Raw genomic sequence first — 57,671 nt, forward strand, 5'->3', positions numbered from 1 at the left:
AACCACAAAATGGTCAAGCAGAATTACGGCAATATATGGTAGAAGAGGGCTACTGCATTATCAAAGAAATTATTATGTACGATATGGGAAAACTATATCAAGCATGGCTAGCTATAAAAAAAGATTTATTAGATCCTGCTAGTTTGGATAAAGATATATATGCCAATCTACCTAAAGACTCTATATTGTGGATGGTTGGAGCATTAGTGGCAGAAGAAAGGCCGCTTTTATGGAGACAATACATTGAAAATTTTATTCATCAGTATCAATCAGTATTAGAAAGTATGACCATTGCATTGCGCCGAACCAATAAATTTATAAAAACGCAACAGTGTATTAAGGAGCTGGAGGAATTATTATGAGTTTACTTGTAGAAGACGTCATTCAAGTAATGGAAACATGGGCGCCACTTTCCTTAGCAGAGTCATGGGATAATCCAGGATTGATGGTAGGCGATAGAAGAGAAACAGTTACAGGTATTCTGACAACTTTAGATGTAACAGAAGAGGCAGTTTCATATGCGATTAACCATGATATTAATATGATAATTAGTCATCATCCTCTTATTTTTAAAGGTCTAAAACATATTGATAAGACTACTTCCATCGGTAAATTGTTATATTCGCTTATTCAATCTAATATAGCTGTATATAGTGCGCATACTAATTTAGACATTGCGAAGGATGGACTTAATGATATGCTAGCTAGTAAACTAGGTTTGAAAGGTTCTTTAGGTTTCGTAAAAACAGGGTCTTCACCATTATATAAACTAGTTGTATATGCCCCTACATCTCATAGTGAATGTGTACGACGGGCGTTAGGCATAGCGGGAGCAGGTAGTATGGGGAATTATGCGGGTTGTTCATACAGTAGTGTTGGAGAAGGCCGATTTACACCTATTGAAGACGCGCATCCATTTATTGGAAAATTAGGGCAAATGGAAGTAGTAGAGGAAGAAAGGATTGAAACACTAGTACCGGGAAAGATACTTTCTAATGTGATACAGGCTATGTTAAAAGTACACCCCTATGAAGAAGTTGCTTATGATGTATTTCCTTTGAAAGAACCAGAAGCAGTGCATTATTTGGGGCGCCTAGGAGACTTGGAAATAGCGATGAATTATAAAGAGCTTATACAGTATGTGCAGCATGTCTTACCAAAAGCAAGAGTACGTGCAGGAGGGGTAAAAAAAGATGCAATTCAACGCATCGCTATTTGTTCTGGTAGTGGAGCAGAATTTATTACACAAGCAGCTATTAGAGGCGCTGATGCGTATATCACAGGTGATGTAAAGTATCATGATATGCAACTAGCAAAGGAATTGGGGATATTGGTTGTTGATGCAGGCCATTTTGGTACAGAAGAGTGTGTAGCTATAGGCATTGCTAGCTACATTTCTCCTCATATACACGAAATTGATTCCACTATTTCGATTATGCCCTATGAAGAACAACAAGATTTCTTTTTTGTTAAGAGTTAACCACAGAAACTAATATATATATTATTTTGTGGACAGTTGCTTTTCTATCGGTATTTGTGCTAGACTAAATAGAGCAAGTATGAAAGACGATTGCGAGCTATTATAGTTCGAGGAAAGTCCGAGCTCCATAGGGCAGGATGCCAGATAACGTCTGGCGAGGGTAACCTTAGGGAAAGTGCCATAGAAAAGAAGACCGCCATAAATATATGGTAAGGGTGGAACGGTGCGGTAAGAGCGCACCAGCAACTTGGTAACAAGTTTGGCTTGGTAAACCCCATCTGGAGCAAGGCCTAATAGAAAAGGGTTGAGGTGGCCCGCCGACCTTTCGGGTTGTGCCGCTTGAACGTATGGGTGACCATACGTCTAGAAAGATAATCGTCACTGTGTAAACAGAACAGAACTCGGCTTATTGATTGCTTGCCATAACCGCTTTTAGGGGCGGTTTTCTTATATGATAATCATTAATATAATGATAAGGAGTGTGCATGATGGCTTTCATTGAAATCACTAGTGTAGAAGAATTTAATCAAAAAGTATTGTTGCAAAATGGCTTATCTGTAGTATGTTTTTGGGCTGAATGGTGTGCTCCTTGTAAAGTAATGAGCCCTGAATTAGAACAACTAGCAATCGATTTGGATAAAGAAGCTACATTTTTTAGTGTTAATGCAGACCTTGTTAAGGAATTATGCTTAACGTATGACGTGGAAGGAATTCCTACGATACTACTATTTAAAGAAGGAAAAGAACTGGATCGTATAGCAGGATATAAGAAAGCTTCTGTATTAGAAGAATTAATTCACGAATTAAAAGGATAACATTGGTACATCATAAGTGAGATAGAATGATGTGTTTATGTATAGAAATTTATTGCTCAGTTGTAAGAATAGGTAACTATTACTTATATCTAGGATAGTCTAATCTCATTACAAGATGTATTACATTGTATGACATACAAAATACATGCCGTATAAAAGTTCAAATTAATTTGGCTTTTATACGGTTATTTTTAATAAATTGATATGTTTGATTTTATAAACTAAGGGTAAATTTTTTTTATAACTGACATATATTTATTCACGATAAAATAGATGTAAAACCTTATATTATCAAATTATTTTTCTAGAAATTTATAGATGCACATGGTATACTATGATTATGGAATATTTTTGTGATATGTATCCATGTTATTGATTATATATTTTATAAATGCAAAGTGTAAGATTATTAATAAGGGGGATAACTCCAGTGAAAGAACGTATGAATAGCTTATGGACACTCTTTCAAGAGCGTAAATTAAGTCGACGCACATTTGTTAAGTCATGTGTAGCGTTGACGGCTGTATTAGGTTTGCCACCAACCATGTTAGATACTGTTGTTAAGGCAGCAGAAACTAAAGAATTACCGACAGTGGTTTGGTTACATGGCCATGAATGTACAGGTTGTGATGAATCATTTATTCGTTCTACATCTCCATTTGCTTCTGATGTTATTTTAAATATGATTGCCTTAGAATATGATGATACATTGGCTGCCGCTTCTGGTGAACCATTAGAACATCATTTAAAAGAGATTGTTGCTAATAAATCTGGTAAATATATACTAGCAGTTGAAGGCGGTGTGCCTCTTGATGAAAATGGCGTGTACTGTTCTGTAGGAGGACGACCATTTGTAGAAGTTCTTAAAGAATGTGCAGCAGGGGCCTCTGCTATTATCGAATATGGCTCTTGTGCTGCATGGGGCGGGATTCAAGCAGCTAAACCAAATCCAACTAATACTGTATCAGTATCATCTGTTGTTTCTGGTGTACCTATTATTAAAGTGCCAGGTTGCCCTCCAATTCCAGAAGTCATGACAGGCGTTATTATGCATTATGCATTATTTGGTGAGATTCCACCGTTAGATATTCAAGGAAGACCAAAACAATTCTATGGTAATCGTATTCACGATACATGTTATCGTCGCGCCTTTTTTGATTCGGGATTATTTGTGGAAAAATTTGATGATGATGCATCAAAAGCGGGTTGGTGTTTATATAAAGTAGGTTGCCGAGGCCCAGAAACTTATAATTCTTGTGGTAATTTACGGTGGTGGAACGGACTTTCTTATCCTATTCAATCGGGACATGGTTGTATTGGTTGTTCTGAAAAAGATTTTTGGGATAATGATAATTTTTATAAACGATTACCAGATATTCCGATGGCCAATACAATCACTAATGCGGATACGGTAGGTACTATTGCTGGATTTGCAGCAACTGGGGCTGTTGTAGCACATGGCGCATTAACATTAGCAAAAAATAAATATGAAGATTTAAAAGAAGAAAAACGTTTAAAAGAAGCTGGCTTATGGAATGAAACGATGAATAAGAATAACCATCATGATGGAGGAAATGATTAATGAAGCGTGTTGTAGTAGACCCAATTTCTCGTATTGAAGGGCATTTGAGAGTAGAAATTAATGTAGACGAAACCACAGGTAAAGTGACTGATGCATTATCTAGTGGTACAGCTTGGCGTGGTATCGAATTAGTGGCTAAAAATCGAGACCCTCGTGATTTATGGGCGTTTGTGCAGAGAATTTGCGGAGTTTGTACATCTACCCATGCATTGGCTGCACTTCGAGCAGTAGAAGATGCGTTAGGTATTCAAATCCCTAAAAACGCCAATTACATTAGAAATATTATGCACAGTGCCCTAGAGGTGCATGACCATATTGTCCATTTTTATCACTTACATGCATTAGATTGGGTGAGTCCTATAGAAGCATTGGCAGCTGATCCTAGTAAAACAGCACAATTACAAGAGAATATATTAGCTACCTATAATGTATCAGGATTGGAACCTAAAGAGTATCAAGATGATACATCAGCATATCCGAAAGACTATCCTAAGGGATCTACACAGTATTTCTCGGCTATTCAAAATAAAATTAAAAAAATTGTTGATAGTGGTCAATTAGGAATTTTTTCTGCGCAGTGGTGGGATCATCCTGATTATAAATTGTTGCCACCAGAAGTGCATTTGATGGCCATATCTCATTATTTAAATATTTTAGATCAACAGCGTAATATCGTGACACCGCATGTTATATTTGGTGGTAAAAATCCGCATCCTCACTATATTGTAGGCGGTATGCCTTGTGCTATTTCCATGAATGATATGAATGCACCAGTTAATACACAACGATTGGCAGAAGTAGATAAATCTATTTCTTTAACGAGAAATTTAGTAGATAATTTTTATTTACCAGACGTGTTAGCAATCGGTAAAATATATGTACAAGCTGGTATGGTTGATGGAGGCGGTTTATCTAAAAAACGCGTTTTATCCTATGGCGGATATCCAGATGAACCATATACAGGCATTTCTAATGGTGATTACTTTAAAAAAGCTGTTTCTCGCTCTAATGGTGTAGTAGAAAACTTTGGTGCTGGTGTAGACCATGCTACGTTTATACCGTTAGAAGGTCAAGATTTAATGAATCCTGAATTTTTAAGTGAAGAAATTGAACATTCATGGTTTAATTATCCTGATGGAACGCAGTCTTTGCATCCTAGTGAAGGGATTACAGAAGCAAACTTCACAGGACCAAAAACAGGGACTAAAGAAAAATGGGAGTTTTTGGATGAAACTAAGAAATACTCTTGGATAAAATCACCAACTTTTAAAGGAAAGACCTGTGAAGTGGGGCCATTAGCAAAATATATTGTAGTATATACAAAAATAAAACAAGGTATTATTACACAACCAACATGGGCAGAATCTATGATTGTTCGTCAGATTGAAGCGGTGTCTAACATTCTTGGCGTGCCAGCACACGTATGGATGTGCTCTACTGTAGGTCGTACAGCTTGTCGCGCCCTAGATGCTCAAGTGGCGGCAACCATGAGTCGATATTTTTATAATAAATTGATTAAAAATATAAAATCAGGGGATGTAGCTGTAGCAGATATGACAAAATGGGATCCTAAAACTTGGCCAGAAGAAGCTAAAGGCGTTGGCGTATTAGATGCACCGCGCGGTGGATTAGGACATTGGGTTCATATTAAAAACGGGCGTACAGAAAACTATCAATGTATTGTTCCGTCAACATGGAATGCATGCCCAAGAACTATCGCTAATGAGCATGGTGCATATGAAGATACTATGATTGATACCCGTGTAAAAGTACTAGAAAAGCCATTAGAAATTTTAAAAGCTGTTCACTCATTTGACCCTTGTTTGGCATGTGCTACACATTTATATAACAAAGAGGGTAAAAAAATTGCGTCTGTTAATACAGATGCTTTGTGTAAATAAGGAGTGACATAACAATGCTAATTCATTCTGATAAAAAGGCCTATGTAGTTTTTAGTTTGTGGCTACGCATTTTTCATTGGCTAATGGTATTGAGCGTGACTGCATTATTCTGGACAGGTCTATATATTGGAGATCCTGGCTTTGCAGGTTTGATTGGTAAGGAACCAACTTTTGCAATCAATAACTGGTTTTCTATGGAAATGATACGACGTATCCATTTTATCGCTGGGTTTATTTTAACTTTTTCTTTTATTTTTAGAATTGCTGGTGCGATTAGAAACCGTGGCGATCGATTGATGCCTAAATTTAATCAAAAACTATATTGGCGCGGTTTACGAGAAACAACGATTCACTACTTAATGTTACCACAGAAGCATTATGATACATATTTGAGGAATTCTTTAGCTCGTACAAGTTATATGATGGTATATGTATTATTTTTCTTCGAGATAGTTACTGGATTTGCTATGTATGCTATGGTAGAACCTCATAGTTGGATTGCTGTTATATTTAACCCTATTAATGCTATGATTGGAGAATATCGAGTACACATTATTCACCATTATATTGCATGGATTTTCTTGTTGTTTACAGTTATTCATGTATATATGGCATTTCGTGAAGATGTTATGGAAGAGTCTGGTGAAGTATCAAGCATGGTAACTGGTATGAAATATTATGCGCATGACCCTATTGATATGCATGATATAGAGGATGAAGATGATGTTGCCAGAAAATAATACAATTACATTGTTAGGAGTCGGGAATATTTTATTAACAGACGAAGGCCTTGGCGTTCACGTTATTAATACATTGAAAGATAACTACTTTTTTACTCCAGCTATTAATATTATTGATGGTGGAACGATGGGAATGGAATTGTTATCCTATATGGATGGCATGAAGCGACTCATTTTAGTAGATGCTATTAATGGAGGAGAAGAACCAGGTACAGTGTATGAGTTTACACATCAAGAAGTAGAAAATTATTTTACAAAAAATATTTCTGCCCATGAAGTGGGAATACAAGATATTTTACGTATTCGTGCACTGCAAGAAGAACCATTAGAAGCAGCTACTGTAATAGGGGTAGAACCATTTTCCTTAGAAATCGGTCTCGAACCGTCTTCTGTAGTAGCAAAGGTATTACCCGAAGTGATTTCGCGAGTTATACATGTTTTAATGGAATGGGGCGTGGAGGTAAAAAAACGAGATGACTAATTCCTTATCAAATCTTCAAGCTGTTTTAAATGAGTTGAAAAATGCCATGAAAGATTTTCGTGAACAAGGCAATACGTATACTTTGTATGTAGAAAAAACGGGATTGAGTGAATCAGAACAAATAGAATTACTAGAAACACTGGGAAAAGGAAATATAACGATTCGTTTTGATGAAACGGATCAGCCTGTCGAATGGTTTGAAAGTGAGTTTTCTGGTATTTGGATTGGCATCTACAAAAATGGTAGAGATGATGCTATCGTTCACACTATCGAAGTCGGTCGCTATCCGGCTGTTGCTGGTGCATTTAATGAAGATATTATAGAAGCGGAAGAAGAACTACAAAAATATATTGATGCAGCTGATTTATAATATAGAGAAATTTGTATGGCATATTATAATTACCTTATTAAGAATTAGTTTATATATCTGTTTTCATATGATTAAGAGTATTTTTGTATAGGATCGACGATATAAGATAATAATTACATATAGTGAAAATAAAACACCTTCATCTACAAATGTAGTTGAAGGTGTTTTTGTTGTTCTTAGAGTTTACTATGAATATAGTATATAATTTTGGTCATTCATGATAGCTATGTAGATGAAAAATGGGATAGATGGAGTTTGTTTGTAATTTTATTATGAGTTTAGCTTAGTAGTTAATCTAGTATGTTAACGGCGATACTATTTATATATTAGAAGGAGGTATGTATTATAATATATAGCCGTAGATAGAGAGGAAGATGGTGTCGTATTAAGAGAATATAGTCTAATCCGATTCATCAGAAAATTAATTATCGTTAGCTTTTCGGCAATATAAAAATTGATTGCCAGTAGTGACACATACATGCCAGGATTCTTTATCTTTGATGATATCAATCGATTCGATTGGTTTCGTTGTTATTAAATAGACATCTTTAGTGAGTGGTAATGTTTCTACATCTTTAAAAGGCATAAAGTACAGAACATCCCAACTGATTGTATTTGCTTTATTACTAGGCATATTACTTTGCGTAGATAATCTATAATTAGTAAAATGACTGTAAATATTAACTGAATTATAATAGGTGTTAGTGCTAACAACAATGGAAGATGGATTAGCATATTGATTAAGATATTGACTAATAACAAAGCCAGAGGCGTTGGTAGTTAACACGGGAACGATGGTAACGGAGAGTATGATATAGATAGTACCGATGACTGCTGCTACACGAGCTATAGTTTTTAGATTCCATTGCAAGGAACGAGCGATTAATAGAGTTAAAGGAAACAGAGCAGGAAATGTATATGTCGTGTATTTGGTAGCTACACATTGAAATACTAGAATAGTTGTTAAGGCCCATACCCATAGAAATGTTGACAACGGATCATGTTTGCTAAATAAAGATTTAATTTTTATATAGAGATGTGATATATTGGGTATTGTGCGTATCCATTGATATACTGATACTATGCCCCAAGGGAATGTAGCGATGATTGTAATTATGATGTAAAAATACCATACATTTTGTTTTGGATGCTCTGATTGTGTTACTCGTAACATGTTGTGGACGCCGAAGAAAGTATCAATAAATGCAATACCATGGGTTATATACATGTACATATACCAACTACCACCTACGACACAAACAATGATAAGACCTAATGGCAATTGCAAGTGTAATAATTCTTTTAGATTTCGCTGTAACAGTAAAAAAATGAGGATAATTAGTCCAGGAAGAAGAAAACCAATGGGACCTTTTGTTAATATGGCAAAAGCTGCACACACATAGGCTAATCGATAATAGTTAGATTTGTGAGTGTTTGACGTATAGCCTATATAAAATAATAATAAGGTGGATATTATACATAAGAATAGTGTCATATCTGTAATCGCTGTTTTAGAAAGTAGCCAAAACTCAAACGAACTTGCCAAGATAATCGTAGTCGTGAGGGCTATTTTTTTTGAAAGTATGTGATTGACAGCTGTATATGCTACGATAAGTGCTAGTAAACTTGTTATGACTGATGGAAGACGACTGGTAAAGTTGCTAAATCCAAAGAGTTTATAACTAGCAATTAACTCCCAGTAGTAAAAAATAGGTTTGTCATACCAGTAATGATATAAAATATAGGGAGATAGATATTCGTTAATATCAATCATATTTTTGGCGGTTAGTACATAGTTTGACTCTACTGGATCAGTAATGGTAATCATATGATTACCTGCGAGATAAACAATAAGGGATATCAATAGAAGATATAGAAAATTACGATGGGATGACCATATGTTTTGGATATAATTATTTATTTGCGTATACATATATAATTTCTGATCATAGAAAATAATATGAGCAGAACTCCTTTCTAATACTATATTCTACATTCATAGAGATAAGAGAATAACATATATTATAGTATATATTAGAAAGAACATAAAGAGTGTCGAATAAATAATTTTATGAAAATTAGACATGATATAGAAGCTAGAGATGCCTATATTTCTTATATTTGAGGAAATAGATAGGTACTACAATGAGCGTTTAACACCTATCTTATAGCATGACAAAATTGTATAAATTTGCTTAAGTGTGAATTTTTTAGTAAAATATAAAAGAAATAAAAGAGGAGGTAACTATGTTACTATCGATTGTAGTACCTGTTTATAATGAAGAGGATAATATAAAAGTATTTTATGATGCTGTAGTGACAGAAATGAATGCATTAGCATATGATTATGAGGTTATATTTGTTGATGATGGATCGTCAGATAGCTCTTCTTTGTTACTTCGTGATTTGGCAAGAAAAGACTGTCGTGTTAAAGTGCTGCTCTTAGCACGCAACTTTGGACATCAGTTAGCATTAACATGTGGCCTTGATTATGCTACTGGAGAGGCCGTCATTACTATGGATGGCGATATGCAACATCCTCCAGCATTAATACCTCAGTTAGTTCAACTATGGGAGCAAGGTTATGATGTAGTTAGAACGATTCGTGATTCTACTGAAGATGCTAGTTGGGCTAAGGCCATTACATCTAAATATTATTATAAACTTATGAATAAAATGGCAGAAGTGCCCATCGTTGAAGGTGGGTCTGATTTCCGATTAATGAATCGAAAATCATTAGAAACATTGAAACGGTTTCGTGAACATGGTCGATTTTTGCGAGGTATTGTAGGTGATTTAGGCTACAGACAAGCAGAACTTCATTTTGTGGCACCACCGCGTTTTGCAGGAAAATCTAAATTTAGTATACGAAAAATGATTCGTTTTGCCTTAGATGGTATTGCTGCATTTTCTAGAGCTCCACTTAGAATGGCTTTATATGTAGGTATATTATGTGGACTACTAAGCTTATTAATGATTTTACATATTTTATATGTATATTTCAGCGGAGAAGCAGTTAATGGTTGGACTACGTTGGGAATGGCAATTTTTTTCCTCGGTGGAATTCAGCTTATTGGCATAGGTATTATTGGTGAGTATGTGGGACGTGTATTTGAAGAAGTTAAACATAGGCCACTATATTGGGTTCGCAGTACTATTAATTGTGATACAGATAATAAAAAGCGTAATATATACAACTAGAAGTGAGGGCAGATATGAACTCTAAATCTAATATAATTAGGGTGTTAGCCTTAACCATTATGTTTGCATGGTGCGTAACGATACTAGCAAGTGCCTCTTATGGAATGGGTGACCAAGGAAAGGTTGTCACGTCGATTCAAAAGCAATTAATCAAAAAAGGTTATAAAGCTTTTGATAAACAAGGTACATATGGCAAAGAAACTAAATGGGCTGTCCGCTTATTTCAAAAGGATCATGGTTTAGAAGTGGATGGTATTGTAGGGCCTGCTACCTATAAAGCATTAATGGGAAAACCAATAGGAAAGAATGTTGGTTCATCAAAAGAGAAAAAAAAGGTAAAAAAAGTTACTAATCATAGTGTTCCAGCTAATGTAGGTCTTACGAAAGATGTAAAGGCATTATTAGCAGAAGCGGACCGATATAAAGGTGTTCCTTATGTGTTCGGTGGTAATACACCGCGAGGATTTGATTGCTCAGGGTATACTAAATATGTATTTGCAAAGGCGGGAATTACATTACCGCGCTTAGCAGATGAACAATATGAAGTAGGTCAAAATGTATCTCGTTCAAATTTGAGACCTGGTGATTTAGTGTTTTTTGAAACCTACGAACCAGGCGCCTCTCATTCAGGTATTTATGTGGGAAATGGTAAATTTATTAGTGCTACTACTAGTCGTGGCGTAGCCATAGCAGACTTAGATTCTGGATATTGGCATGAACGATATCTTGGAGCAAGACGAGTTATGAAATAATTTGTTATGTATCACTATATGAGTATAAAAATGAGTTACATACGAACAAGAAGTGTTCTTATTAGGGGTTGACGAATCACTTTTAGTTCGTATGTGACTTTTTTCAGTTAGTGAAAAGTTCTATTATAGGTGATATCTGTGGATACAATATGGCGATGTATACTACATAAATTCTACTCATAGAGAAGATAGTAATAAGAAATTGATGGAAAATAGTAGGTATATATCAATTATTTATTTATTATTATATAACCATGTATCAATGAAAAAAGGTATAGTATATTACTTTCTGATTAGGTATAGAAAAAATTTATTAAGTATAGTAAAATAAAGAGACGCTTTATAATTGATTCTATGTAGATAGATTCAGATAGAAATGAACAACAGGAGGCTGGGAATATGTATATGAAAGGTAATGACCTTCGTAAGGCTTATTTGGATTTTTTTGAAAGTAAAGGACATCTAAAACTAGATAGTTTTTCATTAGTGCCAGAAAATGATCCGTCCTTATTATTGATTGGGGCAGGTATGGCACCATTAAAACCTTTTTTTACAGGTAAATTGACACCTCCTTGCACACGTATTACTACTTGCCAAAAATCAATTCGTACAGGGGATCTTGACAATGTAGGTCGTACAGCACGACATCATACATTTTTTGAAATGCTAGGTAACTTCTCTTTTGGGGATTACTTTAAAACAGAAGCAATTCATTGGGCTTGGGAGTTTTTAACAGAAGTTATTAAATTAGATAAATCAAAGCTATATGTAACAGTATATCCGGATGACCAAGAGGCTATGGATAATTGGTTAGACTGTGGTGTAGAAGAAAGTCATATTTTTAAATTAGAAGATAATTTTTGGGAAATTGGAGAAGGTCCATGTGGACCAGATTCTGAAATTTTCTATGACCTAGGCCCAGAACGTGGCTGTGGTGAGCCGACTTGTCAACCAGGTTGTGATTGTGATCGTTATTTAGAAATTTGGAATTTGGTATTTACTCAATTTAATCGCACTGCAGATGGCAATTATGAACCATTAGCACAAAAAAATATTGATACTGGTGCAGGGCTTGAACGATTAGCATCTGTGTTACAAGAATGTGAAAGCAATTTTGAAACAGATTTAATATTCCCATTAATTGAACGAACTGCAGAAATGGCTCATGTTACGTATCATGAAGATGCTAATACTGATGTATCTTTAAAAGTAATTGCCGATCATATTCGTGCTTGCAGTGTTTTAATTTCGGATGGTGTGCTACCATCTAATGAAGGCCGTGGATACGTATTGCGCCGCATTTTACGACGTGCTGTTCGTCATGGACGGCTATTAGGTATTAATGGTCAGTTTTTAACATCGTTAGTCGATACTGTCATGGATATTTTAGGGGGACATGTACCTAATTTATTGGAAAAACAAGATTTTATAAAACGTGTTGTTGCTAACGAAGAAGAGCGTTTTAATCAAACATTAGCACAAGGCCTAGACTTATTACATTCCTTAATTGAAAAATTGAAAGAGGAAAAATCTGATGTTGTTTCAGGCGTAGAAGTGTTTAAATTATATGATACCTATGGGTTCCCTTGGGAATTAACAGAGGAAATTGCCAAGGAAGCAGGTTTACACATCGACCATGACGGATTTGAAAGCGCTATGAATGAACAACGGATACGTGCCAGAGAAGCTAGAGCTGATGTGGATGCTAAGGTTATGACTCCAGAAATTAAATTTTTGGCGCATGAAACGTTAACAGAAAATGAAACAGCAACAGATTCTAATATTTTGATGATTGGCAAGGGCACTGAACGCGTGAAAATAGCTACAGATGGTGAAGATGTGACTATTATTGTGAGAGAAACACCATTTCATGCAGAAGGTGGCGGTCAATTAGGCGACACTGGTTATATGATGGGTCCCATGGGAAAAGTTGAAATTCACAATACAAAACGATTGCCAGAAGGAACCGTCTATCACATAGGAACTGTTGTAGAAGGTAGTATATCAGATGGTGAGACAGTGTCGTTTGATGTAGATACAATACGTCGATTATCTATGGCACGCAATCATACGGCAACACACTTATTGCATGCTGCATTAAAACAAGTATTAGGAACTCATGTAAATCAAGCTGGTTCATTAGTAACGCCAGAGTATTTACGATTTGACTTTACTCATTTTTCTCCAGTTACAGCTGATGAATTGACACGAATTGAAGCACTTGTTAATGAACAAATATTAGCGATGAAAGCACTAGATATTCAAGAAATGTCTATGGAGGAAGCAAAAGCAAAAGGTGCCATGGCTTTATTCGGTGACAAATACGGTGATCGTGTTCGAGTGGTTACCGTACCTGACTTTAGCGTTGAACTTTGTGGCGGCTCTCATGTACCTAACACGGCTGTAGTAGGAACATTTCGGATTACCTCTGAATCTGGTACTGGCGCAGGCGTCCGTCGTATTGAAGCAGTTACTGGTAAAGCAGCTATTGATATGGCACAGGCGGATAGACAGATTATTCATCATTTAGCAGATCAATTAAAGACAAAACCAGCTACCATTGTAGAACGAATGACACAAGTTTTGGCAGAGGCAAAAGAAACTGAACATGCCCTAGCAATGGCGAAAAAAGAACTGGCTACATCGAGTCTTGATAGTATTTTAAATCATAAATTTACAGTTAATTCTGTAACAGCGGTAGTGGCATCTGTTTCAGCAAATGATATGAATGAATTGCGACAACAAGCTGATATGGTGCGAGATACCGTTCAATCAGGTGTTGTTTTATTAGGAGCTGCTATTGGAGACAAGGTAAATTTTGTTTGCATGGCAACTAAAGACGTGTTAGACAAGGGGATTCATGCTGGTAACATTGTCAAAGCCGTTGCACAGACTGCAGGTGGTAATGGCGGAGGACGTCCTGATATGGCACAAGCTGGTGGTAAAAATCTAGAGTCCTTAGACGATGCATTAACAGTAGGTAAAGAAACTATTTGCCATATGGTAAAATGATAGTAGGTCAATTCTTAGAGGTCTTACTAGAATTATAATCTATTGATTGACATAGGATAGTACGAGTAACTATGAATATTTGTAGACTTACATAATTTATAGAGAATTTATTATATACTTGAATATTATCGTATAGACAAAATGTAGTATAATGAATATATGATGAATTTATTATAAAGGAGGGGTTACCGTGAGTATATCTGATGAAACTATGATGTTTAAAAAAGTTGATGATGTGGAGATTACACCAGATCAAATTTTAAGTGATGTATATCGCTCTTTAAAAGAGAAGGGATATAATCCTGTCAATCAAATCGTAGGGTATCTAATTTCAGGTGATCCAACGTATATTACAAGTTATAATAACGCACGTTCTAAAATTCGACGATTAGAACGGGATGAGATTATTGAAGAACTTGTAACTGGTTATGTAAAAGCTAAGGGTTTATAATATGCGCATTATGTCACTTGATGTAGGAAGTCGTACAATAGGTGTTGCTTGCAGTGATGCATTGCTAATGACGGCACAGGGAGTTGAGACTATACGGCGTACTTCTTTAGCTAATGATTTCCAACGTTTGCAAGAATTAATAGAGGCATATGAAGTTCACCAATTAGTTGTAGGAATGCCAAAAAATATGAATGGTACTAAGGGTGATCGCGCAGAAAAGACAGAAGAATTTGTACATAAGATGCAAGAAGTGATTCATGTGCCAGTTATATTTTGGGATGAACGATTGTCGACAGTTATGGCTGAAAAATCATTGATTTTTGCAGATGTTAGCCGTAAAAAAAGAAAACTTGTAATTGATAAAATGGCAGCTGTTGTTATTTTGCAAGGCTATTTAGCAAGATTAGATACTATGAAGAAGCAATAGGAGGGCCCAATGTCCGCAGAAGAATTAGATATGGAATATCCAGTGGTACAATTTGATACAGAAGATGGTATTGTTGAATTTATCGAATTTAGAACAGTTACATATAATGATATAGAATATGCTGTATTAATCCCTACAGAAGATGTACATAATGATGAGCCAGCTATTATGATTTGTCGAAAAGACCAAGAAGATGGGGAAGATATTTATGTAGAACCTACAGAAGAAGAATTTAATGCAGTAGCAGATTTAGTTATGGCTGAATATGGTGAAGATTTATAATCGAATCTGTCGATTTTGATACATGTATGTAGTTATAGTAGTATCATATTTTTATCACTGATGATTGTGTGCGTATAGTTTTTTATAAGAGTAATATAGATATCGTTTGTATCGATGGTAGCATTATGAATTGATGCATATACGTATATGACATTCCTACTATAAATTAACGTTAAAAATAGGATTCCTTTCATAAGGAACCCTATTTTTGTTGTTATTATAAGGATATGGTATAATAACATGTATAATTTAGAAAGGAATTACTATATGACTGCTAAAAAGAAGATTTTTGTAACGATCTTTACTATTATTCTTAGTATTGTTATTCTTGGCTTGTTAGGTATATTTTTCCTACCTAATGCATGGGATAATACGAAAGACACACAAGTTTTAATCATTCAAAATGATGAAACAGGATCAGATATTACTAACGCCTTATATGAAAAAGGACTAATTCGGTCTCCTCTTGCATTTCGGTTAGCGCTCCGTCTCAGTGGTGACACGCATAAGCTGCAAACTGGGTATTACCAAATACCAGCACATATTAATGTATACGATTTAATTCATTTACTACAAAAAGGACGAGTTAAATCTGTGCACATAACAATTCCAGAAGGATATACTATTGGAGAAATTGCTATTGAATTAGAAAAAAAACAAATCGTTAGTGCTAAAGATTTTTTAGAAGCGGCTAAAGATTACATGCCTTATTCATATATGAATAGTACAAAACCAGTTACGTATCGTGTAGAAGGATTTTTATTTCCTAGCACTTATGATATTCCTGTTAATTCATCAGCTCGTGATATATTAAAAATTATGTCATCTGAAATGAATGATTATTTTACAAATGATGTGAAAGAACAATTGAAAAAAGATCATATGACGATTTTTGAATTTGTTACATTGGCTTCTCTTGTAGAAAAAGAAGCACGATTTGATGAAGATAGAGCTACTATTGCGGCAGTGTTTAAAAAACGTATTCAAGAAGGTGTGCCGTTGCAGTCGGACGCGACGATTGCGTATGTGCTAGGGTATCCTAAAGCACATATTACATTAGCGGATACAAAATTACAGAGCCCATATAATACGTATGTAGTTAAGGGGTATCCACCAGGACCTATTGCAAATCCTGGGAAAAAATCAATGGATGCAGTATTATATGCACCACCTACAGATTATTTATATTTTGTAGCAGATAAAGAAGGACATAATCATTTTAGTAAAACCTATGAAGAACATTTGAAAGTAGTGGATAGTATTTATGGAAATGACGGAGATTCTGAATGAACAACGAGTATATGCAGTAGTTAATGCAGTACCTATTTTACGTGAATCAGAAATACATTTATTTGAAGAAATCATTAGTTTATATCGCCCTACATCTGTGTTAGAAATCGGTACAGCGATTGGATATTCTACACTATTAATTGCTAGTAATATGAAATCATGTGGACATATTACCTCAATTGAACTAGATGTGACTCGGTATAAGATGGCACAGTATTATGTGAATCAGTCTCCCTATAAAGATAAGATTACTTTATTACAAGGTGATGCGACTGATGTTTTACATACTATAGAAGGCTCGTATGATTTAGTTTTCTTAGATGGACCTAAAGGCCAATATTTACGTCAATTAGAATGTATTATGCCACATTTAAGCGAGAATGCAGTCATTTTAGCGGATAATGTATTATTTAGAGGGTATGTAAGAGGAAATAAAAAAACACCACGTCGTTTTAAGACAATTACAAAACGATTAGAAGAATATTTATCATTTATAGAAAATAAAGAATTATTTAACACTACCATTTATCCATTAGGAGATGGTATGAGTGTAAGTGTTTGGAAAGGCAATCATTATGAAGAAACCTAAAATTGAAGTATTAGCTCCAGCAGGTAATATGGATAAGTTGAAAATGGCAATCCGTTATGGGGCCGATGCAGTATATTGTGCGGGTAAAACTTTTGGTTTACGTGCTGGGAGTTCTAACTTTACGCGGGAAGAATTACAAGAAGCGGTAGAGTTTGTTCATTCATTTGGGAAGAAAATTTATGTTACCTGTAATATTATTCCACACAATAAAGATTTAGAAGGTTTTGAAGAATATATTCAGTATTTAGATGGTATAGGTGTAGATGCTGTATTAATAGCTGATTTAGGATTGTTTTATTTGGCGAAACCTTTAATTAAACATATGGAAATACATATTAGTACACAAGCCAATATTACTAACTGGGCAACAGCTGCATTTTGGAAACAATTAGGAGCTGATCGTGTTGTTATGGCTCGTGAAGTTAGTATCGACGATATTAGAATATTAAAAGATACAGTTGATATTGATGTAGAAGCTTTTGTTCACGGTGCTATGTGCATATCCTATTCTGGTCGATGCTTATTAAGTAATTATTTTACAGGAACAAGAGATGCTAATCGTGGACAATGTGCACAAGCTTGTCGTTGGAAATACGCACTGGTAGAAATGACTCGACCAGGTGAATATTATCCGATTGAGGAAGATGAAATGGGGACTTATATTTTTAATTCCAAAGATTTATGCTTACTAGCACATATTCCTGATTTAGTTAAAGCAGGGGTAGATAGTTTAAAAATTGAAGGTCGCATGAAATCTGTTCATTATGCGGCAACAGTTACTAAAGTATATCGTGAAGCAGTTGATGCGTATTTGGAAGAAGGCGATGATTATCGAGTTCGCCCTGAATGGATTCAAGAATTAGAAAAAATTTCCCATCGTCCTTATACAGAAGGGTTTTCTGTTGCTAAGGCGGATGCAACAGCTCAAAATTATGGCAAATCAAGTAACACACAAACTCATGACTTTATTGGATTAGTAACAGGATATAATGAAACAGAAGGGTATGCGTATTTAGAACAGCGTAATAATTTTAAAGTAGGAGATGTAGTTGAGTTCATGCAACCTCACGGCACTATTGTGGCTCACACTATCACCAAGATGACTGATGAAGACGGTGCTCCAATTGATGTGGCAAAACATGCACAAATGAAAGTGCATTTATATATTGATACACCATTAGAAACATATTCCATGATGCGTAGGGAATGTAAAACGCAAGAAGAAGCGATAGTAGCTGTAGACGGTAGTGAATCTATGGGTTGTTCTGGATGTAGTCATTAGTATAATGGTGAGTATATGCATAAAAAAGAACGTTTTACATAACGATTTAAAGAATTCTTGATAGATTTAGTATAGAAAGTATTACTTTCATAGTACAGACTACGTAGTGGGTAATCTTTTATGAAGATTGTTACTATATAATACGGCTATTCAATAGAAGTATAGTATTTGTCATGACGTATACTATACTTCTATACGTTTAGTTGTGGCTATACAGGAGTACTTTTAAAATAGATAGATGTATAATAGGTAGGGTTTCTACATAGTTATTACATTGCTATAATTGTCTATGAGTTATATGAGAAACCATCTGTGCCATTATTATAGTTATAAGAAAATGGGGTTGTATAGATATATGAAATTAAGCGTAGAAGAGATTTCTAGTTCTATTGATGATGACGCAGTTTATTGTAGAATTAATATTCGTGATACTAATTATGTGAATCGGATTATAGAAGGGTATGAGTATTTAGGTGTTATGACTACGCTAGATGCAAGTACAGGACTTACAGTGATTCGCACTACAAAAGATACTAGGTCAGTGGTGATTCAAATTTTGAAATCACTGTCATTAGATAGATTAGAATTTGTTGATTTCTGTGATAAACGTGAATAAATTTAATTCAGTTATTATGTATAAAACTATATTGATAGTAGGTATTTAGATAGAAACGTATCGTATAGCTCTGTATTATAGTAGTTGATGTATTAGTTTATAACACGTATCCATGTATGATTTTATATGTATAGCTCTAATATAGATAATTAGTGAATCATAGATACTAGTCATTAAACATATATAGATGAGCTCTATGGTGACGATAGTAATTCTAGTTTTGTGCCCATAAATGTATCGTATAGTTGTATTATAGTAATTAATGTATTAGTTTATAACACGTATTCATGTATGGTTTTATATGTATAGTGCTAATATAGATAATTAGTAAATCATAGATGTTAGTTATTAAACATACATAGGTGAGAATACGGTGAGTATAGTAACTCTATACTTTGTATCACAAATGTTTGACTACTACAGATTACTATAGATAAATAGAAATTTTATGTATTGACATATTTACATGTATATATTATCATAAATTATATTATTAAAAGTAATGCGAAGGACATGATTGTGTAATTTTGTGTTCTAGAGAGAAGCCGTTTGCTGGAAGGCTTTACACATATTATAGAATTACTCCCTTCAAACTGATATACGGAACCGAAAGCAGTAAGTATATCCGCTAAGAAGCGTTATTTTCTAAGAAGTGAGTCAGGTAATAGACTAACTAGGGTGGAACCGCGGATATAGATCTTCGTCCCTTGTGAGAGGGAAGAGAAGGTCTTTTTTTATTGTAGAAAATTACTATAGTATGTATCGTAGTTCATTACCTTTGTGAGACTGATTCATAGCTATATGACAATGTATCTGTAAGAGCAGTATATAGTAAATTAGATACTATTTTATAATATGTTTTACTATTATAAAATATAAGGAGGAAGTAAGATGAAAGATGTAAAAATTATTTTACCAGATGGTAGCGAAAAAAGTTATGCAGAAGGTACTACGTATGGAGAGGCAGTAAAACAATTATCTAATAGCTTAGCCAAAAAAGTGTTAGCTGCAGATGTTGATGGAGTAACGATTGACCTTCGTGAAAAGATAGAAGATGGTAGTCATGTTAAATTTTTGACATTTGAAGAACAAGGTGGTAAAGATACACTTCGTCATACGGCATCACATGTTTTAGCAGATGCGATTAAACGACTATGGCCAGAGGCTAAATTAGCCATTGGTCCATCGATAGAAAAAGGATTTTACTATGATATAGATATGGATCATGTATTGACACCAGAAGATTTAACGACTATTGAAAAAGAAATGAAAAAAATCGTTAAAGAAAATCATCCTTTAGTAAAACAAATTATGTCTCGTAAGGAAGCATTAGAATTCTTTGCAGATAAAAATGAAGATTATAAAGTGGAATTAATTAGAGATTTACCAGAAGACGAAGAGATTTCAGTATATGCTATGGGCGATTTTATTGATCTTTGCGCGGGCCCACATGTAGCATCTACAGGAAAGGTAAAGGCTTTTAAATTACAAAGTATTGCAGGTGCATACTGGCGTGGAGATGAAAAAAATAAAATGCTACAACGCATTTATGGAACTGCGTTTGAAAAGCAGGATGATTTAGATCAATATTTGGCGATGTTAGAAGAAGCGGCTAAACGTGACCACAGAAAACTAGGTAAAGAGTTAGGGCTGTTTGTTATCAAAGAAGAGGGCCCAGGATTTCCATTCTTTTTACCAAAAGGCATGGCACTTCGTAATGAATTAGAAGCTTTTTGGCGTGAGCTACATCATGAATTTGAATATGTAGAAATACGTACTCCTATTATATTGAACCGTCAACTTTGGGAAACATCAGGTCATTGGTTCCACTATCGAGAAAACATGTATACCACACAAATTGATGGTGAAGAATATGCGATTAAGCCAATGAATTGTCCTGGGGGCATATTAGTATATAAAAATGAACCTCATTCATATCGCGATTTACCAATTCGTATGGCAGAGTTAGGATTAGTTCATCGTCATGAATTAAGCGGTGCATTACATGGTTTATTCCGCGTACGTTCATTTACACAAGATGATGCCCATGTATTTATGTTACCATCTCAGATGAAAGAAGAATTGATGAAAGTTATTGAACTATTTGATCGTACATATAGTCAATTCGGATTAAAATATCATGTAGAATTATCAACAAAACCGGAAAATGCTATGGGTGATGATGCTATATGGGATGCAGCTACAGAGGCGTTACGAGAAGCTATTGAAGCGAAGGGCATTTCTTATGTTATTAATGAAGGTGATGGTGCTTTCTATGGACCTAAATTAGATTACCATATTGAAGACTCAATTGGTCGTACATGGCAATGTGGTACGATTCAATTAGATATGAATTTACCAGAACGATTCAATATGGAATATATTGGTGAAGATGGGCAAAAACATCAACCAGTTATGATTCATCGTGCTTGCTTTGGGTCACTAGAACGGTTTATTGGTATTTTAACAGAACACTTTGCTGGAGCATTCCCAACTTGGATGGCGCCTGTACAAGTAAAAATAATGGCTATTAGTGAACATCAAGCAGAGTATGCTAAGAATATTGCAAAAGCTATGACTGCTGAATATATTCGCGTAGAAGCTGATGTGCGGAATGAAAAAATTGGCTATAAAATTCGACAAGCACAAATGGAGAAAGTTCCATATATGTTAGTTGTAGGTGATAAAGAAATGGCTGATGGTACTGTATCGATTCGTAAACGTGGAGAAGGCGAAATCGGAGCTATGGACTGGAAAGCATTTATGGCCGATTTACAGAAAGAAATTAAAGAACGTCGTTAAATTTATAAATATATTTAAATGACATTGCAATGAGAAATATGAATGCTATTAAACACATAGTTCATACATAGCGATATAGGTGTTACTATCTACTAATACTGAAATTATAGGTATCACAATAAATCCCCCAACACAAATTAGTGTTGGGGGATTTATTTATAACAGATTTACTTTTCTAATTGTGAATTGTAGATATGCTATATCTTTTATAGGTTATAAAATCAGTTTATACAATTTCTTGATTTGGATCAAATGTTTCGCCACCACAATCGGGTAATAAACCGTATTCTACAGTCCATAATTCTTTATATTTTAATGCTTGATTATGTATCTTTTTAATCATTGTTGCATCGGTGCGAGCAATACGAGATGGAAGCCCTACAACGAGTGAGTTTGGAGGTATAATAGTTCCTTCTTTGACAACAGTGCCAGCAGCAATAATAGAACCAGAGCCGACATGACAACCACTTAGTACAATGGCACCCATTCCGATTAGTACATCATTTTCAATTACACTAGCATGAACAATGGCACCATGTCCAACAGTCACATAGTCACCTAGAATACATGGCTTGTCACTATCAACGTGTAATACAGAATTATCTTGTACATTAGAATAACGACCAATTACTACTTTATTTACATCACCACGAATGGCAACATTCTGCCATACAGAGGCAAATTCTTTCAACTCTACGTCACCGGCTAATTCTGCTCCCGGCATAACACAACTCTTAGGATCTAATTTTGGATATTTTCCTTGAAATGGTAACATATAATCTCCTTTATAATAATTCATAGTTTTCTAGCTAGCTTTATAATTATATAGTTAGTAATAGCGATTATGCATGTTGTATTCAGTGCTATTTATTCGTTTAATTAAGAAGATATACGAGAAAGATAGGGTGGTACATAGTGTAGACTTTTTATAACTAATTTTATTAGACACTATGCTTAGCATCACTTGTATAGGTTCTATTCATTATAAAGCTAGATAGGTATATATTATGAAATTACTACGTGTATAATATAGTACTGTTTTTATATAGAAAATTCTATTAAATAAATCGTTGAGCAGCGGTAATTGCTTCCACTGCTTCAGCTATAATAGAGTCAACAATCGTTTTAGCAGGCTCTATTTTAGTTAGACGATTTAAACCTTGACCACATTGAACAGCTCCATTGACAATATCACCATCAATAGCGGCTAATTTATTAGTCCCTTTAGACATGTTAGTCAATTCTTCTCTGGTGACTGTTTTACTAAACTCAGCGGCTAGGTATTTTTCTGTAAATTCATTCTTTAAACTGCGTACACCACCATGGCCAGATGTGAGACCAGTTACGATGCTATCGGTATCAGTGGCACGGATAATAGCATTTTTGCAATTTAGATGCATGGTGCATTCTTCGGCTAGAATAAAACGAGATCCCATTTGCACGCCTTCAGCACCCATTGTTAAAGCAGCGGCTAGTCCTCTTCCATCTACGATACCACCAGCAACGATTACAGGAATCGATACTTCAGGAAGTATATTTTCCATTAATGGCATTGTCCCTTGTGTACCGATATGACCGCCAGCTTCTTGGCCCTCAATAATAATAGCATCAGCTCCTGCATCAGCGACACGTTTCGCCAACTTAACATTAGGAATAACAGGAATAACTTTAATGCCTGCTTCTTGTAAGGGCTTAATATAAGGCACTGGATTGCCCGCACCAAGTGTTACAAAAGCAGGCTTTTCCTCTAGAATTACTTGTAAAATTTCATCTTTATTAGGAGCCATTAACATAATATTTACACCAAATGGCTTATCCGTTAGAGCTTTACATTGTTGTATTTCTTCACGAACCCATTCAGTAGAACGCCCGCCACAAGCAATAACACCAGTAGCACCAGCATTTGCCACTGCAGCAGCTAATTTATGTTCAGAAGTCCAAGCCATAGCACCTTGAATAATAGGATATTTAATATGTAATAATTCTGTTAATTTTGTGTTCATAATACCTCCTACGATATAGTATATGATAATTATCTTTACATCTATACTCTCTTATTATATAGCAGGATAGCATAATTAGATAGATTTAATTTTGAAAATAATTATTAATTATAATTTATAAATAATGAAGAAGAAGTGATAATAATTTTTTAGAAACGTATCATTATATCTAGGGTATCATCCTATATATGCTTGATGAGTAAGGAGAAGAGCAAGTTGTATGAATAGCTTTTATTAGAGAGAACTTAATAGATAAATTGTAGAAATTTGATACGGAAAGTATATCTTTGTGGTATAATTTAAAATATGTAAAGAAAAGAGTGCGAAGGTGTAATATAAAGGAAAGAATACAATGAATAGAACTTACTTACAAATGATTTCAGGTGAATCGACTGCGCATACGCCAGTTTGGTTTATGCGCCAAGCTGGTCGTAGTCAAGTAAAGTATAGAGAAATTAAGAATGGTCGCACTCTATTTGATATTGTTCGAGAACCAGAATTATGTGCTTACGTTACTAAGTTACCTGTTGATGAATATGATGTAGATGCAGCCATTTTATATAATGATATTATGACGCCATTATTACCGATGGGGGTTGATGTAGAGATTCAATCCGGCATAGGACCAGTGATTGCTAATCCCATTCGAACACGGCATGATATCGACCAGTTGCGTGGATTTGACATGGCAGAAGAGTTGCCATTTATGGGGGAAACAATTCGGCTATTGACACAAGAACAATTAACAGTTCCTTTAATTGGCTTTTGTGGTGCTCCTTTTACATTAGCTAGCTATATGATAGAAGGAGGACCCTCTAAAAATTATATTAAAACACGACAAATGTTATTAGGTGAACCAGAATTATGGGATTATTTAATGACTAAATTAACAGATATGAGTATTGATTATTTATTATATCAAATAAAATCTGGAGCTAATGCGATTCAGATTTTTGATTCATGGATTGGCATTGTAGGCACAGAAGTATATCATTATCGTATATTCCCTCATATGTGTCGATTGATAGATGCCTTGCATCGTCAATACCCTCATGTGCCAATCACTATATTCGGTGTAGGAACGACTCATTTGTTACCAGTATGGAAAGAGTTGCCGATTGATGTAATTGGTATTGATTGGCGTTGTTCATGGCAATTAGCTAAGCATATGGGCATTCAACAGACGATTCAGGGAAATTTAGACCCTTTATATTTGTTTAGTGAGTGGTCCATTTTAAAAGCTGAAATTGATCGAATTTTAATGCATGGCAAGTTACATGGTAGACATATTTTTAATTTAGGACACGGAATTTTACCTGATACAAATCCAGATGTAATTAAGCGTGTGGTTGCTTATGTGCATGAGGCCTCGCAAGTATAATGGAAACTATAGTAAAAGAACGATGGGGCCTATTGTTTATGACATATGGGTCGCCAGAAACTCAGAGCGATATTAAAGATTTTTATACACGCATTCGAGGTGGACGAGAACCGTCAGAGGTAGAAGTAAATGTATTACAGAAACGGTATGCGGCTATTAAGAAATCTCCATTATTGACACACAATGAAGAACAAGTTTGCGCTGTAGCTGATATGATATATAGTCGTTTTAGTATAGAAATGCCATATTATCTAGGATGCTTATATGCTAAACCATATATGTATGAAACTTTTCATGCTATGAAAGACGCAGGCATTACTAAGGTAATAGGATTACCAGGCACGCCCTTTGATACACCAGCAACACGTTTGCCGTATGCCAAGATGATTTCAGATGTATCTGAGCAGTATCATATACCGGTTACGATGGTAAGTAATTGGTATGATGATGGAAAATTAGCATTGTGCTGGGCTCAACGAATTATGGATGTTTTACAGGTCAATGGATTAGAACGTATACATGAGATTGCGTTTATTTTTACCGCTCATAGTATGCCACAGATGGTAGTAGATGCAGGTGATGCATATACACAACAAATATCTGATTTGATTAGTCAAATACTAGTAACCATTGATATACCTAAGTCGGCAGTGTATCAAGCTTGGCAAAGCGCAGGTACTAGAGGTACATGGTTACAACCTACTATAAGTGAAGTATTGCAACGTGTATATACCGAGGGATATAAAATAGCTGTAATCATCCCTGTAGGATTTATTACAGAACATTTAGAAGTGTTATATGATAATGATATAGAGTGTAAAAATTTTTGTGAATTACATGATATGATATATTTACGCCCGATAATGCCTAATACTAATACATATGCAGTAGAAGCTATGACGAATGCTGTATATAAAGCAATGGGAGATAGGAAGGATAAGTAGGAGATAGTAATGAAACGAGTGGCAATCATTGGGGGCGGTTTAACTGGTTTAAGCACAGCCTATTATTTAGCACAAGCGCAACCATTATGGCATATTGATCTATATGAGAAAGAAGATCATTTTGGCGGTAAAATACAAACTAAACGTGTTGATGGGTATGTAGTAGAAACAGGACCAGATTCATATTTAGCTCGTAAAACTGAATTAACTGAGTTGATTCAAGAATTAGGATTGGGTCATACGATTGTTAGTAATGCAACGGGGCAAGCTTATATTTATGATAGGGATAGAATGTATCCAATTCCAGGTGGATCCATTGTAGGTATACCTACAGAATTTGTTCCTTTTGCCATATCACCATTAATTTCTTGGAGAGGTAAAGTAAGAGCCGGAATGGATATTTTTAAGGCCCCCTATCCTGTTGAGGGTGATATATCGATAGGACATTTTTTTCAGTATCATTTAGGACAAGAAATGGTAGATAAATTAATTGAGCCATTGCTTTCAGGCATTTATGGGGGGGATATTTATTCACTTAGTTTAGATGCTACATTTCCTAATTTTCATCAGTTAGAAAAAAAATATGGTAATATGATAAAGGGCATGCTTGCGTTGAAGAGAAGACAATCTGAAGTATCTGCATCTGATAAGAAACATGGTACTAAAGGTATGTTTCGGCAAGTAACGGGCGGACTTATCTCTATCATTGATGCCTTGATACATAAAATGCCTAAGAATGTAACATTGCATCAGTCACAGGAGATTATGTCTATTGCTCGAACAACTCAAAATACATACCATATGGTGGTTCGTACATATAATTCGACTGTAACCAATACTGAAGATAATCAATCGACAATGAACGTATCAGATGCTAAGGCAGATATTATGGATAAAAACATTGAAGTGGATTCTCTAATTATTACTACGCCACCACAGGCCTACAAGCATTGGTTTAATGATGATCGAGCTTTTGATGAATTGTCTAGTATGGCGCAGTCATCTTGTGCGATTGCAGTGATGGCATTTAATGCTAACGATTTTGATATTCCTTTAGATGGAACGGGATTTGTTATTACACGGAAAACTAAAACACCATTGACAGCTTGTACATATATAACAAAAAAATGGCCTCAAACAGCACCAGATGATAAAGTTGTATTGCGAGTGTTTTTGGGAAAACCAGGTGATGCTACGGTACAAAATTTATCAAAACATGAATTAGGACAATTAGCTCTTACAGAAATTCGTCGCATTATGGGGTTTACTGCAGAACCATTGTGGATTGAAGTGATGCAACTTATTGATAGTATGCCGCAGTATGTGGTAGGACATAGAGAATTGGTACATCGCATACAAACACATGTAGATCGTACATATCCGGATTTATATTTAATTGGAACACCTTTTGATGGCATAGGAATGCCTGATGGGGTAAAGCAGGCAAGAGAATTGGTAGATAAGATATCAACTTCTTTATAGGTTATTTAGTGGTGCTATATACGCTAGCATAGGATATGACTTTTGATAGTATAGTAGATATCATTATATAGTCAATATAATTAACAGTATATTAGATTAATAGTTTTATGGTAGAATTATAAAATAGTCATATGATTTTGTACTATAGTTTAGATTATTTTAATCTTACATAGAATTATTATAGGAGGCGTTATTATGAAAACAGCACAGACACATGTTCAGAATGTAGAAACAGAAATTACTGCATCTAATGCTGTAGAAACCTTTGAGGGATGGTATAGTTTACATACTGTGTATGGCGTAGATTTTCAGAAATGGCAGGCTATAACACCTGCAGCGCAAGCAGACATGTTGGCGGAATTAAAAGCATTTATTGCGGAACAAGAAGTAGGATATAAAGCTCATACAAGCAGTTACGCCATGTATCATGTAACAGGACAAAAAGGCGATATAATGTTTTGGTTTTTACAACCGACCATTAAAGATTTGAACCGCATAGAAACACAATTAAAAAAATTAAAAATTTTTAGTGTCTTTGAAAAAGGTAGCTCCTTTGTATCAGTTATTGAACAAAGTAATTATCGTAATTATGATATCAATGATCCCCTCATTCAAGCTAAATTATATCCAGATATTCCTCGCAAACAGTATATCTGTTTCTATCCAATGAAGAAAAAACGCGATGGACAAGATAACTGGTTTATGACAGATAAAGCAGAGCGTGCTCGTTTAATGCGTTCTCATGGAAGAATTGGTCGGACTTATGAACCAGAATTAAGTGAATTTACTACGAGTGCAGTTGGTCTTGATGACTGGGAATGGGGAATCACATTAATGTGTGATGATAGTTTACAATTTAAAAAAATTGTTTATGAAATGCGCTTTGATGAAGTGAGTGCTAGATTTGGCATTTTTGGTCCATTTACTGTAGGATCCTTGTTAGATGATGCTGCATTAGATGAAATGTTTAAGTAACGATAGATATATAGATTTACTATTAATATACTTAGTAAGACTTGTAGTATCTTATAGAGATAGGTATAGATTATAGGTCAAGATAGAATATATTTCTATTAGTTTATAGGTGTATATTACATTATATAATAAAAGTTCATGACTAATTATTGTAGTCATGAACTTTTATTATTATAGTTATTTAGTTAGCTCGTCGATTGTCACGTTAATGGTAGAGCTTATATGATCACGCTTAAATTGTATAGAAAGTGTATCTCCTGGCATGTGACTATCTAATATACCTTTTAAATCTATTAGATTTAGAATAGCTTTATTATCTACGTTAATAATAATATCTCCAGGTCGAAGACCAGCTTTTGCTGCAGGACCAGTTGTATCTAGTTTAGCAATTAATAAACCATCATCATTAAATGGGATATTATATTGCTTAGCTGTTTCTTTATCAATAGCCCATAATCCTAAATAGGGACGAATCACCTTCCCGTGAGCAATAATTTCATCCACAATTTTTTTTGCTTGATTAATAGGAATGGCGAATCCCATACCTTCTATACCTGTTTTAGCAATTTTGGAGCTATTAATGCCAATGAGTTGGCCATCAGCATTGATTAAAGCACCACCTGAGTTTCCAGGATTGATAGCCGCATCTGTTTGAATTAGAGGGAAACGTTGCCCTTGAGCATCAATCGTGCGTTGCACGGCGCTGATAACACCTGTAGTAACAGAACCTTGAAATTCAAGTCCCAAAGGGTTTCCTATGGCAATAGCTGGCTCTCCTACCTGCAATGCTTCTGAATTACCCAATTCAATAGGGGATACATCTTGAGATGTATCGATTTTAACGACTGCTAAATCAGTTTCTTCATCGGAACCTATGACGGTACCAGTGACTGAGGAGCCATTTGATAAGGTTACTGTCACTTCGTGATTAGTAGCGCCTTCGATTACATGATTATTTGTAATAATATAACCATCGTGATTATAAATGACACCAGAACCGACACCTTCTCCAACTACTACAGAGCGGTTAAAAATATCTCGCTGGGATATTTGGGTAGTAATACCTACTACAGAAGGACTTGCTTTTTTTACGGCTTGTACTACATAGGTATTTCTTCCATTACTTAGTGGTGCTGTATGAGATGACAAATTGTTTGTATGTGTGTCAGTTGCAATAGAGGTTGAATACTTACATCCTATGATATACCCAAGTAAACCACCAATGATGAGTATGAGTATAATTACACATACAATAATATATTTTTTATGACACAAATAATTGTTATTCAAGGTTAATAACCTCCTTTTCTTTGTAGTATATGGTCACTATATGAACTATCTATGAAAAATTTTAATCCCTTTCTCTAGCATATCATATTATTTTTTATGGTGAAACGTGTGTTACAATATAGTACGGAATGCAATACTATATATTTATATGCATTATACATTATACTTTGTTCTGTATAAATAAGGAGATACTATGAGTCTTGTTGATGAAATTTTAAAGTTTAATAAGCATTTTATTGCTACTAAAGAAATTGATTATGATATACATGATACAAAGTCTAGTAAATTGCCAAGTAAAGAGCTTGCTATTTTAACATGTATGGATACACGGCTTGTTAATTTTTTAGAAGATGCTATGAATATTGGTAGAGGAGAAGCAAAAGTAGTTAAAGTGGCAGGAAATTGCATTAGTGGACCATTTGATCCTGTTGTTCGCAGTTTACTAGTATGTATCTATGAATTAGGTGTGAAAGAAATTTTAGTTATTGGTCATCATGAATGTGGTATGGCTAAGACTACTTCTAAAAATTTAACAGAAAAAATGTTGGCTCGTGGTATTAAACAGGAAGTAATTCATATGATACAGCATGAGCTAGAACATTGGGCAGATGGTTTTCAACATCCTGAGGAAAATGTAGTAGAAACAGTAGAAGCGTTGCAAATGAATCCACTTATTCCTCATGATGTAGTAGTGCATGGGCTTATGTTTCATCCGAGAACTGGTGAAATTATTTCAATTGTTGATGGCTATAAGAGTATAAAGTAGACGTTATTGATCTTTTAAGATACGTGGCGATTGGAAAGTTAGCTAGTGAATTATTTGAGTGTTTTCTTGTGTGAAAGTATACAAATTACTATTAGAATGATGGTTGTAGTTTCTTATTATAATGTAGATAAACAATTACATCTTCTTATATAATTATTACACAGTTTGTAAGTAAAAAAATCTAGCGATCATACGCTCTTTTATTTAGTATTCAGAAAGGAATTCGTATAGGGTCATTAGGGTCTCTAGGCATTGTCTGATAGAGTTGAATTAATAGGAGTTATTATAGTATAAATTGTTAAAACCTTATACATAGAAGTATATATTGCATATTCATAGTTCTTTCATATAGGCTATATTTACCTTTTTTATAAAATTCGATATAATAAATACATAAATCTCGATATTACTATACTTGCTACTATACTTTATGCTTGTATGGCAGACATGAAGTAGTAGCATAGGTATAGTTAGTGTTGAAGAATAGTTTTATTTTATACTCTGAAAGTTAGGGTATGATATTTTCAGTATAGAATAGTGTTATTATGTATGATATAAAGAATGGAGTATCAATTGGAATATACAACAATTATATATGAGGTAACTGATAGAGTAGCTACGTTGATATTTAATAGACCTGAGGTAAACAATGGGTTTAATGTTCCTATGTGTAAAGAAATATTAGATGCTATTGAACGGATTAAAATGGATGACAGTGTTCATGTATTGGTGATTAAAGCGAATGGGAAAGTATTTTCTGTTGGTGGCGACTTAATTGAAATGAAACGTGCTGTGGAAGAAAATGATCAAGAGTCATTAGTAGAAATCGCTGAATTGGTTATGCAGATTTCTTTTGCTATGAAAAAGTTGCCAAAGCCAGTTGTTATGGTGACAAATGGTGCTGTGGCGGGAGCTGCTTTTAATATGGTGCTGGCTGCAGATATCTGTATAGCCTCTACGGAAAGTCGTTTTATTCAAGCCTTTGTTAATGTAGGCTTGGCACCTGACGCAGGTGGAATGTACTTATTAACTAGATCAATTGGCATGAATCGTGCAATTCAATTAGCAATGACTGGAGAAGCGGTTACAGCAGAGCGTGGAAAAGAGTATGGTTTTGTCTATAAGGTGTGTGAACCAGAGGTATTGGATAAACAGGTTGACCGTTTAGTTAAACGTTTAGCAAAGGGGCCAGAGCTTTCTTTTAAAGCCATGAAAGAAATGGTCTGGGCTAGCGTATTTAGTGGTTGGGATGAATATGTCAAATTAGAAGTAGCCTTGCAAAGTAATTTAGGACAAACCGATGATTTTGCAGAAGGTGTACGAGCTTTTGCTGAGCGACGGAGACCTAACTTTACAGGAAAATAAGATTATAACGACTTATAGAGTAGGTATGATTTTATAAGAATCTTTTTTATGATAGTATTAAAAAGAATTTTGACTAATTGAATACTAATTCGATTATTATGAACTGTTTTCTTGCTTATAGAGTGTATACTTCGCTATTTTATCGAATTATGGAGCAATGAATTTGTCTATGTGTTAACGTTTATATATGTGTATTATATTTTAGTATAATTAGTTGAGGTCATATTTTTTATTTGTCCATAGTATCTATACTGAGTATTTTATTTATAGGTATATGCACAATTTCATAGATTTGTAGGTACGGACTCATGTTTATATAGTTACATATCTTATAGAATTTGATATGCTTACATGGAAAGTAACCGTTTTATTTTATGCATATAAAAGTTTATAACATCAACAGATTGATAAATCTCCCCTTTACTGGATGAGCAGTGAAGGGGGGATTTTTATGAGAGATAGTTAATTATTGTCTATCATTTTAATGATTATAGTAAAAATAGGGCAAAAAAACCATTAAATATAGTCAAGAAAAATCGTTGTAGTGGAATTAGAATCATAGCTAATATAGGTGTATAGAGCAATCCTATTAATATAACAAAACTAAAAGGGGCAATTTTTTGGTAGATACTAGACATAGTATCAGGTAGTAAATTTGCTACTATGTGAGATCCATCAAGTGGAGGTAGAGGAATCATATTGAAAATAGCAAAATTAATATTATATAGTACTATGTAGGATACGACTAATTGTAATCCATAAGACATAGGCTGCCAATGATTATATAGTATATAGAGACCAGTAAAAATAAAGGCAATTAATAAGTTAGCTAGGGGCCCAGCTAAGGATACTATGATATCATCACGTCGAGGATGCTTAAAATTCATAGGATTAATTAGCACTGGTTTTGCCCAGCCAAACCGAGCAATGATAAGCATAAATAAACCTAAAAAATCCATATGTGCCATTGGATTTAGAGTGAGACGTCCCATATTATAAGGTGTTTTATCACCTAATGTGTCCGCCATACGTGCATGGGCATATTCATGAAATACCATGGCAATAATAATGGCTGGTAATGAAGCAATAATATGAATTGGATTTATATCAAACATAAGAAACTCCTTATTACATGTAATATCTTTTTTATTGTAGCATGATTGTAGTAATGTATTCAATTCTTATATATCTTAACAGGTTTACTTACTATATGAAATCATTTTACATTTTAATTGTAGGTGTTTTTGGTGCCGAATTATATTTTTATAGTGAATAATTATAATAGATATTTAAAGATTAGCTTTCAAACGGTCCCTTATAGTAATTAGTAACATTCTAATTATAGTATTGGAATAGAGTATAGATGTTTCACTACATTTATTTCATAAGTAGAACGATATAAAAGAATGCGTGATAGTAGACAAATCATAGGAATTATTACTTTTACAGGATAGACAGAAAATAAGCTAGCTAGATTTAATAATATGAGTGCGTAAGACTTATAAAGGGTTGATATTTTATTGTAATTCGCCTAATAATTAGAGGATTCATCTATAGTTCCATTGAAGATGTCATATAGAGATGAGATTATAATAATGATAAATATAGTTCTAAAGGTAATCCTTTATATGCATTTTTAGATTTTTGACTTAGTACAATCATTTCTTTTACTAAATCCATGGCTATTTTGGCACTATCTGCTACAGATTTATTACGTAATATATGTGCTGTAAAAATTGATGAAAAAATATCACCTGTTCCAGAAAAACGCATAGGAATAGGCGTATATGAAATATTAAAATAGGTATTAGTAGTATTGTCATAGCCAATGACGCAATCAATATCCTCTACTTTGGCACTCGTAATAACAATTGATTTAGCGCCCATTGTTCTAAGTGTATTGATGAGAGTAATACTTTCTTTTTTAGATAAGCTTTTGGTGTGACAAGAATTTTTTGCCAATAATAAAGCTTCTGTCATGTTGGGAATGATATAATCAGCTACAGAGATTAATTTTTGCATATATTGTATCGTCTGGTTAGTCATGCCGTTATATAGATGCCCTTCATCGCCCATAATGGGATCTACAAAAATCTTGGTGCCCTTTTTTGATTCGGCAGCACACAAGTCGAATACGATAGATGCTTGCAGTTCTGATGCAATAAAACCAGTACAAATAGCATGAAAAGAAAAGTCTAACTGTTTCCATATAGCTAAGGTATCTTTCATATAGCTAGTTGTGTCTAATATGGAGAATTTCCCATAGTTTAATGTATTAGATATAAGTGCGGTAGGTAAATTATAGACATGAAATCCCATGTGAGATAAAATTGGTAGCATGGCCGCGAGAGCTACTTTCCCATATCCTGGCAGATCATTAATCAATAAAATATGCTGATGATTAGGTTGCGTATGTAATGTAGTCATTAAGAATCCTTTAAATAATATTTGAAATAGATAGATATGTATTTATTCTAGTCATATCGTATTATTATATTAAGTTAGGTATTTATTATAATTGATAAGTAAATTTTTTTCTAGATATAGAGTGGATAATAGTGTTAAAACCTATGTTTGTCAATGTACTAATAGAGTATGTGTAATATATTGGATAGTATGGTACTAAGTAGAATTAAAAAATAATAGTTGATGACAGAGAATTATATGGGAAGATTAGAAAAAGAGAAATAGAATTGATAGAAAAATGGTAAAACATATAAATTCTAAATAAAATAGAATATATTTTATTTTCCTATTCACAAATTCTTTTTATTCATGCATAATAAATATAAGGGAAAGGAGGCACAGGACAATTAATCCTTATAGTGAGGTAGTTATTTATAAAATTGTCTTGATACATATGGACGTGAATGAAATAAAAAGTAAATATATTGTGCCAGCAGTAGCCAATTGTTTATATGCAGTAGGTAAGATTCCAAATTATTTGCCGAATGTTACATCTAAACAAGTTCGTAAAAGCGGAGTTGTAATGAGTGTTGTAGGTGCAGCTATAGCCGTAGGCAGTGTTATTTATGACCAAAACAAGGCTAATAAACATATGGATACATAATATAATAACTGATTTGAGGAAATATGTGATTGCATTGAAAAGCGTCTCTTAGAGTTACATCTAAGAGACGCTTTTTTAGAAGTATTTTTACTGGTTGTATATACGATATTAGTAAGAAATATACATATATAATAGAACCGCAATTTGGATAGACGTGCGAGAATTTATTGAAATCATTATGTGTTTACTAGAAGAGTAGTAGCATTAACGGTCTCCATTAAAGATGGAGTTTTTGACTAATACATAATCAACTTTTTTAATAGCATTTAATGTTTTACCACCAGCATAAGAAATAGATGATTGCAAATCTTGTTCCATTTCTGTCAATGTATCCATAATAGACCCTTTGCTAGGAATATATATTTTTTTCCCTTCTACATTTTTGCGAACGCCTTTTTGATGTTCAGATGCACTTCCAAAATATTCTTTGTGAGGAATGCCATTAATATCTATATTTTTCCCAGGAGATTCAATATGACCTGCAAACAATGAACCAATCATGACCATGGTAGCACCAAAACGAATTGATTTGGCAATATCACCATGATCGCGAATTCCGCCATCAGCAATGATAGGTTTTGTTGCCGCTTTTGCACACCAACGAACAGCGGCTAATTGCCATCCACCAGTACCAAAACCAGTTTTTAATTTAGTAATACATACTTTACCAGGCCCAATTCCTACTTTTGTAGCATCAGCTCCTGCGTTTTCTAATTCACGAACCGCTTCAGGGGTACCTACATTTCCTGCAATAATAAAGCTAGTAGGTAAATTAGCTTTAATATGTTTAATCATATCAATAACTTGATTAGAATGACCATGAGCAATATCAATTGTGATGTATTCAGGGATTAGATTAGCATTTTTTAACTCTTCTACAAATGTAAATTCATCTTTCTTTACACCAATACTGATAGAGGCGAACAAGCCTTGTTCATGCATATTTTTGACGAATTCAGCACGTGTATTAGGCTGAAAACGATGCATAATATAAAAGTAATTATTAGCGGCTAGTTTAGCCGCTAATTTTTCATCAATAATAGTTTGCATATTAGCGGGTACTACAGGTAAGCGAAAGGTATGATTACCAAGAGTAATCGTAGTATCACATTCACTTCGACTTGTTACAATACATTTATTAGGAATTAATTGGACATCTTCATAATCAAAAATATTTGTTGTATTGATCATAGTTACTATATCTCCTTTTGAGGTATTATGAATTTATGTAAAATCTCAAAATAAACCTGTATCATTATACTGTAAATAGAAAAATTTTTCAACTATATATGAACGTTTAGAAAATAATTCTATGAAATGTTCGAAAATATAAAATATAGATACAATTTCTACACATTAATTTTATTCTTTAATGATGTAATTAAATGATTAGTTATGTTATAATTAAAATAAGTTATTAAGAATATGAATGTAAATGAATAAACGCATTAAGCGACATAGAATTAAGTAAATTAGAGAAAGGAGTGCATAGTTGCAATATGCAACTATGAGAATTGTATGATGAAAAAAAGTATATTAGCAGCAGTTGGATTGTTAGCAGTGACAATTGCGTATCAGCCAGTATCACTGGCTAGTGATGTAGGAACAATTACAGTAGAAGGAGTTGCTCATGATACCTATAGAGCGACACAGTCTGTTGTATCAGTTACCAATAAAACTGAACGAAATACAGTGCTAGAAGCAAAGAATGATAATGATAAAGTATCAGAAGATTTTAAAAATATGTTGCATTCGCTAGGTATTTTAGATAAAGATATTCGTACAAGTAAATATGAAATTACTGATAGACAATATCGCATTGGGGATACAGACACATTTAGAACTACCTATGTGGTGACAAATACAGTTGATGTAACAATGAATGATATTGGTAAGACGTCTTATATTATTGATGCAGCAGCTAAGGCGGGTATCAGTGATGTACGACTTAGTAAATTAGACTTAAATACAGTTGCTAAAGATGCTCAACGTCAAAAATTATTAGTGTTGGCCGCTAAAGATGCACGTACTAAAGCAGATGCGATTGCAGCAGCATTAGGAACACGTGTGGTAGGAGTGGATTCATTAGTGGTTGATGATAATTATAACTATAATCCTCGCATGTATCGTGCAGTTAATTTAGCAGCCAAGTCAGATATGATGGACTCTGCATCAGATATAGAAAATGGAGAGAATACAGAGGACTTACATATTAATGTGGTTTTTAAAGTTAAATAATTTTTAGCACTGGTTAGACATTTTTAATGATAGTTTATGAAGGTACTTATACTCACTATACAGAATATTCTGTATAGTGAGTTTTTGATATAGTGATTAGAACTACTATGAGTAAATAATTTCCATAGGAACAATGAATAAGCCTGTTATAGGTTGTTATTGTTAGGTATAGTAAGTGATACATCTATGACTATAGTAAAAATTTAACAGTAGCCTATTGTACTTATGAGGTTTTATTTGTTTAGGATTGATTATCCTACGATAGAATGCATTATTTGTTTGACAGTGATTACTAGAGTATGTGTAGAATAATGAGTGATTTTAGAGACTTTTCTATATAGTGTTTACAGGAATATTCCTATTATAACTCTATGTATTGTAGAAGCAATCTATATTGTGCATTAATGAAAGATACTAGGTGAGAAAATTTATACACCGCGCATAGATGTAGTTATCTTTTGATCAGCGAGGCAAGAAATTGAATTATGAGTGCTATTAATAATAAGAATATACAGCAAGAGGTATATGAACAGTTGGGATATATTTCTTATCCGTTCCCCTATACTACGCCAAATTTTTTAGAAACGCGAGCTAGGTTAATGGGCGTAGTGCCAGCAGAATCAAGAACGGCTAGAGTATTAGAATTAGGATCTACTTTTGGTGGAAATATCATTTCTCAAGCTTTATTTCAACCAGAATCTACATTTGTAGGGGTTGAACTATCAATAAGTCAAGTTGATTTAGGACAAGCGATTATTGAATCCTGTGAAATTCCAAATGTTTCTTTGATTGCAATGGACATTGCTAATATCGATAAATCATTTGGTACATTCGACTATATTATTGTCCATGGTATGTATTCATGGGTTAATGATGTAGTTAAGGATCATATACTACGAATTTGTAGTGAAAACTTAGCGGAGAATGGGATTGCCTATATTTCTTATAATACATTTCCAGGGTGGCATGTAATGGAAGAAGTGCGCCAATTAATGCTATTTGCTAATCGACATCTAGAAGGTTGGAGTCATAATAAAAAAGTTCAACATGCCAAATATATAGCTAGTGTCATTGGTACAGAAATTTTAAATTACAATGATTTAAAACAAAAAAATCAAAAATTCTTACAGGCTCTTAAAAGAACGATACAAAAAGATGACTATTATGTGGGACATGATCATTTAGAGCCTCATAATGACCCAGTTTATTTTCATCAGTTTATAGAGCATGCTGCAAAATATGATTTGTCCTATTTATGCGATGCAGATTTAACGCTATCGGCAGTATCCACATATGATAAGGCATTGGCTAGTCGATTGAAGAAATTGGCACCAGATAGTCGTATAGAGCAAGAACAATACTTAGATTTTATAGTGGATACATCATTTAGAAAATCTATATTCTGCAAGTCTAAATTGGCAACAAAAACAACGCCTCATTTATGTTCTATAGAAAACTATAGTGATGCAATGGTAGCTGATATATTGTCAAACTTTCACTTTCAAGTGATGTTTGATAAAGAATTTATTAATACTATTCCAGATGCTGTTATGCGTAGTACCTTAAATAAGTTACATGATATGGAAAGAAGTTTTCAGTTTGAACAATCTATTGCTATAGTGAAAGAATCAATTAGATATGTTCTTCATACGAATGAGGCAGATCAAGATAGTTATAGAAATTATCTATCGCAATGGCAACATTTATTAGTGGAACATTGTATTAAAGGTGGTATACGATGTATGTATTCTGATATTTCTCCACATTCATATGAAGATAATCGCAGTTATATTCCAAGCAAACTTACTCAATTTATAAAAATTACTGTTCTGAAGGAAGGTAAAGGCAAATTATACCCCGCTAATATATATAATGAAGCAGTGGGAGACATTAGTGAGGAAGATATTCACTATATGGAATTTTTCAGCCTTTCAAGGGAAAAACATGAAATTATAGATGAAATTTTGCGATTTTCTTTTGGGACTACTACGTGTCAAGATTCGACGTACGCTATGTTAGCCGATAATTATTATGAAGCATTGATTAATCGATTTACTACATTAGGATATTGGTGTATATAAATATAAATTGTTTTTACAACTTGCAGGTATATTTATAAGATATTGGCAACTAGAGAATATATAAAATAATTAACTGTCATTAGTATCTATAGGAATTATAAAAAATAAATTTTTATAAAATAAGTAGTAGTATTTATACTTATATAAGCGTATAATATAAATTACTAAGAATATAAAGACAAATTGGAGGGTTGTCTTTATAACAGTATGAAAGGGATGGTTATCATGAAATTCTTAGCAACAAAAGGTTGGGGTATTTTATTTAGCTTTATCTTAGCAATACCATGCTGGTTATTAGGTAAAGCATTTCCTGTAATTGGAGGACCTATCTTCGCTATTGTATTCGGTGTTATTATTGCTATGTTTTATAAAAATCGTTGTAAGACAGGCGAAGGTATTGGTTTTGTATCAAAAAAAGTACTACAATATGCGGTTATTTTTTTGGGCTTTGGATTGAATATTGCAGAAGTTGTAAAAGTAGGCTATGATTCATTACCTGTTATTATTTCTACGATTTCTACTTCTTTGATTGTTACTTTTATCTTATATCGTGTTATGAATTTAGAGACAAAATCTGCTGTATTAATTGGTGTAGGCTCCTCAATTTGTGGTGGTTCTGCCATTGCTGCAACAGCACCTGTTATTAAAGCAGATACAGAACAGATTGCACAAGCAATTTCAGTAGTATTCTTTTTCAATGTAGTAGCTGCGTTTGTATTCCCTAATCTAGGTGACTTTTTAGGATTTACTAATGCGGGATTTGGTTTGTTTGCTGGTACAGCTGTTAATGATACATCGTCGGTAACAGCCACAGCAGCTATCTGGGATGAAATGCATCCTGGTTCAAATGCGCTTGAATATGCAACTATTGTTAAACTAACACGTACATTAGCTATTATTCCTATTACATTATGTCTTGGTGCTTATGAAGTATATAAAGCAAAACGTAATCAATCGGAAAGTGGCGAAGAAGTTAGTGTTAGAAAAATCTTTCCACACTTTATTTTATATTTTGTGATCGCTTCTTTAATTACTACTGTATGCATGGCATCAGGAGTTAGTGCTGAATTTTTTGCACCTTTGAAAGAGTTATCTAAATTTATGATTGTTATGGCTATGATGGCAATTGGTTTAAATACTGATATTCTTAAGTTAATTAAAAGTGGTGGACGTGCGTTACTTTTAGGTGCTTGTTGCTGGATAGCTATTTCTATCGTTAGTATTTATGTACAACATTTAATTGGTATGTGGTAATTCGTATGATAGAAACTAATTCCTCCATGTAGTTAAGTAGGAAAAGCCTACAGAGAATAATTATTCTCTGTAGGCTTTTTGTATATCGTTAGATCTTTGCAATTCTATGAAAATCAACCGGCTAAATTATTTACTAGGCAGATACAGTTTGTTTAGAAAAAGTATCTAATGAGCAGATAGTAGGTTACCTGTAGTATAATAATTTTCACACTATATCAGTATAGTATGGGAAATTATAATTTATACAAGTAAGGTTTTCTATCGTCAAAAATATTGATTTTGGAACGAATATCATTAATTATATCTATATCAATAGTAGTTAGAGCAATAGCTTCATGCCCTTCTAAATGAAGCAGTTCTTTGCCCCATGGATCAATTAGTAGTGAGTTACCGGCACATTGGGCTTTTCCGATTTTTCCACAACCATTAACAGCACATACATATAATTGATTTTCAATAGCTCTAGCAGTAGAAAGGGTAATCCAATGATTAAGTCGCATAGTAGGCCATTGGGCGGGAATGAATAGAACATGAATGTCTTGTAAAGCCGCCATCCTGACAAGTTCAGGAAAACGAATGTCGTAACATGTTACCATACTACAAGGGATTCCATCAAAATAGAATTTACTTATTTTTTCGCCACCTTTAAAATATAGATCTTCTTTTGCTGGTGTAAAGCAGTGAATTTTATTGTAGGTACCAACAACATCGCCAGCGCGATTAAATGCATAGGAGGTATTATATATTTGTCCGTTATAGTTAGTAGTTACGGATCCACCTAATATATTAACATTATATTTGTGAGCAAAATTCCCTAGCATATCTTTTGTGTGTTCGCCGTTGGTGTCAGCTAATTGTAACAAATCTTTTGATGGATAAAATCCTGTATTCCATGTTTCTGGAAGTACAATAATATCTGGTTGTAATTGTGCGGCTTGTTCTAATAAGCATAATGCATTTTTATAATTATACTCTGTATCTTTTACATGTACATTCATTTGAACCACAGCAATACTTTTTTTCATAGCTTACATACTCCTTATTGTTAATACATGTTTTTTAGTGTAATGAAAAGTAATGTAACATCATATTATTTTGTTCATTAGAAGTAGTAGATAGGAATGGTCTTGTTTAGATTAAATAAACTATCTGTTGTCACCTATCATCTTTCATGAGTGAAGATGACATATAATATGTTACTTATGTTAACACTGTATTATATATTATAACATTATAAGAATATAAAATGATTTATTTCCTATCTTAATTTAGTAAATTTATGATCTATATTTTGTATCTATAAATAGACGAGTAGAAATTGAAGTCATTAGGAAGATGTATGCGATAGAATATCTTATCGTAATAGGATGATTGATTAGGAGTACTATACAGTAGTACTATACAGTAGTTCTGTATGAGTGATTATTTTTATGAAAATATAGTATATAAAGAAGAGTAAAAATATTGGAGTGGTGTCGAGTCATGTAATTTATAATTTTTATAGGCAATAATAAATATCATCATATATATAGTATATATGATAGCATTAGAATTTATTACTGATTATTTTTAAAAAAAATGATAAAATAAAAGATATTCAAAATTACGAGCGTGTTGATAGTATATTCTTATGTACCAAACTAATATAAGGAGAGAGTCATGAAGCGTTTATATGGAATAATCTTAGTGCTTATATGTATGGTTATTACAAGCGGCTGTTTATTTGAAAAAACAGGACAAACAACACCTGTAAAAGAAGTAGAAACGCAGCAATCTAAGGTGCCTACAGAAGTTCCTAAAGGAATTCCTGTTCTTATGTATCATAAAATTGGTAATGATGTAAATAATGATGCGGTAATTCGTGAAGACTTATTCAAAGAACAAATGAAATTTTTGAAAGATAACGGATATCATACTATTTCTATGGAACAACTCTATGATTTTGTTATGCATGGTACACCAGTTCCAGTAAAACCTGTTGTTTTGAATTTTGATGATGGGTATGCGGATACATATAGCATTGTGTATCCTGTATTAAAAGAGTTGGGACTACAAGCGACGATATTTGTAAATCCTGGTGATGTGGGTACTCGTTTAACATGGGATCAACTTAGAGAAATGAAATCTGGTGGTATGACTATTTCTAATCATGGATTTCAACATATAAGTATGGGTGACTTATCTAAAAAAGAGCAAATTGCTAATATAGAAAAAGGACAAACTAAATTAGCCTCAGAATTAGGAATTATAGATAATCATTGGTTTTGTTTTCCTTATGGAGATATGAATGAAGATTCCCATGAAGCGGTCAAAACTGCAGGTATTGCTATGGCAGTGACAATGAATTCTGGATGGGTTCATACAGGAGATGATCCATATACATTAAATAGAGTTTGGATTGGTAATGCCGTTGATATTAAACATTTCGAAGAGCGATTAAGTACAGAACATTACTCTAATTTATAATATCATGTAACAGTAGTAGAGGTTAATATGAAATCATTTTTAAAAAAAACATGGGTTAAATTTATTATTAGCGTGTGCATATTCACAATTATTAGTGCACCATTTGTGATTCTTTTAGGACCATTTAATAATGTTAAACGCGCCGTAGTAGGGGCTATTTTACAGTCGCGACATCCATTTTATATTACCTGGCTTTTTGATGAAAGTCAGTTGCAAAAAATCTTAGGTACTGTAGGTACTGTTAAAAATCAAGATTTATTTAAGTTTGATGTGAAAGAAGATAATACATTAAATTTACAAAAAATAGACTCTAATCGATTTGTAGGCTATATTTTAGAAATACCTAATCCAAAGAGAGTTCAAGTAGCTACTGCAGCTAATATAGAGGAAAAAGGAGATACAACGAGTAACATTGCTAAGATGAATGGGGCTGTAGCAGCTATTAATGGCGGTGGCTTTCATGATCCTAATGGGACTGGAACAGGACGATTACCGTATGGATTCATTTTAAACGATGGGAATTATATTATTGGTAAAGATGTGGGACCTGATGAGCCCGTAGATTTTGTAGGATTTTCTAAATCGGGTAATTTAATTGCCGGTAATTATAATAAAACAGAATTAGCTGATATGAAGGCGAAAGAAGGTATTACTTTTGGCCCCCCATTGATTGTAAATGGTAAGAAGATGATTACAGATGGTGATGGTGGTTGGGGCGTTGGGCCTAGAACAGCTATTGGTCAGAAGAAAGATGGTACGGTTTTATTTTTAGTTATTGATGGTCGCCAACCAGGATATTCTATTGGCGCTACCTTGCGAGATGTGCAGGATATTTTATACGAAAAAGGCTGTTATATTGCAGCTAATTTAGATGGTGGTTCGAGTACGACTTTGTATTATAATGGGAAAGTAGTAAACAAACCAGCTGATTTACTAGGTGAGCGTATGATTCCCACAGCATTTATTGTAAAATAGGAGGTACTATGAAACCATTTAATAAAGTGTTAAGTTGTTTTGTAGTGGGTATACTTCTACAAGGTGGCTTATATTACTATTTAGATCAAGTTGTTTTCGCACCAACAACCGAATTTAGTGTTAGCAGTACTGATGAAGATTTAGAACAAGGCGATTTTCCTGATATAAAAAGTGGCCATAAATATGTATCTCATGATCATCAATATATGGCAGTTGTCACAGAGGAATCGCTCAAAATTTACAAATCCGGTGAGGATACTCCAATTGACGTCGATCTAAAGGGACGTTCTATTAGTTATTTTGAATGGATGCCAGATAGAGCATTAGCTATTATGGGGTTATATGGTGGAGAAAAAGATGAAGTTGTATTAGCTAGACTTGATCCATCGAATCCAGAACATGAGGTGGATACAGAAATTGAAGATGCCCCTAGAAGTAGTAAAATTGTCGATGTAGCCTATTCAACAGCAACTAATGTTGTGTATATGAAATTGAAGATAAGCGACAATGTGTACAGAATTTATCGTACAGATGCCAATTATGATACACGTCGTGTTTATATGCAAGCTTCTAATATAGGGCGTATAGCTGTATTTTACGATAAAGATAATTTCTTCTACGATAATGTTCGCACAGGCGATGTATTTATGTTTGATGGTGTTGAAGGTGGATGGCGAGTTATTAATCCAAATGGACGATACCGTTTGATAGGTGTTGATAAAGCTAAACATATTTATATTGCTAAAGTTGATAAGGATGACAATGCGATTTCCGTTAGCGAAGGAAAATTAGGTGTTGGCTTTACGACTGTATTTAGCTATAAAACACCAGTTACTTTATCGGAAGTGACCATGTCGGAAGTGAAAAAAATCATGGAAAATGGTAGCGATAACACAGTTAAAGCAACAGATGATACTGATACAACAGAAAAAAAGAAAAAATAAATATATAGAAGCTATATACTCAGATTGAAAATGTTTAGGAGTGAGTAATATGGGTAAATTTAAAATACAAAAAGGTTTATCTGATACAGATATGTTAAAAAATATTGTAGAAGAAGATAATTTTGAAACAATTATGTTGGAAAAAGACGCAATCAGAAATAAACCTAAATTTCACCAATCACTAGTACAGACGCAAGAGTCTTTTTATCAAGAATTTTTAACAGATAAGGTAAAAACACAAATTGGTAAAATGTTATTAGATATTAAAATGGAGTACTTTCGTGAGGGTGAAGGGGATTTTTCTATCCAAGTGAAGCGAAATGGAAAACATATCCTATTGGAAACAGCACCTAAAAAGGTTAAATAAATAAAAAAGCATTAATGATAAAAGATTAATTTTATCATTAATGCTTTTTATATACAAAGTTAAGTGCTATATAATATTTATACCATAATTTTGAATGTATTAGATTGATATATTTCGGTATAGTATAAATCAAGAGAAATGTTATGACTAAAAGAGATAGTTAATAAAATTGAGATATCACTATATTTTGTAGGCATTAAATGGATAGAGTTGATAGTAGAACGATAAAAAACACACTATCATGATTAATTCGCATAGAAAACATGTTGACAAAGAATTTTATAAGTAGTGTAATATATGTATATCGAGAAGAGAAATCTTTCATGAGGTCACATTTATGAAAGGTTAACAAAAGGTTAACTATCGATACAAATCTAAAGTGCATAGATATATTGAAATAGTTTAGAGGATATTTTAATTGCACTTTATCAGTGGAGGAGAAGAATTATGAGTAAGAAAAAAGTAAGAATTATGGAAACCGTTCTTCGTGATGGTCATCAATCCATTTTAGCGACTCGTATGCGTATTGGTCAAATGTTACCAGTATTAGAACAATTGGACGAAGTTGGTTATGATGCTCTTGAATGCTGGGGCGGTGCTACCTTTGACAGTTGCTTACGTTTCTTGAATGAAGATCCATGGGAACGTCTTCGTACCTTAAAAGCACACGTTAAAAATACACCATTACAAATGTTGCTTCGTGGTCAAAATTTATTGGGCTATAAACATTATGCAGGCGATGTGGTAGATGCATTTGTTAAAAAAGCAAAAGAAAATGGTATTGACCGCATTCGTGTATTTGACGCATTAAATGACCCAGAAAATATGAAAGCAGCTATTGAAGCTTGTAATAAATATGGTGTTCATGTACAAGGCACAATGGTATATACTATTTCTCCAGTTCATACGAATGAAATGTTCGTTGATGTAGCAAAAACATTAAAAGAAATGGGTATTGACTCTCTTTGCATTAAAGATATGTCTGGATTATTAGCTCCTTACGATGCTTACTCGTTAACTCAAGATTTGAAAAAAGTGCTTGGTGATAAAACTCCTATTGACTTACACAGTCATTTCACTTGCGGATTAGCTAGTGCTACTTATCTAAAAGCTGTTGAAGCTGGTGTTGATATTATTGATACTGCATTAAGCCCATTTGGACATGCAACATCTCAACCAGCTACAGAAAGTATTGTTGAAATGTTTAAAGGTACTGAATACGATACAGGTTTAGATTTAGATAAATTACGTCCATTGGTAGAACATTTCCGTAATGTGCGTAAAGAAATTGAAGATGAATTTGGTATTAAAGCTGCTCATGAAGTATTACCAGAAGTTCGTCGTTATCAAATTCCTGGTGGTATGTTATCCAATACTCAAAATCAATTAAAAGAAATGGGTATGGCTGATAAATTCTTCGATGTTATGGATGAAATGCCTCGTGTTCGTGCTGATTTAGGATATCCTCCATTGGTAACTCCAACTAGTCAAATTGTTGGTACTATGGCTATGATGAACGTAAACTTTGCAGCTAATGGTATGGATCGTTATACTGCAACTCCTAATGAAGTAAAAGATTTAGTACGCGGTAAATATGGACATTTACCAGCAGCTATTTCTGAAGAAATTCAGAAAAAAATCTTGGGCGATGAAAAAATTGTACCTTATAGCCCTGCAGATATTCCAAATGAAATGGATAAATATCGTGCAGAATTAAGTGAAAAAGGTTTTGTTGATTTCTCTGAAGAAGATGTATTATCCTATGCATTATTCCCAGAAGTAGCGTTAAACTTCTTTGAACAAAATGCTACACAAGTATTCCAAAAATCTTTAGGAAAAAAATAATTATAGTGTAAATCGATAAGTATTTATAATTATTAATAGTAAAAAAGCAAGTCTATTCTAATAGTTACCATTGCGGGACTCATTCGGTAGACTTGCTTTTTCTTTTATATATAATTGTTTTTATGTGTGATTTTACTGTAATATAATGTATCATAAAGTATGCATTTGTATAGTAAAAACCACCTAGCTCTCGTTGGATATGTTTATTAACAGCTAGATGGCTTTATAAGATAGATATTCTATTCTATAAGAAATAGGGGAATATTTTATTTATTATGGCGACTTCCACGTTCTGTCATTGGAATTTTTTCGGCGCAAAGAGGACATGCATCAGGTGTATACGTAGGTACTGTTAAATTAAGTAGGGCGTGTACTTTTTCTTTAGGCACACCAAACTCTGCTTTTCCTCCACTACGATTTACTAGTAAACCAACACCTACAATTTCACCTTGTGATTGATTGACCACATCGACTACTTCTTTTACAGAGCCACCGGTGGTTACAATATCTTCTACAATAAGTACACGAGTACCAGGTTCGATTTTAAAACCACGACGTAGTGTCATAACACCTTTTTCACGTTCTGTAAAAATAGCACGTGTGCCAAGCGCTTTTCCTACTTCATGAGCTAGTAAGATACCACCAGTCATCGGACCTATCACGAGCTCTACTTTTTCGTTTTGAAAATATTCTGCTAATTCGCGACAAAGTTTTTCTGTATACTGTGGGTGTTGTAATACATTAAATTTTTCTACATATAGAGGACTGTGTAATCCAGAAGTTAATAAAAAATGACCTTCTAAGATTGCTTTTGTATCAATTAATAATTGTTTTACTTCTTTTTCTGTCATCATTGGTTTATGCCTTCCATTTCTTTTACAATTAAGCGAACAGCTTCTAGTGGTTTTGTGGATTGTGTAATAGGCCTACCTATTACTAATTTAGAGGCACCATTGTCTAATGCATTAGCCGGTGTAGCAATTCGTTTTTGATCATTGGTAATGGCGAAAGAGGGACGGATACCAGGAGTAACAATCAGAAAATCATCGCCACAAGTGTCACGGATTAACTTCGCTTCTAAAGGAGAGGCGACTACTCCATCCATACCTGCTTTTTTAGCTAATTTGGCAATACGAATTACTTGGTTAGAAATTGGTAACTGCCCACCTACATCTTGCCATGATGCATCGTCAAAGCTAGTTAATACCGTAATAGCTAATAGTTTTGGCGTGGGGATACCTAACTTTTCGGCACTTTCTTTGGCAGCTTTTACAGCGGCTTGCATCATAAGAAACCCACCTTGACCATGTATAGTCATAAGATTAACACCTAATCGAGTTAAAGCGGATACACCATGTGCTACAGTATTAGGAATATCATGCAATTTTAAATCTAGAAATATAGATTTTTTTTGCCCTTGCAAGTAGTGTATTGTCTCTTCGCCTGCTGAATAAAATAACTCCATGCCAACCTTATAATAGCTAACGGAATTACCTAATGATTCCACTATTTGTTTCATCTCACTCAATGATGATACATCTAGTGCGACAATTAGTCGATTATCAGCCATAATGAAACCTCCTCTTTCAGAAACTATTTAAACTTTCATAAGTTTACATAAAGATAAGATATTTGTCAATATATTTACAGTGGTATTTTATTATTCCTACAATAATTAATTGATATAGTGTATAATTTAATAAGAATATATATCTTTTGGATGTAAATTGTTGATACCATAGTTTTATGGTGCATTTATGCATCAAAATAGGAATATTCTTATTTATAGTAGTATCACGTAATATATGTGAATGATGACCATTATATGTTATATATAATGATATATAAAGAGAGAAAGGAGTATATATGTTAGATTTTGTAGCTATAGATTTTGAAACAGCTAATAAGTTTAAAAATAGTGCCTGTTCTTTGGCTGCAGTTACTGTTGAAGATGGGAAAATTACGAAAAAAGGATATAGTTTGATAAAACCTCCATATATGAATTTTGACGAAGAGTGTATCGCCATTCATGGCATACAACCACAAGAGGTATTAGATAAACCAACCTTTGATAAATTATGGTCTTCCATATATAATAATCACTTAAAAGGGAAAATTGTCATAGCGCATAATGCAAAATTTGATATAGGCGTATTGAGAGCTACATTAGACCATTATAATATTGATTGGCCTGAATTAGCCTATGCATGTACTGTTAAAATATCTAGAAAAGTTTGGCCAGATTTGATTAACCATAAGCTTAATACAATGGGAGCATTATTGGGGGTAGAATTTAAACATCACTATGCATTAGACGATGCTGAAACATGTGCTAAAATAGCTATAGAGGCAGCTCGTTTGCGAGGTGTTAATTCTATGGATGCTCTACTTCGATCAATAGGTATAGAAGCAGAACCATTTATTGATGAGCAGTATCAAAATAAGCAATCTGAGTTAGCTAAGGCTCAAAACAAACCAGAGCAAATGTCATTTTTTTAACAGATGGTAAGGAGGGTTATTATGTTAGGGCGTGAGATATTAAGTTATGTAGACCATACTATGTTGAAAGTGGATGCTTCATGGCAGGAAATTCAAACTGTATGCGAGGAAGCCATTGCTTATAATACAGCCTCTGTATGTATCCCTCCCGCGTATGTTAAACGAGTTAGTGAAGCTTATGACAAGTCATTAGTTATTGGTACAGTTGTTGGATTTCCGGCAGGCTATAATACAACTGCTATTAAAATGGCGGAAACGGAACAAGCTTTACATGATGGAGCTAAAGAGATTGATATGATGATTAACTTAGGTGCAGTTAAAAATTATGATTTTTTATCAATTGTTGATGAAATTAGATCCATAAAATCTATATGTGATAAGCATGTTTTAAAAGTAATCATAGAAACTTGTTATTTAACAGAAACAGAAAAAGTAGAAATGGCAAAAGCTGTTAGTGATGGTGGTGCTGATTATATTAAAACATCAACTGGATTTGGTGTGGCAGGAGCTACTTTAGCGGATGTTAGAACATTAAAACAATATATTGCGCCTAAAGTTAAAATAAAAGCTGCTGGAGGCATAACTGATATCGAAGATATGATTGCCTATTTAGAAGCTGGTTGCTCTCGCATAGGAAGTAGTCGCGCTGTATCGTTACTTAAGGATACATTAGATACAGAGTATAGGGTAGTACTATAAAGTGAATTTATTATATTTTCAAGAGATATAGTATATAATTAAAAAGGAGAAAGATTGTAGTAACAGTTGTTACAAATCTTTCTCCTTTTTTATGAAATTTTCTAATATTGTTGTATAGTAATAGATTGACAGGAGTTAGTATAATTACTGTGAACAATCTAGTATGAAAAGAAATGCTTTTTACCGATATTTGTCGATTAGAAAGCAGGAAGAATACTACCTTTATATTTATCTTCTATAAATTTTTTCATTTCCGCAGATTGTAATGCTTTCATTAATTTTTTGATTTCAGGACGGTTTTCTTCATCTTTGCGAATAGCTATAATATTGGCATATGGTGAATCTTTAGATTCAGTTAATAATGCATCTTTTAAAGGATTTAGATTAGCTTCTAACGCATAATTGGTATTAATAACTGCAATAGCTACATCATCAAGAGAACGAGGTAATTGAGGTGCTTCTAGTTCAATGATTTGAAGATGATGAGGGTTTGACTTTACATCAGCTACAGTAGCATGAATATTATTATTATCATTTAACTCAATTAAGCCGGCTTTTGCAAGTAGCAATAGTGCACGTCCACCATTTGTAGGGTCATTAGGAATAGCAACTTTAGCACCATCTTGTATTGCAGCAATATCTTTTAGTGAATGTGAATAAATAGCCATTGGTTCAATATGAACGGTGCCGGCACTAATTAATTCTAGTCCTCTGTCAGCATTAAATTTATCTAGGTATGGTTGATGTTGAAAGAAGTTTGCATCAATTTCTTTATCATTCAATGCAAGATTAGGCTTTACATAATCTGTAAATTCTACAATTTTTAATTCAATGCCTTCTTTTTCTAATTCGGCTTTTGCTTCATTTAGAATTTCTGCATGTGGTACTGGTGAAGCGCCAATAGTGATCGTTGTTTTTCCAGTGTTGTTTGATGATGTTGTAGAGCTACCACATCCACTAAATAGTAAAGTACTACCTAGAATAATAGTAGCCGTTAATGCTAAAAATTTGTTCATAATATTACTCCTAACTAATATATTGAGAATAGTAAATTAATTACTTACAAGTATACTAAATCGTATCAACTAGTGTAAATAGTTATTTCTTACTAGATTATATGGTAAATAAATAGCTATCTATAGATTGTATCTATAGATAGCTATTTATTATATTAAACTAGTTCACTAATTATTAGGGATAGAGATAATAAAAGATGATAGAGCATTGTTGCCTTAACAGTAAATGACATGGCTTTATCTAAATTTGCCGTATCACTATAGGTATTTAAAATATGTATGGATTTTAGAGCAGGAATGATTGATAATAAGGTGATTAATGATAAAATCGGTAGCATATGTATATATACCCAAGCAATTATCCAAAAGCATACAAAGAAAAATATTATTTCCATTAAATTAATAGCCCGTTGGCGTCCTAAGATAATGGGCAATGTTCGTCTTCCATGAGATTGATCATTATTGATATCTCGAATATTATTAGTTAACATAATCATAGCGACTAGAGCGGTTGATGGAATAGCTGGAATTAATAGAGCTAGAGATAGTTCATGTACCCAAGCATAAGCAGTAATCATAACGATAGCAAATCCCATGGCTAAACCAGAGGCGATTTCACCAAAAGGCGTGCGTGAAATAGGAAATGGGCCACCAGAATAACAAAAACTAATAAGGATACAAAAAATACCTGCAGGTATGTACCAAAAGGTAATAGTCATGGCTAAGTATAGACCAATGAGAAAGGCTATGCCACTAAATACTTTTATATAATTCAAAATAGTTCGTGGATTGATAGAACCACTTACAATTGAACCTGCATTACCAATCGTTTGTCCATAATCTAAGCCAGATTTAAAGTCACAATATTCATTCCACATATTCGCCACAATTTGCGCCAATAGGACAACAAGTAAGATTAAAAATGTTTGACCAATAGACAGAGAGAGGGGCTGAATTGGAAGAAATGTATAATAGCTAAATGTAGCACCTAATAATAAAGGCGCAAAAGCAGCTATTAATGTGCGTGGGCGAAATAAAGCGATAAGATGAGTGAACGTCATAGTATTCTCCTTATAGTAGTGTAGTAAAATTGAATGTATTATGTAACTGTTGCATTATAGATATAATGCATTTTATTAGTATTGCTTGTTTGTTACTGTATGAGTTAATTTTTTATGTACTAATGGTGAAATTGAATAAGGTGAAGGAAGTTGGGCCAGTATAATACCGATACTTAATAGTATGACACCATACAATTCTTGCATCGATAGACTTTCATGTAAGTATAAATATCCTAATATGGTGGCAAATACCATTTCTCCACTCATAATAAGTGAGGCTTCTGTAGGCGGCACTTGTTGTTGCCCAAGTAACTGGCCTGTAAATCCAATACCTACAGATAATACACCACCCCATAAGATGGGGATACAAGCATTTAGAATTTGTTCATAAGTAAGAGGATTTATCAGTTCTCCTAGGAGAAGAGAAAAAAGACCACAACTCATGAATTGTACAAATGCTAAAGGAAATGGTTTAAACTCTTGTGTAAATTTATTAAGCAATAGAATATGTGCGACCCAAAATAATGTGCTAATTAACAATTCTATATCACCAATAGCTATATACGTATCACCTTGCCAAGTTAATAGAGTAGCGCCAATAAGGGCTACCATAACACCACATAGGCTAGTTAACTTTAATCGTTGTCCGAATAGAAGGCCTGCAATTGGTACTAATACAATATATAAAGAGGTTAAAAAGGCAGCTTTTCCGGCAGTGGTAAAAGCAAGTGCATATTGTTGTAAGGTAGCACCAGCGAATAACATAAAGCCGCAAAGACTACCGGCTAGTAGTAGAGAACAACTGGGCTTATGTTGTGGCGGTTTGCTCTTGAATTTGTAGATTAGAGGTAGAATTGTAATAGCGCCTAGTAAGAAACGAATACCATTGTAGCCTAACGGGCTAATACTGTCAGCAATCATTCGTTGAGCAATAAATGTAGACCCCCATATAAAGGCCGTTAATAAAAGAATACATCGTGATAGAAACATTATAACTCCTTGGTGTGTATAAAGATTAGAAAGTATCAAGTTAATACTTGTAATGGTACACTTTATATCGATATAACTACTATTATACTACTAATACTATGCGTGTCATTAGTAGTGAAATAATAATATATAGAAAATGTAATTCATAGAGTAATGCCTTCTAAGTGTAATAAGGTTAGTTTAGCATCAACTCCACCGTTATATCCAACAAGACGTCCTTGACAACCGATGACACGGTGACAAGGAATAATAATGGGTATGGGGTTATGTCCTACAGCGCGGCCAATAGCTTGTGGTGACATACGTGATTTTTTTAGTAATATGGCTACTTTTTTTGCCACTGTGCCATAAGTAGTTGTCGTTCCATAAGGAATCGTTAATAATTCTTGCCAAACGGTCTTTTGAAAACTATTGCCTATAGGTGCAATAGGTGGTAGAAATGAGGGTGCTCTACTTTGTAGATATATAGATAGCCAGTTACAAGTTTCTAGTAAAGCTGTGTTTTCATGCACTTTATGTATCGTACAAATGGAATCATTCGTTAGATATGTTTGTGTAGGTAAAGTAAGACCTACAAGATTTGTTTCAGTGGCATATAAATTTATCGTAGTAAATATAGGCGTTTTATATTGATAGTGATAAATCATAATGGGCTCCGGAAAATTCTTGTTTATTTATAGTAGTAATATAGTAATTATAGCAAGTAGTATTGAAGAAAAGCATGTATAGTATTAGATACTCTTTATTTAGATTTTTGATAGATATGGATGATACCAATTATATATGCTAATGTATTTACATAGAAGTGTGTGATTGTTACTTGATATAAAAATTGATAATTCATAGGTAGAGAACATTTTACTTATGTGTATCTAGTCTAGAAAGATATATATTTTTCAGTATATTGTATCGATTATAGATATAATGACACAGTGATTTTAGAAATATAATAGATGGTGAGTAAAAGAAAGAAGATATTATGAAGATTATATAGAAAATGTAGAAGTAATATAGCAACTTTTAAAGTATTATAGTACTATTATAATGATTAATCTACCTAGATAGTGAATTGAATATTCATAGGAATGGGGATTAATAAAGCGTTGTAGTAGTATATGGAGGAATGAGTAATGAAAACAATTCATACAAATCAAGCACCAAAGGCATTAGGACCTTATTCTCAAGCTAAAATTAGTGGTAATTTAATATATATATCTGGTCAGATCGGTATTGATCCTAGTACTAATAGGCCTCAAGAAGGAATAAGAGCACAGGTAGAACAGATATGTAAAAATATTGAGGCTATATTACATGAAGCAGGTTCTGATTATTCTAAAGTGATTAAAACAACATGCTTATTGGCGAATATAGAAGATTTTGGAGAATTTAATGACATATATAGTAACTATTTTATAAGTAAACCAGCACGTAGCTGTTTTGCTGTTAAAGATATTCCAGCAGGTATGCTAGCTGAAGTAGAGGTAATTGCGGAAATTTAAGATTGATTAGGTATATGTTTAGTAGGAATATATCATAGCGTGATATAACATACTAGTATGTAATGTAAAAAGATATAGTGGATTATTGATAGTTCACTATGTCTTTTATTTGTATGGAAACAGATATAGTAATATAGAATGTAAATTTTAGCAGTGTAAACTATAGAATTATGTATACAATAAAGAGTACTGTCTATATCTTTACCTGATATAGTTATATTATAGATGCCTATAGTAGGGAATATATAATTATTTATTTGAGTGTATTGATATGAAGCATCATTGATGCCTGTATACATAGGATAGTTTCTTACACGGATTTATTCTACATAACATATATACTCTGATTTCTTTTCATGAATATAAAGTATATGCGATTACTAAAAAGAAAACTGCTTACTATACGTCTGAATATAGTAAACAGTTCACAGAAGATAAGTGGATAACACTATATATTAAAGATGTTGTTATTGAAAGTTATTGGCAGAGGAGAGAGGATTTGAACCTCCGCGCCGGTTACCCGACCTACCGCATTTCGAGTGCGGACCCTTCAGCCACTTGGGTACTCCTCCGCGATTTGCGTCGTTCTTTAAAAAAACGTTTCATGATTTGACTACACTCATCAGCTAAAATGCCACTTACTATTTCTGGTTCGTGGTTTAAGCCAGGATGAGTGAGTATATTAAATAAAGACTCGACTGCACCGCCCTTGTAGTCACTACTGCCATAGATAACTCGTGAAATACGGCTGTTTACGATAGCACCAGCACACATAGGGCACGGTTCTATGGTAACATATAGGCTACAACCGGTCAACCTCCATCTATTTAATTTTCTACAGGCCTCTTGAATTGCTAATATTTCAGCATGGGCTGTCGCATCATGGTCTAGTTCACGACGATTATGCTGAGCAGAAATCACTTGACCGTTATAGATAATGACGGCACCAATTGGTACTTCATCTAGTGCATAAGCTTGATGAGCCTTTTCTAGGGCTAATTGCATATAAATTTCATCTTCACTCATATGATTCCTTTCTATGTATATGCTTATAGTATAATCATTGTAACATATATTTACTATATTAATATATTTACGATATAGTGTACAATAAGTATCAGGAGATTTCTTTCGGTACATATACGTATCTATGGTTGACATGTATAAAAAATAGATGTGAAATAATAATTGATATATAGAGGATGTATGATAGATTCATAGTAGAATGTATTCTTCCTATCGGTGTATATGACATATAGGTAGTATAACTGTTGGATCATATTTTTTAAATTAACGTTATACGATGGATAGAGTGTACTCTAATCTCATAGCTAATCATGCGTAGTTGTTTATAAATGAAAGGAGACTATGATAATGAGTAATGCATTATCATATATGCAATGATGGAATATTTATGGTATGTATTTGAAATTATTGGCACTATTGCGTTTGCTATTTCTGGTGCGTTAGTAGGTGTTGCTAGAAGAATGGATATTTTTGGCATGACCGTTCTTGCATTAGCAACAGCTATCGGTGGCGGTATTATTCGGGATATATTGGTGGGACGAATTCCGCCTAATTCATTGACATCAGGATTATATGTGGGCATCACTATTGTGGTAACTCTTATTATATTTCTAATGTATAGAAGAGATTATAGAAAAATGTTAACAGCACCTTTAATGGGGAAGTGGAGTCGTATTCTGTATTTAATAGCTGATGCATTAGGACTCGCTTCTTTTACAGTTACTGGTGCATCTGTAGGATATATTTTGTTTCCTCATATGGCTACTCTTATTGTTATTTTAGGAGTTGTTACGGCTGTGGGAGGTGGTATCATTCGTGATGTATTAGCTAAGCGTATCCCATCAGTCTTAAAAGAAGAAGTATATGCGTTGCCTTCTATCATTGGAGGTATCATATATTATGTGATGTCTATTTATGATATGGGAATCATGAAAGCCTATATTTCCTTTATGGTTGTATTTATTATACGAATGCTAGCCGTTTATTTTCACTGGGAATTACCAAAAGTTTCCTAAAAGAAGCGTATATGCTATGAGTTTTAAAAAATGATATAATAAAAAAATATATAGTACTTATGAACCGATAAAATCATTCAATGTATTTATGAGGAGCTGTGATTATGAATAAAAAAGTATATCTAGCAATTATGGTAACTGTTGTATCGTTGGTATGGGGCCATGCCACAAAAGTTGAGGCAGAAACTATTTTATATGTACCTCAAGACGATAGACCAGTCAGCCTAAAATATACTGTAGAAACGGCAGAGGGAGCTGGATATGATGTAATAACACCACCAATGTATTTGATTTCTGGTAAAAATTATAAAGGACAAGCAGATAAAATATGGGATTGGGTGGAAGA

The 57,671-nt window shown here is 33.7% G+C and carries 54 protein-coding genes, 1 tRNA gene, 1 other RNA gene and 1 other annotated feature (2 of these 57 running past the window's edge); of the genes, 40 read left to right on the forward strand and 16 right to left on the reverse strand.

The annotated features are described in order from the left end of the window. The 9 genes from P6940_RS00545 to P6940_RS00585 all read left to right on the forward strand — a co-directional run. Positions 1–362: the 3' portion of a tRNA (adenine(22)-N(1))-methyltransferase gene (locus P6940_RS00545; RefSeq protein WP_051211991.1), read on the forward strand. Its footprint begins 343 nt before the window's first position; 362 of the gene's 705 nt are visible here — the last part of the coding sequence; its start codon lies beyond the left edge, outside the window; it ends in the stop codon at positions 360–362. Then, positions 359–1,480: a Nif3-like dinuclear metal center hexameric protein gene (locus tag P6940_RS00550; protein ID WP_277292874.1), complete on the forward strand. Its 1,122-nt coding sequence runs from the start codon at positions 359–361 to the stop codon at positions 1,478–1,480. Before P6940_RS00545 ends, P6940_RS00550 begins: the two co-directional genes overlap by 4 nt. A 74-nt stretch (positions 1,481–1,554) precedes the next feature. Next, positions 1,555–1,904: RNase P RNA component class A (rnpB, locus tag P6940_RS00555), an RNA gene on the forward strand. Positions 1,905–1,965: 61 nt separating this feature from the next. Next, positions 1,966–2,295, forward strand: coding sequence for a thioredoxin family protein (locus tag P6940_RS00560; protein ID WP_277292875.1), 330 nt, complete (start codon positions 1,966–1,968; stop codon positions 2,293–2,295). A gap of 430 nt (positions 2,296–2,725) precedes the next feature. Beyond that, the gene (locus P6940_RS00565) at positions 2,726–3,877 is read left to right on the forward strand and encodes a hydrogenase small subunit (RefSeq protein WP_028257254.1); all 1,152 of its coding nucleotides are present in this window, start codon (positions 2,726–2,728) and stop codon (positions 3,875–3,877) included. After that, positions 3,877–5,778: a nickel-dependent hydrogenase large subunit gene (locus P6940_RS00570; RefSeq protein WP_277292876.1), complete on the forward strand. Its 1,902-nt coding sequence runs from the start codon at positions 3,877–3,879 to the stop codon at positions 5,776–5,778. The genes P6940_RS00565 and P6940_RS00570 overlap by 1 nt, the downstream gene beginning before the upstream one ends. Before the next feature lie 14 nt (positions 5,779–5,792). After that, complete coding sequence (gene cybH / locus P6940_RS00575; protein ID WP_028257252.1) at positions 5,793–6,518, forward strand: Ni/Fe-hydrogenase, b-type cytochrome subunit; 726 nt, start codon at positions 5,793–5,795, stop codon at positions 6,516–6,518. After that, positions 6,502–6,999: a HyaD/HybD family hydrogenase maturation endopeptidase gene (locus P6940_RS00580; protein WP_081658376.1), complete on the forward strand. Its 498-nt coding sequence runs from the start codon at positions 6,502–6,504 to the stop codon at positions 6,997–6,999. Before cybH ends, P6940_RS00580 begins: the two co-directional genes overlap by 17 nt. Beyond that, on the forward strand, positions 6,992–7,369 hold the full coding sequence (locus tag P6940_RS00585; RefSeq protein ID WP_028257250.1) for a hydrogenase expression/formation C-terminal domain-containing protein: 378 nt from the start codon (positions 6,992–6,994) through the stop codon (positions 7,367–7,369). Before P6940_RS00580 ends, P6940_RS00585 begins: the two co-directional genes overlap by 8 nt. Before the next feature lie 421 nt (positions 7,370–7,790). On the opposite strand, the gene P6940_RS00590 is transcribed toward P6940_RS00585, so the two are convergent. Beyond that, positions 7,791–9,197: an ArnT family glycosyltransferase gene (locus P6940_RS00590; protein ID WP_052076825.1), complete on the reverse strand. Its 1,407-nt coding sequence runs from the start codon at positions 9,195–9,197 to the stop codon at positions 7,791–7,793. A gap of 419 nt (positions 9,198–9,616) precedes the next feature. On the opposite strand from P6940_RS00590, the gene P6940_RS00595 reads away from it, so the two are divergent. From P6940_RS00595 to thrS, 11 genes are all read left to right on the forward strand, one after another. Continuing rightward, on the forward strand, positions 9,617–10,570 hold the full coding sequence (locus P6940_RS00595; protein ID WP_028257249.1) for a glycosyltransferase family 2 protein: 954 nt from the start codon (positions 9,617–9,619) through the stop codon (positions 10,568–10,570). A gap of 59 nt (positions 10,571–10,629) precedes the next feature. Further along, positions 10,630–11,322 (forward strand): NlpC/P60 family protein, encoded by a 693-nt coding sequence (locus P6940_RS00600; protein WP_423839090.1) that lies wholly within the window; start codon positions 10,630–10,632, stop codon positions 11,320–11,322. A gap of 405 nt (positions 11,323–11,727) precedes the next feature. Continuing rightward, positions 11,728–14,334 carry an alanine--tRNA ligase gene (alaS, locus tag P6940_RS00605; RefSeq protein WP_277292930.1) on the forward strand — a complete coding sequence of 869 codons (2,607 nt, stop codon included), beginning with the start codon at positions 11,728–11,730 and terminating at the stop codon, positions 14,332–14,334. Between the two features lie 190 nt (positions 14,335–14,524). Beyond that, positions 14,525–14,785 carry an IreB family regulatory phosphoprotein gene (locus P6940_RS00610; RefSeq protein ID WP_277292878.1) on the forward strand — a complete coding sequence of 87 codons (261 nt, stop codon included), beginning with the start codon at positions 14,525–14,527 and terminating at the stop codon, positions 14,783–14,785. Position 14,786: 1 nt separating this feature from the next. Further along, on the forward strand, positions 14,787–15,212 hold the full coding sequence (gene ruvX / locus P6940_RS00615; RefSeq protein ID WP_277288586.1) for a Holliday junction resolvase RuvX: 426 nt from the start codon (positions 14,787–14,789) through the stop codon (positions 15,210–15,212). Between the two features lie 9 nt (positions 15,213–15,221). Then, the gene (locus P6940_RS00620) at positions 15,222–15,494 is read left to right on the forward strand and encodes a DUF1292 domain-containing protein (protein WP_028257244.1); all 273 of its coding nucleotides are present in this window, start codon (positions 15,222–15,224) and stop codon (positions 15,492–15,494) included. Between the two features lie 267 nt (positions 15,495–15,761). Further along, a complete protein-coding gene (gene mltG, locus P6940_RS00625) occupies positions 15,762–16,784 on the forward strand; it encodes an endolytic transglycosylase MltG (RefSeq protein WP_277292879.1) in 1,023 nt (340 codons plus the stop codon). Further along, on the forward strand, positions 16,759–17,373 hold the full coding sequence (locus P6940_RS00630; protein WP_277292880.1) for an O-methyltransferase: 615 nt from the start codon (positions 16,759–16,761) through the stop codon (positions 17,371–17,373). The genes mltG and P6940_RS00630 overlap by 26 nt, the downstream gene beginning before the upstream one ends. After that, positions 17,360–18,655: a peptidase U32 family protein gene (locus P6940_RS00635; RefSeq protein WP_277292881.1), complete on the forward strand. Its 1,296-nt coding sequence runs from the start codon at positions 17,360–17,362 to the stop codon at positions 18,653–18,655. The genes P6940_RS00630 and P6940_RS00635 overlap by 14 nt, the downstream gene beginning before the upstream one ends. A 355-nt stretch (positions 18,656–19,010) precedes the next feature. Continuing rightward, positions 19,011–19,271, forward strand: coding sequence for a DUF4911 domain-containing protein (locus P6940_RS00640; protein ID WP_277292882.1), 261 nt, complete (start codon positions 19,011–19,013; stop codon positions 19,269–19,271). A 493-nt stretch (positions 19,272–19,764) separates the two neighbouring features. After that, positions 19,765–19,982 (forward strand) — a binding site (T-box leader). Positions 19,983–20,162: 180 nt separating this feature from the next. Further along, complete coding sequence (thrS, locus tag P6940_RS00645; protein ID WP_277292883.1) at positions 20,163–22,073, forward strand: threonine--tRNA ligase; 1,911 nt, start codon at positions 20,163–20,165, stop codon at positions 22,071–22,073. 226 nt (positions 22,074–22,299) lie between these two features. Here the strand turns inward: thrS and P6940_RS00650 are convergent, their stop codons facing one another. After that, a complete protein-coding gene (locus tag P6940_RS00650; protein WP_028257239.1) occupies positions 22,300–22,848 on the reverse strand; it encodes a gamma carbonic anhydrase family protein in 549 nt (182 codons plus the stop codon). A gap of 283 nt (positions 22,849–23,131) precedes the next feature. Beyond that, positions 23,132–24,076 (reverse strand): nitronate monooxygenase, encoded by a 945-nt coding sequence (locus tag P6940_RS00655; protein WP_028257238.1) that lies wholly within the window; start codon positions 24,074–24,076, stop codon positions 23,132–23,134. 352 nt (positions 24,077–24,428) lie between these two features. On the opposite strand from P6940_RS00655, the gene hemE reads away from it, so the two are divergent. The 4 genes from hemE to hemQ all read left to right on the forward strand — a co-directional run bounded on the left by hemE (position 24,429) and on the right by hemQ (position 28,858). Further along, a complete protein-coding gene (hemE, locus tag P6940_RS00660; RefSeq protein ID WP_028257237.1) occupies positions 24,429–25,457 on the forward strand; it encodes a uroporphyrinogen decarboxylase in 1,029 nt (342 codons plus the stop codon). Next, complete coding sequence (gene hemH / locus P6940_RS00665) at positions 25,457–26,401, forward strand: ferrochelatase (RefSeq protein ID WP_277292884.1); 945 nt, start codon at positions 25,457–25,459, stop codon at positions 26,399–26,401. Before hemE ends, hemH begins: the two co-directional genes overlap by 1 nt. A gap of 9 nt (positions 26,402–26,410) precedes the next feature. After that, positions 26,411–27,883, forward strand: coding sequence for a protoporphyrinogen oxidase (hemG, locus tag P6940_RS00670; RefSeq protein WP_277292885.1), 1,473 nt, complete (start codon positions 26,411–26,413; stop codon positions 27,881–27,883). Between the two features lie 195 nt (positions 27,884–28,078). Further along, positions 28,079–28,858, forward strand: coding sequence for a hydrogen peroxide-dependent heme synthase (hemQ, locus tag P6940_RS00675; protein WP_277292886.1), 780 nt, complete (start codon positions 28,079–28,081; stop codon positions 28,856–28,858). Between the two features lie 177 nt (positions 28,859–29,035). On the opposite strand, the gene P6940_RS00680 is transcribed toward hemQ, so the two are convergent. Further along, positions 29,036–30,148, reverse strand: coding sequence for a S1C family serine protease (locus tag P6940_RS00680; RefSeq protein WP_277292887.1), 1,113 nt, complete (start codon positions 30,146–30,148; stop codon positions 29,036–29,038). A gap of 193 nt (positions 30,149–30,341) precedes the next feature. Between P6940_RS00680 and P6940_RS00685 the strand changes: the two genes are divergently transcribed. Then, positions 30,342–30,914 carry a beta-class carbonic anhydrase gene (locus tag P6940_RS00685; RefSeq protein ID WP_277292888.1) on the forward strand — a complete coding sequence of 191 codons (573 nt, stop codon included), beginning with the start codon at positions 30,342–30,344 and terminating at the stop codon, positions 30,912–30,914. A gap of 573 nt (positions 30,915–31,487) precedes the next feature. Continuing rightward, positions 31,488–32,279, forward strand: a complete 792-nt coding sequence (locus P6940_RS00690; protein ID WP_277292889.1) for an enoyl-CoA hydratase — start codon at positions 31,488–31,490, stop codon at positions 32,277–32,279. A gap of 488 nt (positions 32,280–32,767) precedes the next feature. Here P6940_RS00690 and P6940_RS00695 read toward each other — a convergent pair whose 3' ends face one another. Together P6940_RS00695 and P6940_RS00700 are read right to left on the reverse strand one after the other, a co-directional pair. After that, on the reverse strand, positions 32,768–33,394 hold the full coding sequence (locus tag P6940_RS00695; RefSeq protein WP_277292890.1) for a site-2 protease family protein: 627 nt from the start codon (positions 33,392–33,394) through the stop codon (positions 32,768–32,770). Between the two features lie 472 nt (positions 33,395–33,866). Further along, positions 33,867–34,706, reverse strand: coding sequence for a pyridoxamine kinase (locus P6940_RS00700; protein ID WP_277292891.1), 840 nt, complete (start codon positions 34,704–34,706; stop codon positions 33,867–33,869). A gap of 439 nt (positions 34,707–35,145) precedes the next feature. Here P6940_RS00700 and P6940_RS00705 point away from each other — a divergent pair, with 439 nt between their 5' ends. Beyond that, entirely contained in the window at positions 35,146–35,349 is a 204-nt protein-coding gene (locus P6940_RS00705; RefSeq protein ID WP_156004863.1) for a hypothetical protein, read from the forward strand. A gap of 204 nt (positions 35,350–35,553) precedes the next feature. Here the strand turns inward: P6940_RS00705 and guaC are convergent, their stop codons facing one another. Next, positions 35,554–36,540 (reverse strand): GMP reductase, encoded by a 987-nt coding sequence (guaC, locus tag P6940_RS00710; RefSeq protein WP_028257228.1) that lies wholly within the window; start codon positions 36,538–36,540, stop codon positions 35,554–35,556. 327 nt (positions 36,541–36,867) lie between these two features. Between guaC and P6940_RS00715 the strand changes: the two genes are divergently transcribed. The 3 genes from P6940_RS00715 (at position 36,868) to P6940_RS00725 (ending at position 40,922) form a co-directional block, all read left to right on the forward strand. Then, positions 36,868–37,587: an SIMPL domain-containing protein gene (locus tag P6940_RS00715; protein WP_277288286.1), complete on the forward strand. Its 720-nt coding sequence runs from the start codon at positions 36,868–36,870 to the stop codon at positions 37,585–37,587. A 485-nt stretch (positions 37,588–38,072) separates the two neighbouring features. Next, positions 38,073–39,668, forward strand: a complete 1,596-nt coding sequence (locus P6940_RS00720; protein ID WP_277292892.1) for a class I SAM-dependent methyltransferase — start codon at positions 38,073–38,075, stop codon at positions 39,666–39,668. A gap of 225 nt (positions 39,669–39,893) precedes the next feature. Further along, positions 39,894–40,922, forward strand: coding sequence for a YeiH family protein (locus P6940_RS00725; RefSeq protein WP_277292893.1), 1,029 nt, complete (start codon positions 39,894–39,896; stop codon positions 40,920–40,922). 233 nt (positions 40,923–41,155) lie between these two features. Here the strand turns inward: P6940_RS00725 and P6940_RS00730 are convergent, their stop codons facing one another. Beyond that, positions 41,156–41,947 carry a carbon-nitrogen family hydrolase gene (locus tag P6940_RS00730; protein ID WP_277292894.1) on the reverse strand — a complete coding sequence of 264 codons (792 nt, stop codon included), beginning with the start codon at positions 41,945–41,947 and terminating at the stop codon, positions 41,156–41,158. Between the two features lie 634 nt (positions 41,948–42,581). Here P6940_RS00730 and P6940_RS00735 point away from each other — a divergent pair. From P6940_RS00735 to P6940_RS00755, 5 genes are all read left to right on the forward strand, one after another. Then, positions 42,582–43,388: a polysaccharide deacetylase family protein gene (locus tag P6940_RS00735; protein ID WP_277292895.1), complete on the forward strand. Its 807-nt coding sequence runs from the start codon at positions 42,582–42,584 to the stop codon at positions 43,386–43,388. A gap of 27 nt (positions 43,389–43,415) precedes the next feature. After that, positions 43,416–44,363: a phosphodiester glycosidase family protein gene (locus P6940_RS00740; protein ID WP_277292896.1), complete on the forward strand. Its 948-nt coding sequence runs from the start codon at positions 43,416–43,418 to the stop codon at positions 44,361–44,363. A gap of 8 nt (positions 44,364–44,371) precedes the next feature. After that, positions 44,372–45,307 (forward strand): hypothetical protein, encoded by a 936-nt coding sequence (locus tag P6940_RS00745; protein WP_277292897.1) that lies wholly within the window; start codon positions 44,372–44,374, stop codon positions 45,305–45,307. Between the two features lie 49 nt (positions 45,308–45,356). Continuing rightward, a complete protein-coding gene (locus tag P6940_RS00750) occupies positions 45,357–45,674 on the forward strand; it encodes a hypothetical protein (protein ID WP_028257220.1) in 318 nt (105 codons plus the stop codon). A gap of 447 nt (positions 45,675–46,121) precedes the next feature. Continuing rightward, positions 46,122–47,519, forward strand: coding sequence for a pyruvate carboxylase subunit B (locus P6940_RS00755; RefSeq protein ID WP_028257219.1), 1,398 nt, complete (start codon positions 46,122–46,124; stop codon positions 47,517–47,519). 266 nt (positions 47,520–47,785) lie between these two features. On the opposite strand, the gene pyrE is transcribed toward P6940_RS00755, so the two are convergent. Together pyrE and pyrF are read right to left on the reverse strand one after the other, a co-directional pair. Next, positions 47,786–48,373 carry an orotate phosphoribosyltransferase gene (pyrE, locus tag P6940_RS00760; RefSeq protein ID WP_028257218.1) on the reverse strand — a complete coding sequence of 196 codons (588 nt, stop codon included), beginning with the start codon at positions 48,371–48,373 and terminating at the stop codon, positions 47,786–47,788. Next, positions 48,370–49,089: an orotidine-5'-phosphate decarboxylase gene (gene pyrF, locus P6940_RS00765; RefSeq protein ID WP_277292898.1), complete on the reverse strand. Its 720-nt coding sequence runs from the start codon at positions 49,087–49,089 to the stop codon at positions 48,370–48,372. Before pyrF ends, pyrE begins: the two co-directional genes overlap by 4 nt. 296 nt (positions 49,090–49,385) lie before the next feature. On the opposite strand from pyrF, the gene P6940_RS00770 reads away from it, so the two are divergent. Continuing rightward, positions 49,386–50,018: a 3'-5' exonuclease gene (locus P6940_RS00770; protein WP_028257216.1), complete on the forward strand. Its 633-nt coding sequence runs from the start codon at positions 49,386–49,388 to the stop codon at positions 50,016–50,018. A gap of 21 nt (positions 50,019–50,039) precedes the next feature. Then, complete coding sequence (gene deoC / locus P6940_RS00775; protein ID WP_028257215.1) at positions 50,040–50,717, forward strand: deoxyribose-phosphate aldolase; 678 nt, start codon at positions 50,040–50,042, stop codon at positions 50,715–50,717. A gap of 197 nt (positions 50,718–50,914) precedes the next feature. Here deoC and P6940_RS00780 read toward each other — a convergent pair whose 3' ends face one another. The 4 genes from P6940_RS00780 to P6940_RS00795 form a co-directional block, all read right to left on the reverse strand. Next, positions 50,915–51,733 carry a MetQ/NlpA family ABC transporter substrate-binding protein gene (locus P6940_RS00780; RefSeq protein ID WP_277292899.1) on the reverse strand — a complete coding sequence of 273 codons (819 nt, stop codon included), beginning with the start codon at positions 51,731–51,733 and terminating at the stop codon, positions 50,915–50,917. A gap of 155 nt (positions 51,734–51,888) precedes the next feature. Further along, a complete protein-coding gene (locus P6940_RS00785; protein WP_277292900.1) occupies positions 51,889–52,794 on the reverse strand; it encodes a prenyltransferase in 906 nt (301 codons plus the stop codon). 75 nt (positions 52,795–52,869) lie between these two features. After that, positions 52,870–53,784: a DMT family transporter gene (locus P6940_RS00790; protein WP_277292901.1), complete on the reverse strand. Its 915-nt coding sequence runs from the start codon at positions 53,782–53,784 to the stop codon at positions 52,870–52,872. A 143-nt stretch (positions 53,785–53,927) separates the two neighbouring features. Next, a complete protein-coding gene (locus P6940_RS00795; RefSeq protein WP_277292902.1) occupies positions 53,928–54,431 on the reverse strand; it encodes a methylated-DNA--[protein]-cysteine S-methyltransferase in 504 nt (167 codons plus the stop codon). Between the two features lie 483 nt (positions 54,432–54,914). Between P6940_RS00795 and P6940_RS00800 the strand changes: the two genes are divergently transcribed. After that, the gene (locus P6940_RS00800; protein WP_028257211.1) at positions 54,915–55,283 is read left to right on the forward strand and encodes a Rid family detoxifying hydrolase; all 369 of its coding nucleotides are present in this window, start codon (positions 54,915–54,917) and stop codon (positions 55,281–55,283) included. 481 nt (positions 55,284–55,764) lie between these two features. On the opposite strand, the gene P6940_RS00805 is transcribed toward P6940_RS00800, so the two are convergent. Further along, positions 55,765–55,855 (reverse strand) — tRNA-Ser (locus tag P6940_RS00805). Then, positions 55,809–56,309, reverse strand: a complete 501-nt coding sequence (gene tadA / locus P6940_RS00810; RefSeq protein WP_277288372.1) for a tRNA adenosine(34) deaminase TadA — start codon at positions 56,307–56,309, stop codon at positions 55,809–55,811. Before tadA ends, P6940_RS00805 begins: the two co-directional genes overlap by 47 nt. Before the next feature lie 374 nt (positions 56,310–56,683). On the opposite strand from tadA, the gene P6940_RS00815 reads away from it, so the two are divergent. Together P6940_RS00815 and P6940_RS00820 are read left to right on the forward strand one after the other, a co-directional pair. After that, complete coding sequence (locus tag P6940_RS00815; protein WP_277288371.1) at positions 56,684–57,325, forward strand: trimeric intracellular cation channel family protein; 642 nt, start codon at positions 56,684–56,686, stop codon at positions 57,323–57,325. A 104-nt stretch (positions 57,326–57,429) separates the two neighbouring features. Next, positions 57,430–57,671 carry the 5' portion of a DUF4127 family protein gene (locus P6940_RS00820; RefSeq protein ID WP_277292903.1) on the forward strand. It continues 1,453 nt past the right edge of the window, so the window shows 242 of its 1,695 coding nt (coding positions 1–242); its start codon is at positions 57,430–57,432; the stop codon falls past the right edge of the window.

The sequence above is a fragment of the Veillonella montpellierensis genome (genome assembly GCF_947090115.1).
Classification (GTDB): domain Bacteria; phylum Bacillota; class Negativicutes; order Veillonellales; family Veillonellaceae; genus Veillonella; species Veillonella montpellierensis.

What these genes read in the sequence shown, in the direction of transcription:
- P6940_RS00745 (WP_277292897.1), top strand. Translation starts at nt 44,372, where the DNA reads ATGAAACCATTTAATAAAGTGTTAAGTTGTTTTGTAGTGGGTATACTT.
- pyrF (WP_277292898.1), bottom strand. Translation starts at nt 49,089, where the DNA reads ATGGCTGATAATCGACTAATTGTCGCACTAGATGTATCATCATTGAGT.
- P6940_RS00600 (WP_423839090.1), top strand. Translation starts at nt 10,630, where the DNA reads ATGTTTGCATGGTGCGTAACGATACTAGCAAGTGCCTCTTATGGAATG.
- P6940_RS00770 (WP_028257216.1), top strand. Translation starts at nt 49,386, where the DNA reads ATGTTAGATTTTGTAGCTATAGATTTTGAAACAGCTAATAAGTTTAAA.
- pyrE (WP_028257218.1), bottom strand. Translation starts at nt 48,373, where the DNA reads ATGATGACAGAAAAAGAAGTAAAACAATTATTAATTGATACAAAAGCA.
- mltG (WP_277292879.1), top strand. Translation starts at nt 15,762, where the DNA reads ATGACTGCTAAAAAGAAGATTTTTGTAACGATCTTTACTATTATTCTT.
- P6940_RS00735 (WP_277292895.1), top strand. Translation starts at nt 42,582, where the DNA reads ATGAAGCGTTTATATGGAATAATCTTAGTGCTTATATGTATGGTTATT.
- cybH (WP_028257252.1), top strand. Translation starts at nt 5,793, where the DNA reads ATGCTAATTCATTCTGATAAAAAGGCCTATGTAGTTTTTAGTTTGTGG.
- P6940_RS00620 (WP_028257244.1), top strand. Translation starts at nt 15,222, where the DNA reads ATGTCCGCAGAAGAATTAGATATGGAATATCCAGTGGTACAATTTGAT.
- P6940_RS00570 (WP_277292876.1), top strand. Translation starts at nt 3,877, where the DNA reads ATGAAGCGTGTTGTAGTAGACCCAATTTCTCGTATTGAAGGGCATTTG.
- hemE (WP_028257237.1), top strand. Translation starts at nt 24,429, where the DNA reads ATGAATAGAACTTACTTACAAATGATTTCAGGTGAATCGACTGCGCAT.
- hemG (WP_277292885.1), top strand. Translation starts at nt 26,411, where the DNA reads ATGAAACGAGTGGCAATCATTGGGGGCGGTTTAACTGGTTTAAGCACA.
- tadA (WP_277288372.1), bottom strand. Translation starts at nt 56,309, where the DNA reads ATGAGTGAAGATGAAATTTATATGCAATTAGCCCTAGAAAAGGCTCAT.
- hemQ (WP_277292886.1), top strand. Translation starts at nt 28,079, where the DNA reads ATGAAAACAGCACAGACACATGTTCAGAATGTAGAAACAGAAATTACT.
- P6940_RS00795 (WP_277292902.1), bottom strand. Translation starts at nt 54,431, where the DNA reads ATGATTTATCACTATCAATATAAAACGCCTATATTTACTACGATAAAT.
- P6940_RS00715 (WP_277288286.1), top strand. Translation starts at nt 36,868, where the DNA reads ATGATGAAAAAAAGTATATTAGCAGCAGTTGGATTGTTAGCAGTGACA.
- thrS (WP_277292883.1), top strand. Translation starts at nt 20,163, where the DNA reads ATGAAAGATGTAAAAATTATTTTACCAGATGGTAGCGAAAAAAGTTAT.
- P6940_RS00630 (WP_277292880.1), top strand. Translation starts at nt 16,759, where the DNA reads ATGGAAATGACGGAGATTCTGAATGAACAACGAGTATATGCAGTAGTT.
- P6940_RS00720 (WP_277292892.1), top strand. Translation starts at nt 38,073, where the DNA reads ATGAGTGCTATTAATAATAAGAATATACAGCAAGAGGTATATGAACAG.
- P6940_RS00815 (WP_277288371.1), top strand. Translation starts at nt 56,684, where the DNA reads ATGATGGAATATTTATGGTATGTATTTGAAATTATTGGCACTATTGCG.
- P6940_RS00785 (WP_277292900.1), bottom strand. Translation starts at nt 52,794, where the DNA reads ATGACGTTCACTCATCTTATCGCTTTATTTCGCCCACGCACATTAATA.
- P6940_RS00740 (WP_277292896.1), top strand. Translation starts at nt 43,416, where the DNA reads ATGAAATCATTTTTAAAAAAAACATGGGTTAAATTTATTATTAGCGTG.
- guaC (WP_028257228.1), bottom strand. Translation starts at nt 36,540, where the DNA reads ATGATCAATACAACAAATATTTTTGATTATGAAGATGTCCAATTAATT.
- P6940_RS00695 (WP_277292890.1), bottom strand. Translation starts at nt 33,394, where the DNA reads ATGTTTGATATAAATCCAATTCATATTATTGCTTCATTACCAGCCATT.
- P6940_RS00730 (WP_277292894.1), bottom strand. Translation starts at nt 41,947, where the DNA reads ATGAAAAAAAGTATTGCTGTGGTTCAAATGAATGTACATGTAAAAGAT.
- P6940_RS00640 (WP_277292882.1), top strand. Translation starts at nt 19,011, where the DNA reads ATGAAATTAAGCGTAGAAGAGATTTCTAGTTCTATTGATGATGACGCA.
- P6940_RS00790 (WP_277292901.1), bottom strand. Translation starts at nt 53,784, where the DNA reads ATGTTTCTATCACGATGTATTCTTTTATTAACGGCCTTTATATGGGGG.
- P6940_RS00655 (WP_028257238.1), bottom strand. Translation starts at nt 24,076, where the DNA reads ATGAACACAAAATTAACAGAATTATTACATATTAAATATCCTATTATT.
- P6940_RS00550 (WP_277292874.1), top strand. Translation starts at nt 359, where the DNA reads ATGAGTTTACTTGTAGAAGACGTCATTCAAGTAATGGAAACATGGGCG.
- P6940_RS00750 (WP_028257220.1), top strand. Translation starts at nt 45,357, where the DNA reads ATGGGTAAATTTAAAATACAAAAAGGTTTATCTGATACAGATATGTTA.
- P6940_RS00585 (WP_028257250.1), top strand. Translation starts at nt 6,992, where the DNA reads ATGACTAATTCCTTATCAAATCTTCAAGCTGTTTTAAATGAGTTGAAA.
- hemH (WP_277292884.1), top strand. Translation starts at nt 25,457, where the DNA reads ATGGAAACTATAGTAAAAGAACGATGGGGCCTATTGTTTATGACATAT.
- P6940_RS00580 (WP_081658376.1), top strand. Translation starts at nt 6,502, where the DNA reads ATGTTGCCAGAAAATAATACAATTACATTGTTAGGAGTCGGGAATATT.
- P6940_RS00685 (WP_277292888.1), top strand. Translation starts at nt 30,342, where the DNA reads ATGAGTCTTGTTGATGAAATTTTAAAGTTTAATAAGCATTTTATTGCT.
- P6940_RS00800 (WP_028257211.1), top strand. Translation starts at nt 54,915, where the DNA reads ATGAAAACAATTCATACAAATCAAGCACCAAAGGCATTAGGACCTTAT.
- P6940_RS00635 (WP_277292881.1), top strand. Translation starts at nt 17,360, where the DNA reads ATGAAGAAACCTAAAATTGAAGTATTAGCTCCAGCAGGTAATATGGAT.
- P6940_RS00650 (WP_028257239.1), bottom strand. Translation starts at nt 22,848, where the DNA reads ATGTTACCATTTCAAGGAAAATATCCAAAATTAGATCCTAAGAGTTGT.
- P6940_RS00725 (WP_277292893.1), top strand. Translation starts at nt 39,894, where the DNA reads ATGAAATTCTTAGCAACAAAAGGTTGGGGTATTTTATTTAGCTTTATC.
- P6940_RS00560 (WP_277292875.1), top strand. Translation starts at nt 1,966, where the DNA reads ATGATGGCTTTCATTGAAATCACTAGTGTAGAAGAATTTAATCAAAAA.
- P6940_RS00780 (WP_277292899.1), bottom strand. Translation starts at nt 51,733, where the DNA reads ATGAACAAATTTTTAGCATTAACGGCTACTATTATTCTAGGTAGTACT.
- P6940_RS00590 (WP_052076825.1), bottom strand. Translation starts at nt 9,197, where the DNA reads ATGATTACCATTACTGATCCAGTAGAGTCAAACTATGTACTAACCGCC.
- P6940_RS00700 (WP_277292891.1), bottom strand. Translation starts at nt 34,706, where the DNA reads ATGACTACATTACATACGCAACCTAATCATCAGCATATTTTATTGATT.
- ruvX (WP_277288586.1), top strand. Translation starts at nt 14,787, where the DNA reads ATGCGCATTATGTCACTTGATGTAGGAAGTCGTACAATAGGTGTTGCT.
- P6940_RS00595 (WP_028257249.1), top strand. Translation starts at nt 9,617, where the DNA reads ATGTTACTATCGATTGTAGTACCTGTTTATAATGAAGAGGATAATATA.
- P6940_RS00755 (WP_028257219.1), top strand. Translation starts at nt 46,122, where the DNA reads ATGAGTAAGAAAAAAGTAAGAATTATGGAAACCGTTCTTCGTGATGGT.
- deoC (WP_028257215.1), top strand. Translation starts at nt 50,040, where the DNA reads ATGTTAGGGCGTGAGATATTAAGTTATGTAGACCATACTATGTTGAAA.
- alaS (WP_277292930.1), top strand. Translation starts at nt 11,728, where the DNA reads ATGAAAGGTAATGACCTTCGTAAGGCTTATTTGGATTTTTTTGAAAGT.